At 40.8% G+C, this 57,671-nt stretch carries 42 protein-coding genes and 1 tRNA gene (1 of these 43 running past the window's edge); 24 read left to right on the plus strand and 19 right to left on the minus strand.

Going from position 1 to position 57,671, the window contains the following annotated elements; all coding sequences use genetic code 11:
- Positions 1–80: 80 nt before the first annotated feature.
- The 3 genes from ACTCNA_RS02790 to ACTCNA_RS02800 all read right to left on the minus strand — a co-directional run bounded on the left by ACTCNA_RS02790 (position 81) and on the right by ACTCNA_RS02800 (position 3,812).
- Positions 81–2,969 carry a sugar-binding domain-containing protein gene (locus ACTCNA_RS02790; protein ID WP_462946376.1) on the minus strand — a complete coding sequence of 963 codons (2,889 nt, stop codon included), beginning with the start codon at positions 2,967–2,969 and terminating at the stop codon, positions 81–83.
- 100 nt (positions 2,970–3,069) lie between these two features.
- Positions 3,070–3,477 carry a hypothetical protein gene (locus tag ACTCNA_RS02795; protein WP_462946377.1) on the minus strand — a complete coding sequence of 136 codons (408 nt, stop codon included), beginning with the start codon at positions 3,475–3,477 and terminating at the stop codon, positions 3,070–3,072.
- Between the two features lie 74 nt (positions 3,478–3,551).
- On the minus strand, positions 3,552–3,812 hold the full coding sequence (locus ACTCNA_RS02800) for a UPF0175 family protein (RefSeq protein WP_462946378.1): 261 nt from the start codon (positions 3,810–3,812) through the stop codon (positions 3,552–3,554).
- A gap of 127 nt (positions 3,813–3,939) precedes the next feature.
- Between ACTCNA_RS02800 and glyA the strand changes: the two genes are divergently transcribed.
- From glyA to ACTCNA_RS02815, 3 genes are read left to right on the plus strand one after another with little or no spacing between them, the layout of a single operon-like run.
- Positions 3,940–5,220 (plus strand): serine hydroxymethyltransferase, encoded by a 1,281-nt coding sequence (glyA, locus tag ACTCNA_RS02805; RefSeq protein ID WP_462946379.1) that lies wholly within the window; start codon positions 3,940–3,942, stop codon positions 5,218–5,220.
- Between the two features lie 9 nt (positions 5,221–5,229).
- Entirely contained in the window at positions 5,230–5,985 is a 756-nt protein-coding gene (locus ACTCNA_RS02810) for a sulfite exporter TauE/SafE family protein (protein WP_462946380.1), read from the plus strand.
- Positions 5,986–6,021: 36 nt separating this feature from the next.
- A complete protein-coding gene (locus ACTCNA_RS02815; RefSeq protein WP_462946381.1) occupies positions 6,022–6,468 on the plus strand; it encodes a GTP-binding protein in 447 nt (148 codons plus the stop codon).
- Here ACTCNA_RS02815 and ACTCNA_RS02820 read toward each other — a convergent pair.
- The 5 genes from ACTCNA_RS02820 to ACTCNA_RS02840 form a co-directional block, all read right to left on the minus strand.
- Positions 6,465–7,394 carry an AEC family transporter gene (locus tag ACTCNA_RS02820; protein WP_462946382.1) on the minus strand — a complete coding sequence of 310 codons (930 nt, stop codon included), beginning with the start codon at positions 7,392–7,394 and terminating at the stop codon, positions 6,465–6,467. The two genes, ACTCNA_RS02815 and ACTCNA_RS02820, sit on opposite strands and share 4 nt — an antisense overlap.
- Complete coding sequence (locus ACTCNA_RS02825; protein WP_462946383.1) at positions 7,379–7,984, minus strand: beta-phosphoglucomutase family hydrolase; 606 nt, start codon at positions 7,982–7,984, stop codon at positions 7,379–7,381. The genes ACTCNA_RS02820 and ACTCNA_RS02825 overlap by 16 nt, the downstream gene beginning before the upstream one ends.
- Positions 7,985–8,151: 167 nt before the next feature.
- A complete protein-coding gene (locus ACTCNA_RS02830; protein ID WP_462946384.1) occupies positions 8,152–9,444 on the minus strand; it encodes an ATP-grasp domain-containing protein in 1,293 nt (430 codons plus the stop codon).
- Between the two features lie 18 nt (positions 9,445–9,462).
- Positions 9,463–11,454: a CocE/NonD family hydrolase gene (locus ACTCNA_RS02835; protein ID WP_462946385.1), complete on the minus strand. Its 1,992-nt coding sequence runs from the start codon at positions 11,452–11,454 to the stop codon at positions 9,463–9,465.
- 175 nt (positions 11,455–11,629) lie between these two features.
- The gene (locus ACTCNA_RS02840; RefSeq protein WP_462946386.1) at positions 11,630–12,436 is read right to left on the minus strand and encodes a 3-keto-disaccharide hydrolase; all 807 of its coding nucleotides are present in this window, start codon (positions 12,434–12,436) and stop codon (positions 11,630–11,632) included.
- A gap of 194 nt (positions 12,437–12,630) precedes the next feature.
- Between ACTCNA_RS02840 and rhaB the strand changes: the two genes are divergently transcribed.
- Together rhaB and ACTCNA_RS02850 are read left to right on the plus strand one after the other, a co-directional pair.
- Positions 12,631–14,106 (plus strand): rhamnulokinase, encoded by a 1,476-nt coding sequence (gene rhaB, locus ACTCNA_RS02845; RefSeq protein WP_462946387.1) that lies wholly within the window; start codon positions 12,631–12,633, stop codon positions 14,104–14,106.
- Between the two features lie 147 nt (positions 14,107–14,253).
- Positions 14,254–15,132 (plus strand): MerR family transcriptional regulator, encoded by an 879-nt coding sequence (locus tag ACTCNA_RS02850; protein WP_462946388.1) that lies wholly within the window; start codon positions 14,254–14,256, stop codon positions 15,130–15,132.
- A gap of 442 nt (positions 15,133–15,574) precedes the next feature.
- Here the strand turns inward: ACTCNA_RS02850 and ggt are convergent, their stop codons facing one another.
- On the minus strand, positions 15,575–17,263 hold the full coding sequence (gene ggt / locus ACTCNA_RS02855) for a gamma-glutamyltransferase (RefSeq protein ID WP_462946389.1): 1,689 nt from the start codon (positions 17,261–17,263) through the stop codon (positions 15,575–15,577).
- Positions 17,264–17,407: 144 nt separating this feature from the next.
- On the opposite strand from ggt, the gene ACTCNA_RS02860 reads away from it, so the two are divergent.
- From ACTCNA_RS02860 to ACTCNA_RS02880, 5 genes are all read left to right on the plus strand, one after another.
- Positions 17,408–22,135 carry a protein NO VEIN domain-containing protein gene (locus ACTCNA_RS02860; protein WP_462946390.1) on the plus strand — a complete coding sequence of 1,576 codons (4,728 nt, stop codon included), beginning with the start codon at positions 17,408–17,410 and terminating at the stop codon, positions 22,133–22,135.
- Positions 22,136–22,238: 103 nt separating this feature from the next.
- A complete protein-coding gene (locus ACTCNA_RS02865; protein ID WP_462946391.1) occupies positions 22,239–25,106 on the plus strand; it encodes a PD-(D/E)XK nuclease family protein in 2,868 nt (955 codons plus the stop codon).
- Between the two features lie 219 nt (positions 25,107–25,325).
- A complete protein-coding gene (locus tag ACTCNA_RS02870; RefSeq protein WP_462946392.1) occupies positions 25,326–25,826 on the plus strand; it encodes an RNA polymerase sigma factor in 501 nt (166 codons plus the stop codon).
- 10 nt (positions 25,827–25,836) lie between these two features.
- A complete protein-coding gene (locus tag ACTCNA_RS02875; protein WP_462946393.1) occupies positions 25,837–26,712 on the plus strand; it encodes a FecR family protein in 876 nt (291 codons plus the stop codon).
- Between the two features lie 64 nt (positions 26,713–26,776).
- The gene (locus ACTCNA_RS02880) at positions 26,777–29,326 is read left to right on the plus strand and encodes a TonB-dependent receptor (RefSeq protein WP_462946394.1); all 2,550 of its coding nucleotides are present in this window, start codon (positions 26,777–26,779) and stop codon (positions 29,324–29,326) included.
- A 58-nt stretch (positions 29,327–29,384) separates the two neighbouring features.
- On the opposite strand, the gene ACTCNA_RS02885 is transcribed toward ACTCNA_RS02880, so the two are convergent.
- The 3 genes from ACTCNA_RS02885 to ACTCNA_RS02895 are packed head-to-tail and all read right to left on the minus strand — an operon-like array spanning position 29,385 to position 31,468.
- Complete coding sequence (locus tag ACTCNA_RS02885) at positions 29,385–30,083, minus strand: hypothetical protein (RefSeq protein WP_462946395.1); 699 nt, start codon at positions 30,081–30,083, stop codon at positions 29,385–29,387.
- 19 nt (positions 30,084–30,102) lie between these two features.
- On the minus strand, positions 30,103–30,474 hold the full coding sequence (locus ACTCNA_RS02890) for a DUF4907 domain-containing protein (RefSeq protein WP_462946396.1): 372 nt from the start codon (positions 30,472–30,474) through the stop codon (positions 30,103–30,105).
- Complete coding sequence (locus ACTCNA_RS02895; RefSeq protein ID WP_462946397.1) at positions 30,461–31,468, minus strand: Kelch repeat-containing protein; 1,008 nt, start codon at positions 31,466–31,468, stop codon at positions 30,461–30,463. The genes ACTCNA_RS02890 and ACTCNA_RS02895 overlap by 14 nt, the downstream gene beginning before the upstream one ends.
- 312 nt (positions 31,469–31,780) lie before the next feature.
- Here ACTCNA_RS02895 and ACTCNA_RS02900 point away from each other — a divergent pair, with 312 nt between their 5' ends.
- From ACTCNA_RS02900 to ACTCNA_RS02935, 8 genes are all read left to right on the plus strand, one after another.
- A complete protein-coding gene (locus tag ACTCNA_RS02900) occupies positions 31,781–33,112 on the plus strand; it encodes a DUF4270 family protein (protein ID WP_462946398.1) in 1,332 nt (443 codons plus the stop codon).
- A 121-nt stretch (positions 33,113–33,233) separates the two neighbouring features.
- On the plus strand, positions 33,234–34,487 hold the full coding sequence (locus ACTCNA_RS02905) for a hypothetical protein (RefSeq protein WP_462946399.1): 1,254 nt from the start codon (positions 33,234–33,236) through the stop codon (positions 34,485–34,487).
- Positions 34,488–34,823: 336 nt separating this feature from the next.
- A complete protein-coding gene (locus ACTCNA_RS02910) occupies positions 34,824–36,155 on the plus strand; it encodes a TolC family protein (RefSeq protein ID WP_462946400.1) in 1,332 nt (443 codons plus the stop codon).
- A gap of 24 nt (positions 36,156–36,179) precedes the next feature.
- Positions 36,180–37,400 (plus strand): efflux RND transporter periplasmic adaptor subunit, encoded by a 1,221-nt coding sequence (locus ACTCNA_RS02915; RefSeq protein ID WP_462946401.1) that lies wholly within the window; start codon positions 36,180–36,182, stop codon positions 37,398–37,400.
- A 56-nt stretch (positions 37,401–37,456) separates the two neighbouring features.
- Positions 37,457–38,209, plus strand: coding sequence for an ABC transporter ATP-binding protein (locus ACTCNA_RS02920; protein ID WP_462946402.1), 753 nt, complete (start codon positions 37,457–37,459; stop codon positions 38,207–38,209).
- A gap of 79 nt (positions 38,210–38,288) precedes the next feature.
- Positions 38,289–39,509, plus strand: coding sequence for an ABC transporter permease (locus ACTCNA_RS02925; RefSeq protein ID WP_462946403.1), 1,221 nt, complete (start codon positions 38,289–38,291; stop codon positions 39,507–39,509).
- 58 nt (positions 39,510–39,567) lie between these two features.
- Entirely contained in the window at positions 39,568–40,692 is a 1,125-nt protein-coding gene (locus ACTCNA_RS02930) for a sensor histidine kinase (protein WP_462946404.1), read from the plus strand.
- On the plus strand, positions 40,658–41,377 hold the full coding sequence (locus tag ACTCNA_RS02935) for a LytR/AlgR family response regulator transcription factor (protein WP_462946405.1): 720 nt from the start codon (positions 40,658–40,660) through the stop codon (positions 41,375–41,377). Before ACTCNA_RS02930 ends, ACTCNA_RS02935 begins: the two co-directional genes overlap by 35 nt.
- Before the next feature lie 165 nt (positions 41,378–41,542).
- On the opposite strand, the gene ACTCNA_RS02940 is transcribed toward ACTCNA_RS02935, so the two are convergent.
- The gene (locus ACTCNA_RS02940; RefSeq protein WP_462946406.1) at positions 41,543–42,280 is read right to left on the minus strand and encodes a LytR/AlgR family response regulator transcription factor; all 738 of its coding nucleotides are present in this window, start codon (positions 42,278–42,280) and stop codon (positions 41,543–41,545) included.
- A 1,129-nt stretch (positions 42,281–43,409) separates the two neighbouring features.
- Here ACTCNA_RS02940 and ACTCNA_RS02945 point away from each other — a divergent pair.
- Complete coding sequence (locus ACTCNA_RS02945; RefSeq protein WP_462946407.1) at positions 43,410–43,619, plus strand: hypothetical protein; 210 nt, start codon at positions 43,410–43,412, stop codon at positions 43,617–43,619.
- Positions 43,612–43,974: a PIN domain-containing protein gene (locus tag ACTCNA_RS02950; RefSeq protein WP_462946408.1), complete on the plus strand. Its 363-nt coding sequence runs from the start codon at positions 43,612–43,614 to the stop codon at positions 43,972–43,974. Before ACTCNA_RS02945 ends, ACTCNA_RS02950 begins: the two co-directional genes overlap by 8 nt.
- A gap of 327 nt (positions 43,975–44,301) precedes the next feature.
- Here ACTCNA_RS02950 and ACTCNA_RS02955 read toward each other — a convergent pair.
- A tRNA-Leu gene (locus tag ACTCNA_RS02955) sits at positions 44,302–44,387 on the minus strand.
- Positions 44,388–44,469: 82 nt separating this feature from the next.
- Positions 44,470–44,796 carry a hypothetical protein gene (locus ACTCNA_RS02960; protein ID WP_462946409.1) on the minus strand — a complete coding sequence of 109 codons (327 nt, stop codon included), beginning with the start codon at positions 44,794–44,796 and terminating at the stop codon, positions 44,470–44,472.
- Between the two features lie 183 nt (positions 44,797–44,979).
- Here ACTCNA_RS02960 and purL point away from each other — a divergent pair, with 183 nt between their 5' ends.
- Positions 44,980–48,666: a phosphoribosylformylglycinamidine synthase gene (gene purL / locus ACTCNA_RS02965; protein WP_462946410.1), complete on the plus strand. Its 3,687-nt coding sequence runs from the start codon at positions 44,980–44,982 to the stop codon at positions 48,664–48,666.
- A gap of 51 nt (positions 48,667–48,717) precedes the next feature.
- Here purL and ACTCNA_RS02970 read toward each other — a convergent pair whose 3' ends face one another.
- Together ACTCNA_RS02970 and ACTCNA_RS02975 are read right to left on the minus strand one after the other, a co-directional pair.
- Positions 48,718–49,194 carry a c-type cytochrome gene (locus ACTCNA_RS02970; protein ID WP_462946411.1) on the minus strand — a complete coding sequence of 159 codons (477 nt, stop codon included), beginning with the start codon at positions 49,192–49,194 and terminating at the stop codon, positions 48,718–48,720.
- 12 nt (positions 49,195–49,206) lie between these two features.
- Positions 49,207–50,481, minus strand: a complete 1,275-nt coding sequence (locus ACTCNA_RS02975; protein ID WP_462946412.1) for a PQQ-dependent sugar dehydrogenase — start codon at positions 50,479–50,481, stop codon at positions 49,207–49,209.
- Positions 50,482–50,621: 140 nt separating this feature from the next.
- Here ACTCNA_RS02975 and ACTCNA_RS02980 point away from each other — a divergent pair, with 140 nt between their 5' ends.
- A complete protein-coding gene (locus ACTCNA_RS02980; RefSeq protein WP_462946413.1) occupies positions 50,622–51,635 on the plus strand; it encodes a GntR family transcriptional regulator in 1,014 nt (337 codons plus the stop codon).
- A gap of 71 nt (positions 51,636–51,706) precedes the next feature.
- Here the strand turns inward: ACTCNA_RS02980 and ACTCNA_RS02985 are convergent, their stop codons facing one another.
- Both ACTCNA_RS02985 and ACTCNA_RS02990 read right to left on the minus strand, forming a co-directional pair.
- Complete coding sequence (locus tag ACTCNA_RS02985; protein ID WP_462946414.1) at positions 51,707–53,002, minus strand: Gfo/Idh/MocA family protein; 1,296 nt, start codon at positions 53,000–53,002, stop codon at positions 51,707–51,709.
- A 48-nt stretch (positions 53,003–53,050) separates the two neighbouring features.
- A complete protein-coding gene (locus tag ACTCNA_RS02990; RefSeq protein WP_462946415.1) occupies positions 53,051–54,028 on the minus strand; it encodes a formylglycine-generating enzyme family protein in 978 nt (325 codons plus the stop codon).
- A 168-nt stretch (positions 54,029–54,196) separates the two neighbouring features.
- Between ACTCNA_RS02990 and ACTCNA_RS02995 the strand changes: the two genes are divergently transcribed.
- Both ACTCNA_RS02995 and ACTCNA_RS03000 read left to right on the plus strand, forming a co-directional pair.
- Positions 54,197–55,213: a right-handed parallel beta-helix repeat-containing protein gene (locus tag ACTCNA_RS02995; protein WP_462946416.1), complete on the plus strand. Its 1,017-nt coding sequence runs from the start codon at positions 54,197–54,199 to the stop codon at positions 55,211–55,213.
- Positions 55,214–55,215: 2 nt separating this feature from the next.
- A protein-coding gene (locus tag ACTCNA_RS03000; protein WP_462946417.1) for a T9SS type A sorting domain-containing protein crosses the window boundary here: on the plus strand, positions 55,216–57,671 show its 5' portion. It continues 1,936 nt past the right edge of the window; 2,456 of the gene's 4,392 nt are visible here — the first part of the coding sequence; it begins with the start codon at positions 55,216–55,218; its stop codon lies beyond the right edge, outside the window.

The following is a 57,671-nucleotide window of genomic DNA, read 5'->3' on the forward strand; positions in this document are numbered from 1 at the left end:
GAGAACCGTTCTCTTCAAAAAGAACGGTTCTATCCCGAACTAATACATTTCCTGCTAAACCCGTACATCATCCACTTCTATTAGTACGAAATATTTCCAATGGTTTGAATATTTTTTTCGGTAGGTTTTGTTGAAAACAGCGTATTCAATCCTTCGGGAGAAATTGTTGTTGATGGTTGAAAAGCATCGGAATTCATGTAATCCAGAATGCTTTTGTACAGTTGCCGTGCTTCCGGTTTTTCCTGAACAGCTTTCAAGTCCGACATGCAAACCAGCAGTTTCCCATCGCCCACGTTAAATTCGAAAATCAATCCCAGTTTGTGGTTCCGCTCAATGTTGTCGATTACCTGAACGAGTGTCTGGTAACCTTCGGGTGCCAAATCGAGGATAAACGGACGGCTCTTTTTTACAATGGGCCACCATTGCCAATTGCTGTGAAATTCAGTTGGAAATGAGTTGAAAAGCGGATGATCGGGGTTGGTAAGAATTCCCATTGTTCCCGGCGAAACCGGTTTATTCATGCTTTCCGAAATGCCTTTAAACATTTTGTAGTTCCAGAAATCAGTAGTGAAAAGTCCGCCAACCGAATAGGCCTCAAATTTTTTATGGTCGGGGAAAAGCAGCACTTTACCGCCTTCTTTCAGGGTGTTTGTGACTTCGAAATCCGTCTCATCAGCAATCAAAATATCTGTGGGGACGGTGATGTTATCATTTTCAGGATAAACCCAAACCGGATAACTGTTTTTATACGCTGTTCCCGGAAGAGTGATTTCAAGCGTAAGTTTTTGCGGACTTTCAATTTCAGAAAGCGAAAGTTGAATGGTATTTGTTTCTGATAAAATTCCTTGCGGAATTGTACTATTTTCTGAACCATTTGTAATAATTTCTCCATTGGCATTTTTCAGCTGCCAACTTACTTCCTGGTTCTGCATATCACCGGAGGAGTAGTTGGCCACCTGAATTTTTGCAGTAAACGTTTCAGCAGTTGTCCAGCAATATTTTTCCATAATCAGCAGCGGGACCACGCGATTATTGAATTCCGAAAATTTTTCCGGAGAAATCAGTCCTTTGCTTTCCATAAATGCATCGAGCATTCCCACCAGTGCAGTTCCCTGACCGGGAAAATCCTGCAGGTCGAGCAACTGAAAACCGCCAAAACCGGGTGTGCGCAGCGCCATTTCAATGTCGGCGCGGTAACAGAGTGCACTCAGTTTTCCGGAAGCTTTGAAAAAATCATCGGCCTGGTCGGCCATGCCGGCGGCTTCCAAACGACGCTGAAAAACTTCAAGGTTCCAGGGTTTCAACACACCGGTGTATTTTTCAATTTCATCAAAATTGGGATACACCTGAAACTGCGCTATTTCGTGGCCAACAACCGGAACCGAACATTTGCTGATGGCTTCAGCATAATTTCTGTCGGTTGAAGGATAGACCCCGTTCAGGTAGCCGCCTTCCCAGGCATCGGCAAACGAAAAGGAAGCCCGCACGTGAGTACTGTATGAGTTATCGGTGTCGGCACCTACGCGGCAGGTGACAAAAAAATCTTCGCCTTCTGCCTGGCCGCGTGTTCCGAGGTAATTATTCGAACCATATGCAAACAGCTTTTCAGGTGCCAGCGCCCTGAGGTACTCCACCATTTTTTGCATTTGGTCGAAACTGCCACTAAGCTCATTTCCCAGTGCAAACATGACAAATGAAGCGTGGGTGCCATATTCTTTCAGAATGTTTTCGCCTTCGTTTATCAGGAATTCATTTAACCCGGAAGGATCGTTATCTTTCAAATTTCCCCAGAAAGGCAACTCGGGCTGCATGTAAATTCCTTCGATGTCGGCAGCGATGAAAGCAGCTTTTGGCGGAGTCCACGAATGGTATCGGTAGTGGTTGATGCCATACGATTTGGCAGTTTGAAAAAGTTCTTGCCAGTGCACCACATTCATTGGTGGATAGGCGGTTAGGGGGAATACACAGGCGTTGTTTTCGCCGCGTAAAAAGGTGGTTGTTCCGTTAATGGTAAACTGGGTGCCGGATGTTGAAAACTCACGAAACCCAAAATCGGTTTGCAGGTTGTCGGTACTTTCGCCGGCTTTTAATTCTGCGGTTAATTTGTAAAGTGCCGGATTGAATTCACTCCACAATTGCACTTTTTCTCCCATCGGGTATTTCAGTATTATCCGGTTTTGGCCCGGATTTAAAGTAACCTCGTAGGTTTTGCTTTTCGGGTTGTGTTTTTCGGAAGTGTTCCACGCCGAAGCCGAAAGTTCAACCTTGGCCTGCTTTTCTGTTTCACCACTGTAAAAAATGCTCAAAGTTGTAACCGCTTCTTTTTGTTCAATATCCGGAACCACCTTCACCGATTCGATGTAATTTTTTGCCCTGGCTTCCAGTTCAATATTGCCGATAATTCCATTCCAGTTGGTTTGGGTGTGCTCCGTCCAGGCGTGCGAACCTTTAATTCCATCCGGAACCGAATTTTCACCGTTGTCCACTAAAATGGTAAGCCGGTGTTTGCCGGGTGTTAAAGCATCTGTCAGGGTATATTTTTGTGGCGAAAGAATAGTTGAGTTCTCACTGATAAAATGTTCGTCAACCCAAACTTTTGTGGGTTTTGTCCGCTCGAGTGTCAGAAAAATTTCTTTCCCGCTCCAGCTTTCATCAATCTCGATTTCTTTTTGATACCACGCCCGGCCTTCGTAAGTTCGTTCGCGCGACAAACGCATGGTTTCTTCTTGGTTGGTATTCGGTATTCCTTTGTTGTTTTCATCCAGTGTGCCGGGCAACTCAACCGTTTCAGTCAGCGAATTTTCAAACCATTTTTGCTGAATGCCTGTTTGCGAAGAATCGAGTGCAAACTGCCATGTGCCGCTCAAATCCATAGTTTCACGTGCAGATTGAAATTCGGTGTTTGTGCACGAGAGAAAGGTTAATAATCCGAGAATTGATAGGAAAAAAAAGTTCGTTTTGGTTTTCATTTTTGTTAAAATTGATTGTCAGAAAAATTGCTTTTTAATTATGACTCCGGAATTTCTGAAATTGCCTAACCGGATAGCGGAAATATAAGAATACATTCAGTCATTTTAAAAATTTTAGATTGATGCTGTAACCCACAATAAAAATGGTTGTAAAAATGGCATTGGTTTCTGAAAAAGCCTGTGGGTTTATCCACAAAACCGGTAGAAACAATAGTATAAGTTGGGCAAAAACATAAAGAAAAAATCCGTCGCGGTGGAGTTTCCACATGCGAATGGCCCCTGTAAGCGAAAGGGCAAACAATGCCATTAGTAAAGTAAAATAAACCGGCGAAATTGCTTCCACCGAATGCCATGAGGAATATTCAATTATGAGTTCCGAAACCTGTTCGAAAAAAAGTGAAGCCAGAAAGTAGCCGATAAAAGCGATTCCACTCCCGATGAAGGTTAAAATGCACAAAACATTTAATAACGCAGGGCGGGAAACATCTTTTTCATCATTTCGCTGCATTTATATTTTTTTTTCGTTATTATCTTCGAGGATTTGATTAAGTAATTCCTTCCCGTAATATCGTTTGTGTTGTATTAGCTGAGTTTTTCAACATCATTCCTAATATCGTAAATTGTTAGATTGGAAATCGGGATATTGTTTTCAGCAAGAAGTGTTTCAAATTTCAACTTTGTAAGCCCGGAAATTTGAGCGGCTTTTCCGATTGTTATTTTTTGCTGATTATAAAGCTTGACAGCAAGAATTATTCTTAGCTGTTGTTCCAGCTCTTTTTCAGTTTCGTTTAATGTTAAAAGAATATCAGCAGGGAATTTCACAGAAATTGTTTGCGTATCCATTTTTAGTTATTTATAATACACCAAAGTTTAACAGTTCAAAAATAGTGATTTTTTCAGGAGTTTAACACCCTCCGGCTTTTTTAAAATGTATTACCTTTGAGTTTTAAAATTTAAAAGATTACACAGAATGAAACGAGATACGCAGGTTTTTGATATCATCCGGAAAGAAAAAGAACGCCAGTTGGGCGGGATTGAATTGATTGCATCCGAAAATTTTGTGAGCGACCAGGTGCTGGAAGCTATGGGATCGGTAATGACCAACAAATATGCCGAAGGTTACCCGGGAAAGCGTTATTACGGGGGCTGCCAGTTTGTTGACCAGACTGAACAACTGGCCATCGACCGGATAAAAGAATTGTACGGTGCCGAATGGGCCAACGTGCAGCCACACTCGGGAGCGCAGGCCAACCAGGCGGTTTTGAGTGTGATACTGAAACCGGGAGATACTTTTCTGGGGTTGGATTTATCGCACGGAGGCCACCTTTCTCACGGTTCACCGGTGAATTCATCTGGAATTCTGTACAACCCGGTTGCCTATAAAGTAAAAGAAGACAGCGGTTTGGTCGATTACGACGAGATGGAAGCGCTGGCAAAAGAACACAAGCCCAAACTTATAATCGGTGGTGCCTCAGCCTACAGCCGCGAGTGGGACTACAAACGCATGCGCGAAATTGCCGACAGTGTGGGAGCACTGTTCATGGTGGATATGGCCCACCCGGCCGGATTGATTGCTGCCGAACTGCTTGACAATCCTGTGAAGTATGCGCACGTTGTTACTTCAACCACGCATAAAACATTGCGCGGCCCGCGTGGCGGAATTATTCTGATGGGAGAAGATTTCGAAAATCCGTGGGGTGTTACAACCCGCAAAGGCACGGTGCGTAAAATGTCGTCGCTGTTCGATTCTGCAGTTTTTCCCGGTCAGCAGGGCGGGCCGCTCGAGCATGTAATTGCATCAAAAGCAGTAGCCTTTGGCGAAGCGCTCGATCCTTCATTTAAAGAATACCAGGCGCAGGTGAAAAAGAATGCACAGGTGATGGCACAGGCTTTTATTGATATGGGTTACAAAGTGATTTCCGGTGGAACCGACAATCACTCGATGTTAATTGATTTGCGTACAAAATATCCCGGAATTACCGGGAAGCAGGTGGAAAATACCTTGGTTCAGGCTGAAATAACTGTCAATAAAAACATGGTTCCGTTCGACAGCCGTTCTCCGTTCCAGACATCAGGACTGCGCGTTGGAACTCCCGCCATTACTACCCGCGGGGTGAAAGAAGATTTAATGCCGGTAATCGTTCAGCTAATCGATGATGTTATTGGAAACATTGAAGATGAAAAAATGCTGAAAGCAGTGGGCAAAAAAGTAAAACAGATAACAAAAGATTATCCGCTATTTGCATATTAATTTCGGGGCATGGAATGGTACATGATTCTTGCACTTATTGGAACGGGGCTGGTGGCCGGGTTTATTAATGCCAATGCCGGAGGTGGTTCCATGCTCACCATGCCACTCCTGATGTTTCTCGGTTTGCCTGCCAATGTGGCCAACGGAACCAACCGTGTGGCCATTTTGCTGCAAAATGTGATTGGAGTTCGCACGTTTCACCAGAAAAAAGTACTGGATTATTCTACCGACTACCGCCTGGCAATTCCTGCAATTGTTGGTTCGGTTATAGGCGCTTTGTTTGCGGTGGAAATCAATGAGGAACTGCTGGAAAAAATTATTGCCGGATTAATGGTGCTGATGTTGTTTGTTGTGGTGCTGAAACCTGATGTGTGGGTAAAAGAAAGGGCTGGCGCTGTCAACCCCAAACCAACTTTTTGGCAATACATTATTTTCTTTTTTATCGGTCTTTACGGCGGTTTTATTCAAATGGGTGTTGGTTTTTTTCTGCTGGCCGGATTGGTGCTCGGATGCGGGCATAACCTGGTAAAAGCAAATGCCGTGAAAGTTTTTATCGTTTTGATATATACCGTTTTTGCACTGGGGATTTTCATGTTTCACGACCAGGTGGACTGGAAAGCCGGACTTATTCTCGCTGCAGGAAACATGATTGGTGCCTGGGGCGGGGCACATTTTGCGGTAAAAGGCGGGGCAAAATATGTGCGTTATGTGTTGATCCTTTCCCTGATTATTGTTATTTTGAATTTGTTTGGTGTGTTTGGGTGACGCGAATTCCAATTCGCGTATTTTTAAATCAGCGGAATGGAATCCGCTGTACCCGGAAACAACGTAAAAATGAGTCAGCAAAGCAAAATATTGGTTACCGTCATCACCGGTTTTCTCGGGGCCGGGGAAACCACATTCATTAACCGCATTTTAAAAATAAATCCTGAAACACAGTTTGCGCTGGTGGAGAATGAATTTGGCGACGTGTCAATTGATACGCAACTGATTAAAGGTGTGGATGCCACCCGGCTTTTTGAATTGAAGGACAGTTGCATTTGCTGCACCATAACCAATGAATACGAAGGAATTTTAAAGGAGCTGGCCGAACGCTTCCCGCATGTGGAGCACCTGCTGATTGAAACTACGGGAATTGCCGATCCGGTTTCGGTAATCCGCCTTTTTTTAAGGGATGATGAGTTAAACGCATTATACAACTGGAACGGTTGCGTTTGCATGGTTGATGCCCTTCATTTCGATAATTAGCCCACAACCACCATCCAAAGCGGAATAATAATCATCGACAATAGAGTACTCAATACCACAATTCGCGCCATAAGTGTTGTTTTAAGCTTGTACTGAATCGACAGGGCGTAAGGAGTTAAACCCAGTGGCATGGCAGCATCGACGATAGTAGCTTTGACCTGATCTCCCGGCAGGGGTGAATACTGAATGACGAAATAAAAAGCAGCCGGTAAAATTATCATAGCCACTACCGACCAAACCAAAACCTGTTTCCATTCCCCGATTTTCCCCAGTTGATGCATTCCCAGAAATATTCCCAGGGAAAATAGAACAACTGCCGTTACCGAGTCGGAAAATAAACCAATGGTTTTTTCTAAAAAGCCGGGTAAACTGATATTGAACAAAACAATGGCCAGTCCGGCAAAAACAGAGAGGAGTAAAGGATTTTTGAGCAGGCTAAGCAGTAATTTCTTCGCATTAATTTTCTGATGACCGTAAACTTCAATTAAAATCAGGGCAAGCGTTAACATCCAGAAAACATAAACAGCTGAAATTATGGCTGCTACCGGAAGGATTTCATCGCCCCATGCATTCCGCAAAACCGGAATTCCGAGGTAAGCTACATTTCCGAATGGGAGAATCAGAAAAAGTGACCTTTTCATATTGGCAGACAGTTTGAAAATCCAGGCAATTGGAAAAGCCAGCAGAATGGAGATGATAACATACACCGAGTTGGTAATAATTAAAGGTGTGTAGTTGTTTTCACCGATTTCGAGGTGCATCAGCGAAGTAATTACAAGCGCCGGAAAACCAATCCACAGCGCGTATTTGTTCAGGATGTCAATCCAGTGTTCCGATGAGGCTTTGGTGCGTGAAAACAGCACTCCTGCAAAAATTACCAGGAAAAGGGGCAGGACTGTTTCAAATGCAACTACGAGTGGTCCCATTCTCCGTAATTAATATGAGGCCGCACATCGGTAACCATCATGCCGGCTTTTTTGGCGGCTTCAATTCCCAAATCACCGTCTTCAAACACCTGGCAAGCTGTTGGTTCAACTCCCATCAATTGTGCGCATTTCAAAAAAGTTTCGGGTTCGGGCTTGTGGCTGGTCACATCATCGGCCGAAACTATAGCATCAAAATAGTCGGCAATTTTAAGTGCGCCCAGTTGCACTTCTGTACTTTTGCGGCTTGCTCCCGTACCAACCGACATGGGCAGTTTACCGTGAAATTCTTTTACAATGGCAATTATTTCCTGCACGGGTTCCAGCAGTTCTGCCGAATTCCAGAATGTTTCCTGTTTCAGTTTTACAATGTCTTCCGGATTGGCCGTGAGGTTATATTTTTCAACAATGTGGCGCGCAAACTCTATGGTTGGGCGGCCTGTCATTTCGTGTACAATCTGTGTGTCGAATTTGAACCCGTACGTTTCGCCCACTTTGTTCCATGTGGCAACATGCACAGGCAACGAGTTGGATAATGTGCCGTCGAGGTCGAATATCAGCGCTTTGGCTTCAGGATGAACTTGTAATGTCATATTTTTTTCTTTGCGGTCAAAAGTAATACAACTTACCGGAACAATCCGCTGCAACCTATGTTTTCAATAAGATTTGTCATTTTGGTTTTTGTTGATTGGTGCTTGTTTCTTATTTCTCTTGTTTTGTTATTTACTGTTTCCGGTGTGGTTATTTTTGCCCCTGTTTGTCAATGCAATTGCGTTTGTTCATCGTATTCAATATCGAAAGTTAAGCCTTCGAGGCACTGGTTGTATTTTTTTACCAGTTCGCGCTGGTCGCGGCCCCCGATAAAAATGTTGGCCAACTCGTAGCTGTAGCTGTCCTGCCCCTGTAATTCGTTAAGGTGCATTCCGTTTTTTACATGCAATTTTATTTCCAGCCCGGGAATAAACTTTTTAAGGATTCTTATTTCATCATCGCCGGGGGCCTTTTTAACCTTGCCGCTTTTGAAGGTTCGCAGCATAAAATTGGCAGCCTTGTTAAATTCACCATTCATTTCCATAGTTTTGGGTTTTTGACCCAAAGCCAGCGATAACATAACGTAGTGGTGCGAAATTCCATGCACTTTTTCAAAAATATCGGTGTGGGCCTGCGAAATCCGGGGATTGATTTCCAGGAAGTAAACCTCGTCGGCCGTCTGGTTGTAGAAATATTCAATATTGAATGGCGAATTGTTCAGCCCCAGTTGGGTTACCACTCGCCGGGTAATATCGGCCATCCTGAACTGGATTTCCTGCGGGAGCGATGACGGGTATTCGTATCTCCCAAACGATGAGCGGTCCTCGTCCCTGATGGAATCCACAATGCCGTAAACCACCACATTGCCGTTATAAACATATCCTTCAACGGTGCACTGGTGGCCGGTAATGGGGCTTTCGGCAATGCAGGTTTCTTCCATTTCAGCAAACTCCTGGGGCATGTTGAAGCGTTTCATCAGGTAGTTGAAAGGCTCGGAAATAAAGTTGATGTGCTTTTTAATTTCCTCCATGTACTCGTAAAACTGAGCTTCGCCGTTAATGCGATAGGCAAGGAACGACCGGAATGATTTTATGGGTTTGACCCAGTAAGGTGCAACCATGCCCAGTTCTTTGTAAACATCTTTTTTAAAGGGGTCGAATGCTTTAAAAACCGGGATGTGTTCATCGATAACCTTGCTTTGTTCCAGACGGCTCCAGTATTTATTCTCGCATTTCATGATGCTTTCGAGCGACGGCCCCGGAAGTCCGTATTTTTCAGCTATTATAGGCAGCAGGGTTGTTCCCGGGAAATCGTAATAGCTCACAATGGCATCAATTTTCCCGTGTTTGTCAATGCGGTCGAAACAGGTTTGAATTAACTTCTCCATATCGTATTTTTCTACCTGCCGCATTTCTGAAATTTCGAGCGCCGGTAAAAAGTCACATTTATCGGCACCGGGTATCCGTTGTAGTTTTTTTAAGTTGAAAGGATCGAGTCCTATTACAAATACTTGTTTTTTCATTGTCGTTTTTTTTAAGTTTTACAAATAATCTCTTTTAATCCGCTCGTCCCACGATTTGCTGAAAACTCTCACATCACCCTCGTAGGCATCCAAAGTAGCCCTGATTATGAAGTGGGTTTTTGTTGATGTGAGAACGGTGCGGGTTTTGGTGTAAACTGCCCAGTCGTTGCGTTTAAAACTGCGTTCGCTAATCACTTCTCCCCTCAGCGTATCGTAGTTGTAACTCTGGTACGAATATTTTTCTGTTACATCTTTCTGAACAGCCCAGTTTATGTCGTTAATTTTGTACTGCGCATCGTTGTTGATAACTTGCAGGGTTACTTCGTTCGTAGCCAGGTTGTGAATTACCTGCCATTCTCTTTTAGGCGGCACCAGGAGGGTTGTTTTCATTATATCTTCCAAATCGGGTTTGCCCAAATCAGTTAACTGGTCATCTTCTTTCCCGTCGCTTCTGATTGGCAGCGTAAGATAACAATTATCGGGTTGAATAGTGAGTGTAACCGGCTCAGGCGACGGCCACACCAGCGGCCAGTATGAGGTTGACAGCGACAAACGTATTTTATGTCCTGCCCTGAAATGCTGGGCAATGTGGTTTAGTTTTAGTTTGATGGTATATTGTTGGCCCGGATTCAAAAACTCCGGATTTTCATCGCTGTCGCGGTGGGTGAGGTTCAATACGCCGTAAGTTATCCGTGTTGCCCGTCCGTTTGGAGCCACATCCGAAATTCGTGCTGCAATCATGGCAATTGGTTTATCGCTTTTCAGTGAGAGCGTGAGTTCCGTGGTGCCAAAAATTTCAATTTCTTCTTTTAACGGAAGAGTTTCAAAAACCAGGGCACCGCCATCCTCTTCCCGCTGATCGCTGGGCAGATCGGTTGAAGCTGCATACGAACACCACTTTCCGGCAAACAATCCTACACTTAGCGGACTTTGAATTTTCAACGGATGGTCATAATCAGGCAGGTCTCCGTAAAAATCAATCTCGCCGTTTTTCAGTTTCATTTTTTTCATCGATACATTTTCCGATGGGTACTGTTTTTCGGCCACCCATTTACCCGGTCTTTTTACTGATACCGGCGAATCAAAATCCTGCATCCAGGCACGTAACATCGGTTCTTCGTCAATCCCGTTTTCAATGCCTTTCAGCCAGCGGTCCCACCAACGGAGTGCTTCGTTTAAAAAATCAATTGTCGGGCCCGGCCCTCCGAGGTGCGGGTATTTATGTCCCCACGGACCAATCAACCCCTTGCGTGGTACTTTCAGGTTTTCCATCAACCTGAAAACAGCATTGGAATACCCGTCGGCCCAACCGCCAATGGCATAAACCGGGCATTCAATTTTGTCGTAATTGAGAAAAACCGAGGCATGTTTCCAGTAATCATCAAACCGCTGGTGCTCCAGCCATTTTTTTAACCACAGGCCGCTGCCTTCGAGCCGTTCAAGCCACATATCTTTCCATCGAGTGCCCACAATTTCGGGGTCGGGAGGGCAGGAGTTGTAAGCAAACATGGTGGATGCCCACGAAAGATTATCGGTGAGCAGGTTGCCGCCCATGTAATGCACATCGTCAGAATAGCGGTTGTCAGTTGAAGCCACTGTGATTACAGCTTTCAGCTCAGGCGGGGTAAGTGCGGCTATTTGCAATCCGTTGAACCCTCCCCACGAAATTCCAATTATCCCGATATTTCCGTCACACCAGGGCTGTGCGGCAATCCAACGGAGGATTTCCAGTCCGTCATCGAGCTCCTGCTGCAGGTATTCGTCGCGTAAAATTCCTTCCGAATCACCGCTTCCGCGTATGTCAACCCGCACCCCGGCGTAGCCGTTCCGGGCAAAGAAATCATACGTCTGCGCATCGCGCACTGCTTTAAAATCCCTTTTCCGGTAAGGGATATATTCCAAAATGGCCGGTACCGGATTTTCTTCAGCCGTTTCGGGTATCCATACCTTGGCAGCCAGCTTGTTCCCGTCAGAAACAGGTATCCAGGTGTTTTCAATAATTTTATACATATTGTATAGCTTTTAACTGAATGATTGAAAATGCAATTGATTTTTTTCCCTAAAATAATAACTTTCTTTTCAAGGAGGGAGATAAAACAGGGCACAGAGTCATTTTTTTGTTTTTATGAATTTTTTTGATAAAAATGGCGAAGCTGGCGTTTGATGTGGAAAAGAATCTGATTTGTTAGTCAAGCGGTATCAAGTCAACGCGGCGAATAAATATTTCAGCGCTTTCCGATTGAATCTGGATTTGGCCTTTTGACGGACGCACCTTTGTGGCTTTATTGACCAACTGGTTGTTGAGAAGAATGGTGAGTGTTTCTCCATCGGCAATGCACTCCAGCGTGTTCCACTCGCCAACAGGTTTTTCAACGTCGTTTTTCCCTCTGAATCCAAGTTCGTCTTTCCAGTCAGGATCGCGTTTTAGCCAGTTAATACGACCGGAGTTAATGGTTACTTCTTCACCATTGGGTTGAAAAACGTAAGAGTTGCCCTGTTTTTCGGGGGCAACGGTGGCGGTAATGCTGAAGCGGTCGCTGCCATCGCCCACAACAATTATGTCGCCTGTACCGCCTTCTATTATTTGTGCCTCAATGGAGTGCATCCAAATGCCTGCCGAGCCGCCGTCTTCTCCCTGCGAATGAAGTAGCAGGCCACAGTCGCGCGCATTTTCGAGGCGCGGGTAAAATACTTCGTCGCCCCATTTGTATTCCACAACTATGCGATAATTTTCAAATGTTCCGTTGGTGGTTATGCAGCCCCATTCTTCGCCCGAAATCCGGATCATCCCGTCTTGAACAGTGAATACATTTTTTGGATCGTTGTTTTTTCCACTGTGTTGCAAATAGGTGTACCAGCCGTCCAGGTTTTGGCCGTTAAAAAGATGAATGGTGTTCCCGGATTTAAGTTCACTTGTTTGTGCGGAGCTGCTTGAAACTGAAGAAATCAGAAATAAGATGCCTAAAAAATTAATAAATATTTTTGTTGCCATAGTTTAAGTTTTACATTTAACAAAATTCGTTTAAAAAAACCAGAAAGTCAATACTGTTTGTAAAGTTATTTAGTTAAAAAGAGAAACAGGTATAGAAATCGCTTTGTTTTTTCAGATATTTCATTTTTCATGAAGGAGCAGGATAGGATTTCCGGGCGTAAAATGTTATTTTGTGAACAATAAAAAACGCAAAAATGGATAAAAACTACTTTTTAGCATTCGATTTGGGAGCTTCGAGCGGCCGGGCAATTTTAGGTGTACTGAAAGACAATAGATTAGAGCTGACCGAAATCCACCGGTTCAAAAACCAGATGACACGGATTCACGACCATTATTACTGGAATATTTTCAATTTGTTTGAAGCGCTGAAAACAGGATTGAAAAAATGTGTTAATGAACATGGCATTCAGCCGCTTTCGTTTGGTATCGATACCTGGGGAGTGGATTATTCGCTGGTGACCCGAAACGGCCAGCTGAGTGGTTTGCCCTATGCTTACCGCGATCATCGAACCGATAATATGATGGATGAATTTTTCAGGATTCTGCCCGAAAATGAAACTTACAAACTGTCCGGAATTCAGTTTTTGCAGTTCAATACATTGTTTCAGCTGTTTTCATCGGTTCTGAAAAATGATCCTGCGTTAAAAATAGCCGAAGGAATGCTCTTCACGCCCGACACGTTGAACTACTTGTTTACAGGTGTTCAAAAAAATGAATACACAATTGCCAGTACATCGCAGTTGCTTAAACCGGGAAAAGCAGAATGGGAAACTCGCCTGTTCAAAGCTGCCGGAATTCCTGAGAAACTGACCCGCGGTATTGTTGAGCCGGGAACTGTTTTAGGGCTGGCTTTGCCGGAAATTGACGAACAAACCGGTTGCGGCGAACTGGCCTGTGTTGCCGTTGCTTCGCACGATACCGCTTCTGCGGTGGTGTCGGTTCCTGCCGAAGGTGAAAACTGGGCTTACCTGAGTTCGGGCACCTGGTCGTTGCTCGGTATTGAAAGCCCGGAGCCGCTGGTGTCGGAGAAAACGCTGGAAATGAATTTCACAAATGAAGGCGGTGCGGAAGGCACTACCCGTTTCCTGAAAAATATTATGGGCATGTGGCTCATTCAGGAATGCAAACGGGTGTGGGATGAAGAGAAAGAAATAAACTGGCAGGAGATTGTGGAGCTGAGCCAGTTGGCTGAGCCGTTTAAATGCTTCATAAATCCTGATGATGCAGGATTTCTTAATCCGGGAAATATGCCACGCGCCATTCAGGAATATTGCAGAAAAACCAACCAGCCGGTCCCCGAATCGAAAGGTGAAATTGCACGCTGCATTTACGACAGCCTGGTGCTGAAATACAGATATACCATCCGGCAAATTGAATCGGTTACAGGAAACAGAATTGAAAAACTGCACATTATTGGTGGCGGGGCAAATAACGAAATGTTAAACCAGCTAACGGCCAATGCACTTGGCATTCCGGTAGTTGCCGGTCCTGCTGAAGCTACGGCTGTTGGTAATATTATGATGCAGGCCAGGGCGATGGGATTTGTTGGTTCGCTGAAAGAAATCAGGGAAGTGGTGAGAACTTCATTCGATGTAAAAACGTATTCACCCTCGCCAAAGCTCGACTGGGAAAAAGCTTTCGCAACTTTTGAGAGTTTAGACATTATTTAACCGACCTTTACAGAAGAATTTTTTTAAATTTTAATTCAGGCTTTTTTCGGAAAAAACAATATTTGTTTAGAATTTGTGTTTTTAACTTTAAACAAAATTGTGGTGGTGCTGTTTTATTGATTAAGCTAATTGACAAAACAATGAAAAATGAAGGAATCCGGATATTCGATTAAAGACCTGGAAGTATTGTCGGGCATAAAAGCCCACACCATACGGATATGGGAAAAACGTTACAATCTTTTAATTCCGAAACGAACTGATACCAACATTCGATATTACAGCGACGCAGATTTGAGGAAAATGCTGAACGTTTCGATGCTGGTCCGAAACGGCTATAAAATTTCAAAAGTGGCCCGCATGGGCGAAAGTCAACTTTCAAAAAAAATATTAAGCCTTACTGCGCAAAAAGCAACGGAATCGGATTACATCGACCGGCTGATTTTGCACATGGTTAATTTTGATAACAAAGGGTTTTACAACCTTGCCAGCGAAATTATCGATGATAAAGGATTGGAAGATGCCGTATCGAAAATTTTTTTCGATTTTTTTGTGCGGGTGGGCACTTTCTGGCAGGTAGGTTCCATTTTTCCGGCACAGGAGCATTATGTGTCAGGAATTTTCCGGCAAAAACTAATTGCCGAAATTGATAAACTGGGCATTGAAAGCACCCGCGACAGCACCATCCTGTTTTTCCTTCCTGATGGAGAATTGCATGAAATGAGCCTGCTTTTTTATTCTTACCTGGCCCGTAAAATGGGGTACAATGTTATTTACCTGGGGCAGTTTGTGCCCTTCCAGGATTTAAGCAAAATTCAGGAACATGTGAAAATTGATTTTGTGTTTACAGCCTTTATCAATTCTGTTTTGAAAGAAGATTTGGAAAATTACCTTAAACAACTTAAAGGATTATTTACTGGCCAGAAAATATTTATTACCGGCTGGCAGCTTCAGCTGCACCAACCCAGTTTGCCCCGCAATGTAAAAATTGTAAAAGATTACCACGAGTTTAAAAAGTTTTTCCGTTAAACCGGGACACGGACTTTCCTAAGTCCGTGAAAAAAGCAATATCGATTGTGTTTCAGAAATACTTTGGGATAGGAAGTTCAAAGCTCAAACTGTTTATTTATTTTTACCCGTTTCGGTTAGTGTCAGTCAACTTTGAAATGTCATTTCGAGTGTTCACCTAATCTTATTAGGCAAACTGAAACAATGACAGATTCCGGCAACTGTCATTTCGATACCGAGGACTCGGGAAGGAGAAATCTGTTTCAAATTCAGAGATTTCTCACCCGGAATACCGGGATTCGAGATGACACGAGGATGTGATTTTATAATTATTCTCATTATGAGTTCTTTATAAAATCTGTTATTCGTACCTCAGGAAGAAATCTGTTAAAATATTGAGATTTTTCATCTTTGTACTTCATATTCGAAATGAGAGTACTGGGCAATTTATTTTGATATGAAACTAATACCCCGCAGCCTGTCCGTCTTTTCGCGATTCAGATGCACCAAAATAGACTTTATTTTCATTGTCCCGCATTATGGCCTGATAGCCGCCATAAGCACCGTGCGAAAACTGAATGGTGTGCCCTTTGGAAATCAGTTCGCGAATGGTTTCATAATCGAATCCGCTTTCGAGGAAAACAGTTCCACCGTCGGTCATTTTTTCGCCGGTGGGCTGGCTTGAGCCTTCGTGACGAATACGTGGCGCATCACCGGCTTCCTGGAGGTTCATGCCAAAATCAACAATGTTGCAAACAATCTGGGTATGTCCCTGTGGCTGCATCCCGCCCCCCATCAGTCCAAAGCTGATGAACGGTTCGCCGTCTTTGGTGATAAAAGCCGGAATAATGGTGTGGAATGGCCGTTTGTGCGGTTCGTACACATTCATGTGGCCTTCATCGAGCGAAAACAGTTCGCCGCGGTCCTGCAAAATAAAGCCGAGCTTACCGGGAGTCATTCCCGAACCCATTCCGCGGTAGTTGCTTTGGATGAGCGAGACCATATTTCCGTCTTTGTCAGCAGTGGTCAGGTAGATTGTGTTTCCCTGTTCAAGCTCGCCCGCAGGGTAGCTTCGTGCCGCGCGTTCGGGGTTGATTAGTTCAGCACGCTCTTTCCCGTATTGTTTTGAGATGAGTTCATCGATGGGGAGATCATTAAAATCAGGATCGGAATAAAACTTGGCGCGATCTTCAAATGCCAGTTTTTTGGCCTCAATGAACAGGTGCATGTACTCAGGACTACCAAATCCCATTTCGGCGATATCGTAATTCTCCAGAATATTCAACATTTGCAGTACGGCAGTTCCCTGTCCGTTGGGGGGCAGTTCCCACACATCGTAACCACGGTAATTGGTGGAAATCGGTTCCACCCATTCGGAGGTGTGATCTTCAAAATCCTTCATGCTTAAAAAACCACCCTGCCTGCGAACGTAGTCAACAATTTTTTCAGCGATTTCACCTTTGTAAAAAACATCGCGGCCTTCCGTTGCAATCAGTTCCAGCGTGTTGGCAAGGTACGGATTTTTAAAAACATCGCCTTTTTGGGGGGCTTTTTCGCCCGGCATAAATATTTCCTGAAAACCCGGGAAATCTTTCAGGATTTCGGCATTGCGTTGCCAGTAGTAGGCAATTACTTCGGTGAGTGGGAAACCTCCGCGGGCATAATTAATGGCGGGCGAAAGGATAGTTTCCATGGGAAGTTTACCGAATTTATTGTGCAGCTCAAACCAGCCGTCAACAGCGCCGGGCACAGAAACCGGCAAAGGACCGAGCGCCGGGATACTTTCATAATCGTTTTCTTTGAAATAATCGAGGGTGAGTTCATAGGGGGAACGTCCGCTGGCATTCAGCCCGTACAATTGTTCCGTTTCGGCATCCCATACAATGGCAAACAAATCTCCGCCAATACCATTGCCCGTGGGCTCCACAAGTCCGAGAACCGCATTGGCTGCAATGGCCGCATCGATAGCATTTCCACCCGATTTTAAAATATCGAGCGCTGCCTGCGTGGCCAGTGGCTGACTGGTACAGGCCATGCCGTTTTGCGCGATTACTTCACTGCGTGTGGCAAAGTTCAATCCGTTTATTCTGTCTTGTGCCAGTAACTGCAAGGTGAGCAGGGTGATGAAAATGGTGAAGATTGTTTTTTTCATTGCTGAATGATTTTATTAAAGTATTGTTGAATTGTCAGTTTTGTAAAATTAGTAAAATTTATTGCCGTAGAAAGATTTTGTTCTGCCGGTGAATTTTTATCTTCGTTATCTATAACTCTATATTTTGCAAGATAAACTAAACCTATGATAGATTTCATAAAATCAAAATTAGAAATAAGAAAAAAAGATTATTTAAATGATTCTTTAAGAATTCTCGAAGATTACCGAAAAGAAAAAGAGAAAATTGAAGAATACAATGGAAGACAACTTCTTGAAATGCTTCAAAATGCTGATGATGAAGCAATAACTGACAAAGAAAAAACTTGCTTTATTAAACTTACAGAAAACCAACTTACAATTGCTAACAATGGTCGGAAATTTTCAGAAGGTGGCATAGAATCATTGATGTATAGCAATATTAGCCCAAAGGTAAAAGAACAAAATAAGGTTGGACAAAAAGGATTAGGCTTCCGTTCTATTTTAAGTTGGGCAAATAAGATTTCTATTAAAAGTTACGATTTTGCTGTTGAATTCTCTGAAGCTAATGCAAAAGAATTTCTTAAAAATCTTATAAAAGAAAAGCCAGAAATAAAATCTCAACTTAATGAGAAAGAAAAAAACGAAGAGTTTCCTATTGCAATATTGAGATGTCCAAAAATAATAGAAAGCATCCCTCAAAATTCAAATTTATATGACACCTACGTTGTTATTGACCTTAAAGAACAGCAAACAAAAGAAGTTCAAGAGCAAATAAATAATGAAATCAATAAAGAAGTTTTACTCTTTCTTAATAATCTTGAAAAGATAATTGTTGAAAGCCCTGAAAGAAATTTTGAGATAGAAAAAGAAATTATTGAAAGCCAAGCTATAATTAGAGAATTTGATTATGATAATAATGAAACGGTTGAAAAAATATGGAATTTAAAGTCAAAGAGAGGTCAACACAAAAACAAGAATTATGAACTCAAAATTGTTTGGAACGATAAACTTGATGATAAAATTGGTAGATTATATTCTTATTTTAAAACAAATGTAAAATTCCCCTTCCCTGCTTTAATTCACGGAACATTTGAATTAACCTCAGACCGTAATCATTTTACACCCAAAAGTGAGCATAATACTTTTTTGATTGATGAATTAATCCAGTTGCTCATTGACACAGCATTAGAAATTTCAAATAGCGAAATTTCATATAAGCCATTGAATTTGTTAAGTATTCAGGGTAAAGAAAATTTTGATACATTCTTTGATGACAATGGTTTTTCAGAAAAACTTAAAAATAAAATTAGAGAAAACAAAGTCTATCCAACAATATCGAATGAGTATTTTTCTTATGATTCAAAACCTGTTTATTATAAACACAATTACGCAGAGATTTTACCTGCAAGCAAGTTCCCAAATCTTCTTTTATTTACTGACGATGAGAATGTCAAGGAAACAATTAACTGGGTTGGATATTATACTTATAAAATTGATTCCTTCTTCAACACCATTTCATTAATATCAAAAAGTTTAGGTATTGACAAACGAGCAAAATTGATTTCATATTTAACATCTGATTTTAGCCACTCTGAAATTTCTAGAAAAGAACTGCCAAATATTTTCATTGACCAGGACAATCAAATTATTGAATCCGATTCAGAGATTTTTCTTCCCCCAAGTGGTGTAAGGATAGAAATTCCTATTAAACTGAATTTAAAGATTATAAACTCTGAACTTTTTGCACAACTGAAAAAAATATATGGTTCTGAAAATGCAGAAGTGATTGAAGACAAATTGAAATTATTCGGAATAAAAGTTTATCGTTTTGGTGAAATCTTTAGAAGAATTGTATCAGACTTTAACAATAATACAGACAAAACGAAAAGCAAAAGAGAATCAATCAAATATTTATTATCCAACCTTTATGATTTATACAAACTGAATAAGGATAAGGAAAGTATTGACATTAACATTCCTTCAAATATTTCAATTCCAATTTTGAATAAAAACAACGGAGAAACAAAGGTTAGTAATGTTTACTTGGGGAAAGACTATGAGAACAAGCTTTGTGAAATTCTTTATGAATATGATAAAAGTAAATTAGTCGGAAGCCCCAAAACTTTAGGACTTGACGGAAAAGAAAATACTAATGAATTCCTAAAATGGCTGGGAGTTGCAAAATACCCTAGAAAAAGAATAATTACAGCCGAAAATGAATATGGTCAATATGCTATCAAGCAATTTCCTTATAAAGAGAAAAATATTTATGGATACGATGCAACACTAACCTCTTATAGAAAATTAGAGCAAAAAGGGTATTGGATAAATGAAATTAAAGTCGAAACAATTGAAGATTTAGTAAGCATTTTAAACAATAATTCAAATGAAAATATTTTATATTGGTTCAATATTGACAATAGAATAACAGAAGTAACAGAAACTAATCCAAATTGTCAAATTAAATTTTCAATTACAAGTAAGCAATACTATGCTTACGTTAAAAGTGGAGATTTACAGTCATATTTATTGTGGAAAATCAAAAACACAAATTGGATTGAAACTGAAACTGAGAAAAAATCCAAACCAACAGATTGTTGTATTTCAAAGACAATTACAAAAGATTTTACCCCTTTTATAGAAATTCCCAAAGTCAAGTATGATAGCCAATTATTCAAAGACACAAAATTATCAAAAGATGACATTGATTATTTTCTTTTAAAAGTTGGGGTAAATAAGGAAATCAGTGATTTTTCTACCGATACAATTTATTCAATGTTATCAAATTTACACAACATTGATAAGGTCGGTAAAAAGGCGAAAATAATTTATCGTGAATTAGCAGAAAATCTTGATGACAGAAAAATTGACAAAAACGCTAATGAGTATCAATCATTTATTGAGAATGGTTTGGTGTATTGTGAAAAAAATGGCATATTTTCTTATGAAGCTACAAAAAATGTTTATTATGTTGAAGATAAAACATTTGGGGAAGATATAATAAACCAGTTTTACACTATTGAGATTGACAGAAGAAAAGGAGATAGAAAAGTAAAGGCACTTTTCGGGGTTACACCTTTAGAAAATTTGGAATTCATCTTATACACTAACCCAGTGTTGCACAAATTAAACGACCTTTTTCAAAAGGAGATAGATGTATTAAAACCATATTTCTATGCATTTAGATTATTAAAAGACACTGATGGAAAAGAACTTAACTGGATTAAAAACAGTAAAATAACCTTATGCACAAAAATAGAACCAACATATAGTCATAATGGCGATGAGAAGGAATTTAAGTTAAAACCTTATGAATTTATATACATTGAAAAAAAGAATGAAGTCTATTTATTGATTGAAGATGAAAGAAAATATAATACATTAGCTGATTTTCAGTCTGATTATAAATTTGCAGATTCAATCGCCGAGATTTTTAGTAGCGTAGTCAAGGTTGATACACACCGAAGTAGTTTTAGGGAATTATTTAAAGAATCAAGGATTAATAGAAGTTATATTATAGAAACAGAATTAGACGATAAAAATCTTGAAAAATTAAAGACCGCCAAGAAAAAACTTAACGTAGTTGATGACCCAAAAATCCAATTTTGGTTTTCAATTCTATCAACTCTAAAAAAAGACTACGATTATCGCAAATACAAAGATGATGATTTTGCTTATTTAGTCCGTTCAAAAATTAATATCAACATAAATGACATAAAACTTAATTATGAAGACATAAATGACATTTCGAATTTTTCCGCAATTATCATCTTGTTTTCAGAGTTAAAAATCGACATTTCTGACTTTAATAAAAATTCAACCGTTGCATTAAATATTATTCCATATTATAAAGATGTTATTCTTCAACTAAAGAATGACTATCAAAATCGTTTCGATGTATTGTTATATCAGGATTTGGAAAAAAAATCTATTGAAGAAAAAGAAAAGTTCCTTGACCTGCAGTCACAATTTGAAACGTTTAATCAATTAAACCTTGAAAACAGTGTTAAAATTGACATTGAATTGATTTTTATTGAAACAATAAAACAGGAATTTCAAGTTGATTTATCCAATGAACATGAATATATTAATCTCACTGAGATTTACCAAGAAAATAAGAATGAATTAATTAGTCAGATAAAACCATTAAATAGAACCATCCTAAATGAAATTATTGATAAAGAGAATTTTAATAGTCTGATATACTTTGGTGAGTATAACAATATCATTAATGGATACAATGTCTTACTTGAAAAGAAAGAAGATAAAAAGGAGATACACTTTAATAACAGAACATTAAAAATACAGAAAGATGATTTTGAAGAATTATATCAACAAATTACAAATCAAGTCCCAATCACAAAAATTGAAAAAATAAAAACAACAAAACCGGAGCTTTCGATTGATAAAGAATCTAATGGCAAATCAAAAGGATCTTTTAAAAGCAGGCATACTTCATCTGACAAAGAAACATTAGGCTATATTGGTGAGATTATAGTTTTTGAATCATTAAAAAAGAAGTTCGGGCCAGATAATGTTATTTGGGATTCTGGATTTGCAAAAAAAGCAAACATTAATCCTAAAGGTGATGATAATAAACATTACGATATAAAATATAAAAACAGAAATGGTAAATGGAATTTCATTGAAATAAAAACAACAACCTCTGATAAGCTGGAATTTAAAATTTCCAATTTAGAAGTAAATTTTGGCATTGAAAACAAATCCAATTATGAAATAATGATTGTTATAAATGCCTTGGCTGAAAAGAAAAATAGAAGAATTAAAAGACTAACAAATCCATTCAAATTTAGCAAAGATGAAACCTTTACTAACAACTCAAAATTCCTTGTTAAAAATGACAATTTCACGATAAGATTAAATGAAGAATAAAAGAAATTCATATAAAGGTTTGAATTTATTATCAAATTAAACTTCAATAGTTTTAAAACTAAATGACTATTTAAATAATGTTTGTATAAACTACAAAAATGATATGGAACGATTTCTCTCCCGTTGTGCCGGCTATATTCATGAAAAACACGGTGACGAACTGAAAGATATTTGCCTGGTTTTTCCGAACCGGCGTTCGGGTGTATTTTTTAAATCCTATCTGGGCAGGCAGCTGTCCCGTCCTGTTATTGGCCCCAAAGTAACCACGGTTAACGAGCTGATTGGAAGTTATTCTGATTGGCAGCAGGGAGAAAAACTGCAGCTGATTTCCATTTTGTACGATGTATTCAAAAAGCACACGCAAACGACCGAAACATTTGACGATTTTTATTTTTGGGGAGAAGTGCTGCTGTCCGATTTCAACGACATTGACCGTTACCTCGCCAATGCAAAAGACTTGTTTACCAATATTGCCGATTTGAAAGAGATTGAGGCGCATTTCGATTACCTTACCGATGAGCAAAAAGAGGCTTTGGCAAGGTTTTGGGGCAGCATGGCCGTTGCGCACCATAAGGCCAATCACGAAAAATTCCTTTTCATTTGGAAGAAATTGTACCCGGTGTACCGCGATTTTAAAGCCGAATTGCAAAAGCGGGGAACTGCCTTTGGGGGAATGATTGACCGGCAGGTTGTGGAAAACCTGGAAGCAGCCGGTTTCCGGTTTCCTTATTCAAAATATTACATTGTTGGGTTGAATGCTTTGAACAGTTGTGAGAAGTTGTTTTTTAAACATTTAAGGCAGTTAGGGAAGGTTGATTTTTTGTGGGATTACGACCGTTTTTACCTCGATGACCCAAATAACGAAGCCGGCTGGTTCATGCGCGAAAACCTGAAACGCTTTCCTCCACCTGAAGACTTTTTGCCTGATGCAAACGGATTTGAAAAGAAGAAAGACATTCGCCTCACAGCGGTTTCGTCCAATTACGGGCAGGCGCAGGAAATCCCGCGTTTCATGCAACAAATCAAGCCGGAATTTAAGCACGAGTTCGACAATACCGCGGTGGTGCTGGCCGATGAATCATTGCTTTTCCCGGCGCTGGGGGCTATTCCCGAAGATTTTGGCAAAGTGAATGTGACGATGGGCTACCCGGTAAAAAATTCGGTGGTTTACGGTTTCCTGCTTTTGCTTATCAATCTTTTAAAAAACAGGAAATTAAACGGTGAACAAAAAACGGTTGTCTATCACCGGTTTGTTACCGATGTGCTGAACCACCAGTTGCTGAGTAACACCGAGCCTGAAAAAACAAAAGCATTTCTTTCGAAAATCAGAGAGGAAAACCGCATTGTAATTCCGCTCGAAATCATTGATTTTTCGGAATTGCACAAGCTGATTTTCACCCTTCCCGAAAAAGTGGAGGATTACAGCTCCTGGTTCCTTGAAATTCTCGGGCGTTTTTACGGAATGATTAAAGAGGCTGAGCCTGAAAATCAGTTGCTTCCTGAATTAATTTATTCCATTTACCTGGCTTTGGAAAAACTGAAAACGGTGATCCTGAATGTTCAGGATGAACAGGAGCGCGAAATCAGCGAGGCTGTTTTTTTTCGGTTGTTCCACCAGTACCTGGGGCAGGTTTCTGTTTCTTTTGAAGGCGAGCCGCTGAGCGGAATGCAGGTGATGGGAATTCTCGAAACCCGCTGCCTCGATTTTGAAAACCTGATAATTTTGGGATTAAACGAAAACAAATGGCCGCGTAAATTCACGGCACCGTCGTTTATTCCTTTTAATATCCGCAAAGGTTTCGGGCTTCCCGGAATAGATGAGCAGGATGCCATGTACGCCTACTATTTTTACCGGTTGATTCAGCGGGCCAAAACAGTTTCGGCAACTTACAGTACGCTGAAGGAGGGGATTGGAACTGGTGAGTTGAGCCGTTACGGCTACCAGTTGCGTTACGATTCCAATCAAAAACCGCAGATGGTGAATCTCGATTTTCAGTTTTCCAACGACCCTGCCGCGCCAATCGTTGTTGAAGGATCACCGGAAAAATTATCTGTTTTACTTGATCGAAATTCAGCAGAAAGACCTTTGTCGCCAACTGCAATTAACACCTGGTTGCAGTGCAGTTTGCGGTTTTATTTTCGCTACATTTTACAGCTGCCCGAGCCCGATGAAATGAAAGATGAAATCGACAGCCCCGTGTTTGGAAATATTTTTCACGAAACCGTTGAAAACCTGTACAAACCATTTGTGGGCAAAGTGGTGACTAAATTGGATTTGGAGAAAATTCAGAAAGATAAAATCCGGGTTGAAAATGAAATCCGAAAAGCGATTGGAAGGAACTATTTTAAGCAGCGCGACCCGGATGCCAAAACAGTGAAGCTGGAAGGAAAAACAATTCTCATTTTTGAGAATACCAAAACCTTTGTAAAACGTTTGCTGGATATCGACATGCAGCAGGCACCATTCGAACTGGTAGCGCTGGAAGGTAATTATAAAACCAGATTTAACATAAATTTGAAAAATGAGGTCACACCCGTTTCAGTGGGAGGTAAAATCGACCGCATCGATATAGTAAACGGTAAAGTTCGTGTTATCGATTACAAAACCGGAAATGTAACCAGTTTTACATTTAAGGCGCTGGATGAACTTTTTGAACATGACCTTGAAAAGCCCAAAAAAGAAATCTTGCAGGCACTGATTTACAGTCTGGTTTATAAAGATGAGAAAGATATTGAAGATGAAATTCAGCCGGCCATTTACAGCCTTCGAAAGTTGTTCGGCGAAAAGTTCGCACCCGAAATAAAATACAACTCAAAACCTTTTGTTTTTCAGGAACTGGAACAAGAATTCAGGGACAAAATGCACGACCTGGTGGCTGAAATTTATTCACCCACAACCACTTATTCTCAAACGCCTCACGAAAAAGTGTGTCAGAATTGCCCGTATAATAGAATTTGCCAGAGGTATTGATTTGGATTTCCCATGAAATCCTCGAGACCATTTTGAAAATAAGGATAATGATAAGGTTCGCTTATCATTGAGCATTAGGGATAATTTTTGTTTTGGTATTTTATTGGATGCATGAACCAGAATGTAATTTATTAAAATGATTTTTAGGGTATTTTGCTGTTCAGTTGTAATATATTTAGAAACGATTAAATAATTTGCAGATTATTTGAAACTTAAAAAATGGCCGGAATTGAGAGGTGTGAATTTATAGCTTTATTCAATGAAATGTATCGCCCGGTGAGAAATTTTGTGTACTACAAAACAGCTGATATGGAAACGGCTGATGATATTGCACAGGATACATTTGCAAAAATTTGGGAGATGAGAGACGAAGTAAAACCGAAAACAGTGAAATCTTTGCTTTATTCAATTGCATCGAATTTATATAAAAATCAGTTTGATAAAAAACGTGTCAGGTACAATTTTGCAAATAATTACCAAAACGATGCTGTTGCTGTATCGCCCGAATTTGAGCTCGAATTTAAAGAATTTAATGAAAGGTTACAGAAAGCAGTTGAGGGTCTGAAAGAGAAAAACAGAACCGTGTTTTTAATGAACCGGATTGATAAAATGACTTACAGTCAGATTGCTGAAAACCTTGGGCTAAGTGTAAAAGCAGTCGAGAAGAGAATGAAAAATGCACTCGACGATTTAAAAACCAGTATTGAATACTCAATTTAAAGCAAACACCATGGCAGAAAAATCAAAAAATAACAGCAAACGAATCAGTAATTTCAAGAATATGAAAACTGAAGAAAGGATTATGTTTGTGGCTGGTGGCATGCAGCTTCCGGAAGGAAAACCGGGAAATGAGGTTTTAAATTCAATTTTTGAAAATGACAAAACAAAAGAAAAAAGGCGATTTTTGTTTTCGCCTGCCATACGGGCTGCGGCAGCTGTTTTTATTGTACTTGTTCTGGCATTCACCGTTTATTACACAATTTCAAGAGAAAAAACAATAACTGCATACGGAGAACAGGCTGAAGTAGTGCTTCCGGATGGAACAAATGTGGTGCTCAATGCAGGTTCTGAGGTTGTGTGGATCAATCAACCTTTCTCATCAAACCGGAAAATTAAATTACATGGAGAAGCTTTTTTGGATGTTAAAAAAGGTGAGAATTTCTTAATAAAAACGAATAACGGGAGTGTAAGAATTCTGGGCACTCAATTGAATGTATTATCCCGTGAGAATCGATTCAAAGTTAGCTGTATCGAGGGAAAGGTAAGCGTTACAGTAAATACCCGGGAGCAAATTTTAACTCCGGGCGAGCAGGCCGAATTAACCAAAAACGGTTTAATAAAACAGCAAATAAACAACATTCAATCTGTTATTTTATGGAAAGCGGGAATATCACATTTTGAGAATGCAACGCTTGTTTCTATTTTTGCGGAACTTGAAAGACAATATGATATTTCAGTTGAATTCAACGGAAATGGCAAAAGGCTTGCTACTGTTGACTTCTCAAATGAAAATCTGAAAGAAGCACTGGAGGTAATTTGCATCCCAATGGGATTAGAATATGAAATTAGAAACAACAGAAAAGTTATTATCTCAGAAATCGAATAAAATTTTTTTTTCGTTGTTGTTTGTATTGATTTTTGTTTCTCCCATATTTTCACAACCATCCCCAATGACTTTTAAAAATACTCCGCTTTCGGAAGCGTTAAATGAAATTGCGCATTCATTTGACGTGCGTATCTCTTTTGATTCAGGCGAATTACAGGAGCATGCCGTATCGAAAACAGTTTCAGGAAACAAACCACTCGATTTATTTAAAACTGTGCTCGAAAATTTCCCATATCATGTTGAATATAAATACAATACCTACCTGATTTTGAAAAATCCCCGTTCCGGTGAGCAAGAAAACACAGACGAAATTCTGGTTTCAGGCTTGGTTTACGATAAACATACAGGTGAACGGTTGCCTTATGCCACTATTCGCAGCCTTACAACTGACCGGACATTTTTTTCAAATTTGAATGGCTCCTTTACAACACCTGCCAACAAACAGGAGAAAGTTTATCTGCAAGTTAGTTACCTTGGTTATTTTTCACTCGATACCGTAGTAGGCATAAGTTCAGATAACAAAATCCTCGAATTGGGATTGGTTCAAAAATCACAAACAATTCAAACAATAGAAGTCAAGGCTGATAAATTCAGAATGGTGGATTTGTCGAAACAAGCAGGGCATTTTTCATTTAATCCTTCCCGGTTTTCCGATTTACCCAATTATGGCGAGGTTGATATTTTTAAAGCACTCCAGCTACTGCCTGGAATCAGTATGCAGGAAAATTCATCGCAACTAAACATCAGGGGAAGTTCGGCCGATCAGACCCTTGTCCTTTTTGACGGATTCACACTATATAATCTTGATCATTTTTTTGGAGTTTTTTCTGCGCTCAATCCAAACATTGTGAAGAATATCCAGGTGTACCGCGGCGGTTTTGATTCGCGTTATGGCGAGAGGATTTCAGGAATAGTTGATATTACCGCAAAGGCGGGGAACAAACAAAAAACACAACTTTACGGCGGTATAAATTTAATTAGTGGCAATCTGACTGCAGAAATTCCTGTTACTGAAAAAATTACTTTTGTTGGCGCAGCCAGGCGGGCCTATTCCGATATTTACTCGTCGTGGTTAACAGATGAAATATTAAATCGACAGGTGAATAACTTTACACGGTTACCCGCCGATGCACCCGATGTTGTTGAACCGGAGTTCTATTTTAACGATTACAACCTGAAACTGACTTTTCAGCCCGATAACAATGAAAATTTATCGGTGAGTTTTTATGGTGCCAACGATTACCTGAACAGTTCCAACATATCAGAAGATACACGAGTGAAAATAGAAACCGAGGATCTGAATGAATGGGGAAATTACGGAATGGGGGCCGACTGGGAAAAACAATGGAACAAGCGCTATTTTACGCGGCTTCAGCTCGGGCACTCGGGGTATTTAAACAATTACTTTAATGAATCGGTAATCGCTGAAATTACTTCCGACGGACAAACTATCCCCGACACCCGGCGAACTATGATAACCAACGAAAACAATAAACTTTCGGACTATTTTGTATCGCTGCAAAACGAATATTTTTTGAATGAGAATAACCAGTTGGAATTTGGTGGCTCAGTTAAATACAATCGTTTGGAGTTTTACAAAGATGCTTCAAGGGAAATTGTTTATACAGCGTTGGAAAATTCATCGAGGCTGCTAACAGGTTTTATCCAGGATAAAATTTCATTGAAAAACAGATGGTTTGTTAAGCCCGGTATCAGAGTCAGTTTTTACGAAAAAACCGGAAATTTTTACGCTGAACCACGGTTGGCTGTAAACTATAAATCAGATGCAGGTATTTCATATAAATTTGCTACCGGCAGGTATTATCAGTTTATCAATAAATCGGCCACAGAACAAACCTACGGATATAACCGGGAATTCTGGATTTTGTCTGACGGAAAAAATCACCCGGTAGTATCGTCCAATCATTTTATTGTTGGTGCCAATTATGATACAAAAAACTTTTTTTTCGATGTTGAAGCATATTATAAATCAATTGATGGTATTCAAAGTTATCTCTTTTTCAGGGATCCCGAGAGCAGGAACAATTTTGGAGCGCCACCACCCGAAGGCAACGGAGGAGCCGGTTTAAGCAAATTTATTTCAGGGAAAGGCGAGGCGTACGGAATTGATTTTTTGGCAAAATATGAAAAAAGTTACTTTACATCATGGCTGGCCTATTCGCTGAGTAAGTCGGTGCAGGTTTTTGATGAAATTAATGATGGTTCCCAAATTCCGGCGAATTTCGACCGCCCGCACGAATTGAAATGGACAAATATTTTTTCGAAAAAGAGGTGGACATTTTCTTCATTGGTTGTTTATACATCTGGCACACCTTATATTAAAACCGGAAATAAAAATGATAATTTTGAAGTTACCCGAACTTACAACCGTTTGCCCGAATATTTCAGAACTGATTTTTCTTTAAACTACCAATTCAATTTTAAAGGCTGGAATATAAAGCCCGGTGTTTCCGTTTTAAATGCAATGAATACTGCCAATTACCTGGATATTTACACCCGTGAGTTTGATTTTCAAAATCAGGAGTTGCAGCGTTCAACCCTCATAAAAGCACAGGATTTAACGTTCAACTTTTTTGTGAATTTCAGATTCTGAATATCTTCAACACAATTGATAGTTTTCATTGCATTTATGGTTTTGTTCTAATAACCTGTTAGAAGGGAAGACTGTATTCAAAGCCTACATTGAAAAGCAGTCTGGAATAATTTAAATCGTTGCTGGGCAAATAATTTTTGAAATAAAAGTTGTAGCCCGGAGTAACTGTCAACCCAAGGTCTTCAGTGATTTTGTATTTTGCAATTAACGATAAATTTGCTCCGGCTGTTTCTTCCGAATATTGCTGGGTAACTACATAATAGTTGTTTACATTGTTTGTTCCATCAGCTAAATAAGTTCGACTTAGTTCATCAACAATGAATTCGCTAACTAATCCCGGCGAAACAAAAAATTGAAAATAAGGCCTGTCGATCAATAAAATATCGAAATTCAAATTGTAATTCAGGTGGTAAAGCTTTGTAATGGTTTTGTCAAAATCAGCAAATTCTTTACTCCAGTTTAATCCATATTTAATTTCGGAATAGCGGAATTCAAACCTTGGCCTGAGCCAGTCAGTAACAAAATATGAAACATTAATACCACCGGTAAAATGCATATCGCCTTCAAAATAATTAAATCCATAATCATCGGGATTTAATCGGTATCCATTGTAATTCTGGCCCACTCCGGCATTAATTCCAAACGAAAGTCTGTTTGTCACTCCTGTATGCTCTCTGCTGATTTCATACTCCTGTGCTTCGGATACAAATGGAACGATCAATGATAATATTGCAATTGCGAGAATTATTCTTTTCATGGTATTTTTATTTTTATTTCTAATCTTTTATTTCATCTCGGAATAATCGTTTAATTTCATCTTTGCTTAGGTTGGGTAACCGGTTGAGTTCTATCTTCTTTTTTACTATCTCAGCGGCTTTTGTAGCCGTTTTTTGGGATTTAAAGTAGTGCTTGCCTTCAATGGCCGGAATATATTCCTGGTGAATATAAATCTCCTCATCAATCAAAATTTCATAACCAAAGTTTTCGCTATCGGCAATCTGAAAAGTGCGTATCTGAATAACCGATGCATCATTTGTTTCCGCCCTTTTAGTTGAGTTGCTGTTTTGGTTGCAGGAAAACAAAATCAGAGTCAGAATCCCTGCAAACGCAATTCGGGCAGCGACAAAAAAGGAACTAATATTCATCATCGTAATTCGCAAAAGGTTCAAATCTCCAGATGTCATCCAGGTAATAACTTCCGCTGCGCCCGGTAGCAATATATCCATAATCTCCAATCCCGAAAGCCACTGCTTCGGTTCGGCCCGCTCCCTCAAAATTGGTTTTTGGCTCCCACAAATCAGTTACCGGGTCATATTCCCAGGTACTGGAAGTAACCGATGAAGTGCTCCCCAATGTTAAGTAACCTTTTCCGTTAATTGAAAATGCCACCCCGTTTATACGCGCAATATCGATGTATTCATCGTCATAGCTGTTATCGTCATCCGAATTAGTAATTTCTCTCTTTTCCTCCCAGGTACCAGAGGCTGCATCAAAAGCCCAAAAGTCACTCAGGTAATTTGCGTTATCCAATCCTGATACTACATAAGCTTTATCGTAAATAACAAATGCTGTGGCATCTCTTCGTTTTGAGCCTCCAATACTGATAATTTGTTTCCATTCATTTGTTTCCGGGCTGAACTCGTAAAAGTCTTTCAGGTAATTATCATCGTACCCGGTTCCGATATATCCTTTGCCTTCAAGACCAAAACCAACTGCACCGTAACGACCACTTCCCGGGAAATCAGCTCTCTTACGCCACGAATTTGAGTCCGGATCGTATTCATAGAAATCATTTAACTTGTAATCACCATCATAGCCGGTGCCTATGTACCCTTTGCCATCGAGAGAAAAACCAACAGCACCGTTTCGGGCAGGTCCCGGCAAATCAGCTTTTTGTACCCACCAATCATTTTCCGAATCGTATTCCCAAAAATCATTCAGCCTGTCTTCGCCATCATAACCAGTGCCAATAAATCCTGATTTTCCGATACTAAATCCGACACCATCGCTGCGGGGGATACCGTCGAAATCTGACCTTTCAGTCCAGTCGCCGGTGTAAATTTCTTCATCATCTTCAATGCATGAGTTTATTGTAAGAAGCATGGTTCCCAATAAAAGTGCAAGCAGGTAATTTTTCATCATTTTTTCCATATAATAACTTTCGTTAGAATTGAATTTTTAATATCCAAATGTTATAGGCTGCAAACATAAATGTGATTCTTCTGTCAAAAAAAGATTATATACTAACCCGCTGTATTATGCGACAAAGAGGCTACCATTTGAGATATTTACTGTCAATCTGCACTTTTCTTCAGGTTTTTCTGTTAAACAAACTTAATACCCCGTATAAACAGCTGATGGTAGCAGGATTGGGGGTGATTGTATATAATTTTTTTTTGCCGCCGGAAGATTTGTTTGCTTTGAACCGATAAGTAAACAGACAAAATATTTTATATGACGAGGATACATGTGATGATTGGGTTTGTGGCGATAACCTTACTTTCTGCCTGTGGTTTTGATACAGAGTTGGAAGAAATATCGATGGGGGAAAATTTCGTTTCATCCCAGGCGGGACTTGTAATTGCCGATACTTTTTCCATTAATTTGTCAACTGTCATTTTAGATTCGGTAGTTACTTCAGGTTCTGGGATTTTATGGACCGGAGCCTACCAGGACGAAGAATTTGGAGAAATTTCTGCCTCAAGCTATTTCGAACTTGAAATTCCAACTTCGGTAGATGTAACAGGGGATGACCGTTACGATTCACTAAGTTTGGTGCTGTATTACACTTCAAAATACAGGGGTGATACTTTGTCGCCGCAAACAATTCAGGTTTATCCCCTGACTAAGGATCTCGATCTGGACGCAAACGACAGAAATAATTATTATAATGCTTCTACTGTGCCGATTGGCAGCAATTTGCTTGGAGAATATACTTTTAAGCCCTACCCCGGGAGAAAAGATTCCATCATGATTCGGTTATCCGATGAACTTGGAGCAGATTTACTGCAGCGACTAAAAGACAACGAAGACACACTTACTAACCAGGAGGTATTTAAAAAGTATTTGCCGGGGCTTGCAATTTTACCCGGACAATGGAACACGGCGCTATTGGAATTTCATGCTGACTCGACCCTTAAAATGAAACTGCATACGACCCGGCCAGGGATTGAAAATTCCGAAATAGAAAATAATTTTCTGTTTACAAACGAAGAATCGCAATTTAACCATGTTCATTTTAACCGGTTCTCCACTTCACCCGACGATTCTGACAATAATAGCCGAATTCCGGCTTCTGAAATTCAAAATAAAACGTTTGTCCATTCGGGGTTAGGAGTATTAACAAGAATTGATTTTCCATCATTACAACTGCTGCTGGAAATGGAACAAGAGTATGATTTAAATAGGGCCGAACTGATTTTATATCCGGTACCCGGCACATACATGGATATAGCACCACCATCTGAACTGGTCCTGTATCACACTGATAAATACAATAATCTGCTGGATGAAATTGTAGATGAGAGCTATGGCACTGTATTGCCGGCTGAATTTAATTTGGATTCGGTTTACCACGAAAATACATTTTACCGATTTGATGTTACCAGTTACATATCCGATGAAATTTCTGACGGATATTTTGATACCAACCACGGATTGTTAATTGGCGAAACAACAAGTGAGCAGGGGCAATCGCTTGATCGGGTTGTTTTTTCCGCCAGTCCTGGTTCCGGATTCAAGCCACGGTTTCAACTCTATTTTCTTTTTTACAACTCCGGATTATGAGATATTTTTTTAAGCAACAATTAAGAATTAATATTTCTGTTGATTCAAAAAAAATAAGGATAAAAAAAGATGATTCAATTTAAAACTTAAATGTTGAATTCCTTTAATTGAAATTTAAAACATGACAAAATCCAAAATAGTAACCATTCTACTCCTGGTTTTCTTTTCTTTGCTGATATATTCAAATATTCAGGCTCAAAACACCATGTCACCCTATTCGATTTTTGGATCTGGCGAAATTATTTCGAAAGGTTTTGGACGAAATATTGGAATGGGGGGTGCAGGAATTGCAATCCCCAGCAATAATCACTTAAATAACCTAAATCCTGCATCTTATGCTGGTATAGAAAAACAGCATTTTATATATGAAATTGGTGCCGATGTTAAATATTCTGACTTTAAAACATACGACGAAAGCCTGAGCGGGTTAAACGGAAGTTTGAAATACCTGGCATTGGGGTTTCGTTACACCGATTGGTTATCCACCTCACTGGGATTATCGCCTTACAGCAGTGTTGGCTACAAAATTAGAACTGAAAGCAGCATGGATGGTGCCCTCCTTAACTACCAGTCAGATTTTGAAGGTTCAGGGGGAATTACACTCGCTTACTGGACCAATACCTTAAAAATATCCAGGAACCTGTCTGTGGGGGTAAACACTTCTTTTTTGTTCGGGTCATTAACCCAACAGGAAACCATTACCCAAAGCGATTTTGGAATCGGTTATACTTTGGTGCAAAACGATTATGTTAGTTCAGCATATTTTGATTTTGGATTACAATATTCCTTCAATATCAATAAAATGGATTTTGGAATCGGATTGATATACGCACCTGAGCAATCCATTAAATCGGAACATAGTTTTACATTAACGGATGCCAGCTTAAATACCCTCGATGAAGAGGAAGGGGGCACCGGAAACCTTACCATTCCTGAAAATACAGGTGTTGGTATTTCCATTCAAAATCCTGATAAATATTTAATAGCAATTGACTATCGAACTGAAAAGTGGCAGGATTTGAGATATCCCAACATGTCGGGCAATTTTGTCAATTCGCACAATTTTTTGGCAGGGATAGAATTTGAACCATGGAAAGAAAGCTTTACAAATAATTTTTACCAAAACTGGACTTACAGGGCCGGTTTTAACTACAACACTTCCTATTTGAAAATAAAGAATAATACCATCAGCGGCTATGCATTTGATTTGGGTATTGGCATTCCCTTAAAAAACAGGCAATCGACTATGAATGTTGCTTTTGAAATTGGCTCAAATGGAACCACCTCTGATAACCTTATTAAAGAGCGTTACTATTTGATGCACCTCAATTTCAGCATAAACGAATTATGGTTTTTCAAGAAGAAAATATACTGATGACAACCAGTTTTTACAACCATTTTTAAAGCAAACAGTCTATATTTGGAAGAAGTTCTTGCATTCTTCATTGGAATCAATTCTCATATCCCATCATATTTCCATAAATTTCAGATAATCTTTTTATTTGCCGGACAATAGTGATTCTTAACGTTTGTCACATAAATTAAAATCGTTTTTAGCATTCTGCTAACCTAAAAGTTGGCTACATTATTTATACAGCTGCCTTGGTTTGGTATAAATATCTTCATTCCGTCGATAAAAAAAGCCGGTTCTTCTATTTCATTTCATAAAATACCAGCTTGTAAATAGCTTTGATGATAAAATAAGATAGTCATGAAACGAAAAACAATTATTCTTATCATCACAATTATTTCACCGTTTGTTTTAAGGGCACAACAAAATGATGCGACAGAGTTATGGAATTTAACCGAATGTATCGATTACGCCCTTGAACAAAACATACAGGTTCGGCAAAGTATTTTAGCCAATTTGTCGGACCAGGTAAACAAGGAACAGGCAGAAGCAAACAAATTCCCCTCGGTGAGTGCTTCCGTCCGGCAGAATTTCAGTTGGTCGAACAGAGAAGATGCCGTTGCCGGAAATTCAGAATTTACGGGGACCAATAGTACCAGCTATTCGGTCAGCTCTAGCCTGACGTTGTATAACGGATTACGATTGAACAACCTTATCAAACAGGCGGAGCTGGATATGCAAGCCGGCATTTACGATTCGGAAACCATAAAAGAATCAGTTACAATCAGTATTTTAAATGCTTATTTGCAGGTATTGTTTACGGACGAACAGGTAAAGAACGCTGATAGCCAGATAGAATCGACGATCGGGCAGTTAAATCTCGCGCAGGAGCGCCTGAATCTCGGAATTATTTCGCAGTCAGACTATTTACAGGTAAAATCGCAGTTGGCTTCGGAGAAATTGAGTTTGGCCAACGCCAAAAGTCAGTTTACCATTGCGCGTGTTAACCTCATGCAACTCATGGATCTACCTGTAAACAACAATTTCACCGTGGTAAATCCTGATATGGGAGACTCCATAAATCAGCATATTTTACCGTTAGCAGCCGATGTGTATGCTGTTGCACTGGAAATTAAGCCGGAAGTTAAAAGCGCCGAATACAATAAGAAAAGTGCCGCTTTAGACAAAAAGATTGCAGAAGCGGGATACTATCCAACGGTTTCGGCAGAGGCCGGACTGGGAACGGGTTATTCAAACCTCTCGGAAGCCGGTTATTTTTCGCAACTGAATGATCAAATTTCGCCGTCGGTAGGGCTTTCACTATCGATACCCATCTTCCAAAAGAAGCAGGTAAAGACCAATGTATCGCTGGCAGAAATTAGTTATAAAAGTGCAGAACTGCAGGAAATAGATACAAAAAACCAGTTACGTAAAGAAATTGAGCAGGTTTGCGTGGACGTGATTTCAGCTCAAATCGAATACGAAGCCAGCATTGAGCAATATAATTCAACACTGGAATCGTATAATTTGGCAGAAGAAAAATTTAACAACGGATTGATAAATTCTGTTGATTTTCTGTATGAAAGAACAAATTATATCATAGCTGAAAGTGAGTTACTTCAGGCAAAATACAACCTTATTTTCAACTATAAAATACTCGACTTCTATTTAGGTAATCCAATCACATTATAAGTAAAGAAAATTAAAATTAATACCATGAAAAAGAAAACACTTATCATCATCGTTTCAATTGCTGTTGTCCTGGTTGCAGCATTCCTGATCCTCCGCCCGAAAAAATTGAGCTCAGACAAAATTAATGTTGAAACAGCAAAAGCTGAAAAAGGGTCAGTTAGCAAAACCGTAACAGCAACCGGAACACTTGAAGCAATTACAACAGTTGAGGTTGGTACTCAGGTGTCTGGGATTATTGAAAATATTTATGTCGATTTTAATTCCTATGTTAAAAAAGGACAATTGCTGGCCAGAATAGACACAACAAATTTAGCCGCAGCCATGGAACAAAGCCAGGCAACGCTTGACAATGCAAATGCCGAACTGGAATATCAGCAGGCTAATTACGACCGTTTGGCACCTCTGAACAAGAAAAAACTGATTTCCCAGAATGATTACGATCAGGCTGTTTATAACCTGAACAAAGCAAGGGCCAACTACAACAGCGCTCTTGCACAACACAAAAAAAACAAAATAAACCTTGATTATGCGTTTATTTACTCTCCCATCGATGGGATTGTTTTGAACCGTGCAGTAGAAGAAGGACAAACCGTAGCTGCAAGTTTTAACACTCCGACCCTTTTTACCATTGCCAACGACCTGACACGAATGAAAGTTGAGGCTGATGTGGATGAGGCCGATATCGGGCAGGTAAAAGAGGGCCAACGCGTAGAATTCACGGTTGATGCCTATCCTGACATTTTTTTCGACGGAGAAGTAACCGAAGTAAGGATCGAACCGACAGAAACCAATAATGTAATCACTTACACCATTATTATTGCAGCGCCTAATCCTGATTATAAATTAATGCCTGGCATGACTGCAGAAACCGAGATATTTGTCGTTGAGAAAAATGATGTTCTGGTAGTGCCCAGCAAAGCCCTCCGCTTTTCGCCCGATATGAACCTGATTGCAAGTTATATGGGAGGAAAAAACGGATCATCACAAAATAAAGAATTGAAGAATATGACTGCAATGGGGGCTGGAAATGAAAACGGGGGAAATGTCATCTGGGTTAAAAAAGATTCTGTCATTCGGCCTGTGCAGGTAGAAGTTGGCATGAACAATGACATTAATGTTGAAATTATTAACGGACTGAATCAGGGTGATGAGGTCATCCTGGCAATGGAAGAAATATCGGACAAACCCGTACAAGGGCAGACAAGAAATCCACTTATGCCTGGACCACCGGGAGATAGAGATTAATGTTGAATGAAACGGAAACAGAAAGTAATGATTGGAAACATTCAAATTCAGAAAAGATGAACAAAGCAATTATAGAAGTAAAAGGGTTAAAAAAAGATTATCACGTTGGGGAGATGACCGTTCATGCCTTGCGGAAAGTTGATATGAGCATTTCATCAGGAGATTTTGTGGCCATCATGGGAGCAAGCGGCTCCGGCAAATCAACCATGTTAAATATTCTTGGCTGCCTAGATAAACCAACTGAAGGCGAATACCTTCTCGACGATGTAAACATGCGGGACCTGAATAAAAATCAGTTGGCTGGATTACGAAATACAAAACTGGGATTTATTTTTCAGTCGTACAACCTGCTGCCACGAACCACCGCACTTGAAAACGTTGAACTCCCTTTGTTCTATAATCCAAAAGTTGGCTCCAAAGAAAGAAAGGAGCGGGCAATGGAAGCACTCAATCAGGTAGGGCTTGCCGACAGGTTTTATCACATGCCCAATCAGCTTTCCGGCGGACAGCAACAGCGGGTGGCCATTGCACGTTCGCTGGTCAATGATCCGGTGGTCATTCTGTCCGATGAAGCCACTGGAAACCTGGATACACGTACTTCTTATGAAATAATGGAACTGTTTCAGAAACTGAATGACAATGGTAAAACAATCGTTTTTGTAACACATGAACCTGATATTGCAAAGTTTACGAAACGAAACATCGTTTTTCGTGATGGCCGCATTCAAAAAGTAACAGAAGTCTTGAAACGAAACCATGCCACAGAAATGATTAAAGCATTGCCGGCAGAAGAAGAATCAGAGTCATAAAAATTACCTTTAATGAAACAACTGGTGATTCTGGATGATTTCCGTCTTAAGTAATAGAATAACGAACAATTTTAATAAAATGAATTTCACAAATCTGACAAAAATAGCGGCAAATGCACTGAAAAGAAATAAATTCAGGGCATTCCTTACCATGCTTGGAATAATTATCGGTGTAGGTTCGGTCATTGGAATGCTTTCCATTGGGGAGAGTTCAAAACAGAGCATCCAGGAAGAGATGTCGAGCATGGGAACCAACATGATTTTTATTACTCCTGGAGACCAGGAGCGTGGAGGGATTGTAATGGGAAATACCAACGCGAATACATTGAAACTTGACGATGTTGAGAAGATAAAAAAAGAGGCTCTTTACATTTCTGCCATTTCGCCTGTAGTCAGTTCAAGCGGACAAGCTATTAATGGAAATAAAAACTGGCCAACAACCATTTATGGCACCAACTCCGATTATCTGGGCATACGAAAATTTGAACTTAAAGACGGCCGGCTATTTAAAGACAGGGAGATTAAAACCCTTGCAAAAGTCTGTTTAATCGGGCAGACAGTAGTTGAAAACCTGTTTGAAGAAGGCGTGGATCCTATCGGGCAAACCATTCGTTTCGGAGATATCCCACTAAAGGTAATTGGTGTATTGGAAGAAAAAGGAGAAAATGCCATGGGAATGGATCAGGACGATATGCTGATTGCCCCGTATTCATCTGTACAACGGAGAATTCTGGCTATTAATTACATTCAGTCAATTTATATGTCGGCTGAAAGTGAAGAATTGTCAGATGAAGCTATGGATGAAGTTGAGAACATTTTACGCCGGTCACATGATATCAGGGAGGGCGATGAAAACGATTTTGAAGTACGATCGCAGTCAGAGATGATTAACATGTTCTCGAACGTAACCAGCATATTAACCATGCTCCTGGGGGCAGTGGCAGGTATATCTCTATTGGTAGGCGGCATCGGGATTATGAATATCATGTTTGTATCTGTCACCGAACGTACCCGCGAAATTGGGCTGAGAATGTCGGTTGGTGGCCGGGGAATGGATATCCTCACACAGTTTCTCATTGAAGCCATTTTGCTGAGTGTGTTTGGCGGTTTAATCGGAATTTTATTCGGAATTCTTATTTCTTATGTGGCTACTTCGTTGCTTGGTTATTCTATGGTAATAATGGGTAAGGCAATTTTTATCGCTTTCCTGGTTTGTACGGTCATTGGTGTTTTCTTTGGATGGTATCCTGCACGAAAAGCAGCCAGACTGAATCCAATCGATGCTTTGCGTCATGAGTAATAAACAACATTTTGAAAGTGAGAGTTTTTATTACCTTTGAATGAATACTTACTTACAAATGGAAAAATCAGATCTGAAAAATAAATCCCTGCCGGTTATCCTTCACGTTTTGGCATGGCTGGTACTCATTATCTTACCTCAGTTAATCATTAACCGGTACTGGGGTAATAACAATTTCATTGCCTGGGGTTTTTACATCAATGCTGCCATCTACGGTATCATATTTTATGTTAATTATTTATGGTTGGTGCCGCGGTTTTATTTCAAAGAAAAAAATGCAGCCTATTTTTTTTATGCGTTGGTTACCATCGTCATATTTTACCTGGTACTAATTTTTTTAAACCGACTCACACATGACCCGGAGAGAGAAAAACAGATGGCCGAAGTTTTTGAGAAGCTGGCTGAAAATGAGGTGATTCCGCGTCCTCCATTTCGACAGTTGCAAACCTATTATTTTGCACTAATCTCTGTTATAATTACAGGGTTTTCAGTTGGTCTGCGGGTGATTGAAAAACACTCGGCCAGCGAAAAGAGGCAAAAAGAACTGGAAAAGGAAAAGTTGAATTCAGAACTGGCATTTTTGAAAAACCAGGTAAGTCCGCATTTCTTTTTTAACACGCTAAATAACATTTATTCACTCATAGCCGTCGATATAGAAAGTGCACAACAAGCAGTTTTGAAGTTGTCGAAACTCATGCGATACCTTTTGTATGAGTCGGAAAACAATCAAACGCGGTTAGCTGATGAAATTATTTTCATGAAACACTATATTGACCTGATGAAACTAAGGCTCTCTTCCAAAGTCAGTCTCCTGATAAATTTACCTGAAAATAACACTGATATCACCATTCCGCCACTGTTGTTTATACCTTTTATTGAAAACGCCTTTAAACACGGTATCAGTTATCGCGATAAATCGTTCATCCATATTTCCCTGACGCATGAGGATGAAAAGCTTTATTTCTCTTGTGTCAACAGTATCGGGAAAAAACACGAGGAAACTATACATCAGGCACACTCAGGAATCGGGATCGAAAATGTAAAAAAACGGCTGAACCTTCTGTTTCCTGACAATCATAAACTGGAAATAGATAAAACGGATAATGAGTTTAAAACGTCACTTGAAATCGATTTAAAGAATCAGTACAATGGACAAGCTGCGAACAATAGTTATCGACGATGAACCGCTCGCCCAACAACTGGTTGAGGGCTACATTTCAAAAACACCTTTCCTGAGCCGGGTAGTTTCATTTGACAATCCGCTGGATGCCATCGAATTTCTTGAAGATGAGCAGGTTGACCTGATTTTTCTCGACATTCACATGCCCGACCTTTCGGGAATTGAATTCACACGTGTGCTGGATAACCGGCCCAAAATAATATTCACCACTGCTTATGAGAAATATGCACTCGAGGGATTTAAACTGGAGGCAGTCGATTATTTGCTTAAACCCTTTAATTACGAAGAGTTTTTGGCGGCCGCAAAAAAAGCTGAAAAAATTATCCATCTTGAAAAATCAGCAAGTCATCAGATTGAAGCCAACAATGATTTCTTGTTTTTAAAGTCGGAGTACAAAATCAGGCGAATCAACTTTAACGAGATAAAATACATTGAAGGACTGAAAGATTATGTAAAAGTTTATTCTCAAAATGAACCCAAGCCCATACTTTCTCTAAACTCTTTAAAATCGCTGGAGGCCAAACTGCCTGCCAAAAGATTTATGCGTGTGCACCGCTCTTATATTGTCAACCTCGAAAAAATAGATACTATTGAGCGCAGCCGGATTGTATTCGGAAAAACGTACATCCCGGTGAGTGACCAATACAAAGAAAAGTTCCAGGAATTTCTGAACAAAAATTTCCTGTAAGCAAAAATTGTAAAAAACTTCCTATTTAGTGTCAGTGCGTATGTTACAAAAATTTGGGCGAAGTATTAATGGTTTTTCGCCGGAATCAGTTTATGTTATTTGTGAACAGGCATTTTTTTAAAAGACAGAAAATCGATTTTGATATTGCCTTAACTGACACCAAAATCAAACAACCATATTCTCCTGTAATCGGGTAAGAAAGAAATTTTTATAACTTTCACCGAGAGGAATTCTGGTGTTCGCGATAAATACTTGAGTTTTACTGATTGAGGAAATGTGCTCTATTGAAATAATAAACGACTTATGCACTCTCGAAAATCGTGAGCTGGGAAGGACATTGGCAAACTTTTTCAATGAATTTCTGACTATATAAGGTTTAATATTTTTAGTTGTAAAAATTTTAATATAATCCTTGAGGCCTTCTATATACAGAATTTCATCCACATTAATTTTTGTAATCCCATTGTCGGTTTTTGTTAATATGAAATTGTCGTATGAGTTAATTACAGGCTGGTCAATAATTTTGAAATTATCAGATCTGATTTTTCGCAATTCAAAAATTTCATTCGCCTTCTGAACTGCTTGCATAAATCGCTCCAGTTTAAGGGGTTTAACCAGGTAATCAACTGCATCGATGTTAAAAGCATCGGCTGCGCTGCTTACATCAGAAGAAGTAAAAATTAGCATCGGCCTGTTAATCAAACTTTTTGCGAATTCAATACCTGGGATCGATGCCAGTTTGGTATCAATAAAAATCAGGTCAATGTTCTCTGCCTGGATCTTATTTATCGCATCACCCGGAGTTAAACATGACGAACGTAGCCGCAACTGGGGCATTTGTTTAATAAGTTCAATAAGCTGACTCTGATCTGAGATACTGCCGTTTAATATGATACAATCCATAATTTCTCTCTTCTTGTTTTCCGAAGCCGATTTAATAATGAATACAGGTGAAACAAGATTTACCCTACTTTTTTATCCATTTTTTAAAACAGATTTTACTGACATCTTTTTGTATGTAACAGGTTCAGATACCTCATATTCAGCATTGAGGTTATACCGGGCATAATCATCCTGCATAACAATATGAACATCACCCGGTTCCTTTCGTGTAGATAGTGTTACCAGGCAAATTGCCATCCAGATATTTCCTTCATCGGTTAAAACCAGTGGTGTAAGTTTATGGTTTGGTAATGAACCACAAACCTGTTAACGGTAGCAAAAAAGGTAACCCCTTTAACCTTGTGTTTTATAACATGTTTAATAAATGTTGACATGAAGTATCGGGTATTGTTGAGGATTCGTGATATATGATTTTTGTCATGTTTTTTTTGTGAATATTTTGCTTTAAATTTATTGCAGGTTAATCAAAACATTACCAGCACTAAATCAGGATTTAAAAATGCGTAGTTTATTTTTACCCGACATAGCACCCACCGGAACCAAACCCCTTAAAATTTTAACTGCTTCAAAGAATAATAACTCCACGCCAGATTATTGGTTGGTTGGCCGACAATTATTTATGCCTTTTTTTGTACCCTTATGGTACATGTTTGTAAAATTGATTTGAATAATGAACTGAAGAATAAACAATCTTAACAGTATGGAAATTATTAAAACCCAAAGCCTGCTGGTAGTAGATGATATGGAAAAATACAGGAATCTTAATAAAAGAAGAATTGAAAATAGCCGGTAACTGCCGGCCCAACAAAAAAACCTGCAGGCCGGAACCGGGGGCCGGCAGCAAGAAAAATAGCACCCGGAGAAACAGGGAACTCAATCAATACTGAGGGGGCGGAGCTGTGAAAAGACGGAACTATGCTGAAATAATGGAACGCACCCACCGGGAAGATAACGGGATTTTAAAAAAATGGTTTTCTTCCATGTTTTACCGCATCATTAATAAACTTTCAACGGTAAAATTCCGGCACAGCGCCTCCGATTTTTTTCTTGTATCGAGGCAGGTGGCCGATAATTTAAGGACAAATAAAATAATTAGGGAATGTTGTAATTTAAACTGAAAAAAGAGATAATGATAGTAGAAAGACAAAATAACGAAATAATTGTCCGGTTCAAAGCCGGAATAAAAGCATCGAAAATACAACCTATCCTCGATTATTTGAAATATGAAGAACTGACCCTAAATTCTGACGCTGACAATAACGATGTTGACAGACTGTTAAAAAAGATCAAAAAGGGAAGGTGGGAGAGAATCCAAAAAGAGATTGGTTGGGATGACTAAGATTGTTGTCGACTCATATATAATTTTCAGTGCTATTTTAAACACAAACAGCCGGGTTGCACAAATTATTATCAATGGAACCAGATATTATAAATTCTTTGCCCCGCAGTACGTCAGGCACGAAATTTTCGAACATAAGGATAAACTAAAGAAAACAGCAAAGCTCTCAAATGATGAATTTGTCAATATCTACGAACTTATTATCAGGAATATTACCATCTTAAATCATACACTTGTGCCAAAAAGAAATTATCAACAAGCGATGGAAATTTGTGAATCCATTGATATTGATGATACTGCATTTGTTGCTGTTGCCAGTTATGTTGGTGGAAATCTTTGGACAGGCGATAAGTAATTAATAAAAGGGTTGATTGATAAAAATTTTAAACGTTTGGTAACGACTGATGAATTATATCTTGATTTTATTCAGAAAACAGGTACTAAATAAAATAGTTGTTTTGTATTAGCATAAAAAACCTTTTCTGGAGAAAGAAAGATAATTTATATTATTAACGATTTCAACAACCTCGTTTCGCGCAAAAACAAACCGCTAACGGTTCGTACCTACCTGAAGGCGTTCAACCCAAAAATTATTCCGATAACTTTAAACAATACCCTCGTTAAAATAACGCCTGATTAAAACAAAAGCCGCTAATTAACAGGAAATTAGCGGCTTTTGGTGTGCCCAGGACAAGAATCGAACTTGCACGGCCTAAAACGGCCACAAGGCCCTCAACCTTGCGTGTCTACCAATTCCACCACCTGGGCAAATAATTTTTTCAAAAAACGCGACTGCAAAACTATAAAATTTCTTTTAATCAAAACCGTTTTCTTGAAAAATGTTACTGCCTTACCGCTCATATTCTTCTTCGAAACGGGTTTTTACGATGGTGCCGTTTTTTATCGTAAAATAATAGCGCTCGGTTTTGGTCACTTTTGGAGTGATAATCGGGTCGAGTGTTAATTGTCCCTGGCCTATTTCCGTACTTTCCAGTTCTTCGGTTTTTTCAAAAATATAAATTTTTTCACCTTCCGTTTCAATTATTGTGGTTGGTTCTCCAAATGTTTGTTCTGCTGCCGAAATGGGCTTGTCAACAAACGCTTTGCGGAGTTGCCGCTGCGTACCGCACGAAACTGAAACAATGAATATCAGGATGATAAAAACTATCTTCTTCATGAATAATTTTTTTCCAAAGTAACCAGAAATTTTTTACCTGAAGAGCTGATTTAAATAATTTTAACTATTTGGGTGTTGAAAACAAATGATTTCTTGACATTCAGGCAGGCCTGCTGCTTTTGAATATTTTTTATCTTTGTCGCGTGTTATGCAACATGTTCATTATCAAAAATTAGCCGCAACATGATTCAATTTTTTAAAACTTCAGGCGAAAGTATAATCGCTGTCGATGTCATTCTTCCATTAAGTCAGAACGACATTGAGAAATTAACCTGGCTGTTTTCGGAAGCCAAATACATCAGGGAGGAAAAACTGGAGGGCTGGTTTGCAGGCCCCCGGAAAGAGATGCTCACCCCATGGAGCACCAATGCCGTGGAAATTACCCAAAACATGGGAATTAAGGGGATTGTGCGCATCGAGGAATTTTTCGCTGTTGAAGATGAAAATGCTGAATTCGACCCGATGTTGCAGGCCATCTATAACAACCTGGATCAACACATTTTTATTATCGATAAGCAACCCGATCCTATTTTGGAAATTGATGATATTGCAGCCTATAATGAACAGGAAGGACTTGCACTGAGCGCCGAAGAAGTTGATTACCTCAATTCTGTGTCGAAAGCAATGGGGCGCCCACTGACCGACAGCGAAGTTTACGGATTTGCACAAGTAAATTCGGAGCACTGCCGCCACAAAATATTTAACGGCACGTTTATCATCGACGGGAAAGAGATGAAATCTTCACTTTTTCAGATGATTAAAAAGACATCGAAAGAAAACCCCAATAAAATTGTTTCGGCTTACAAAGACAACTGTTCGTTTGTGCAGGGGCCGGTGGCACAGCAGTTCGCGCCCAAAACGCAGGATAACTCAGATTATTTTGAAGTAAAAGATGTTGAAACCGTGCTTTCACTGAAAGCCGAAACACATAATTTTCCTACCACGGTAGAACCTTTTAATGGTGCATCGACCGGAACCGGAGGTGAAATTCGCGACCGGATGGGCGGGGGAAAAGGTAGTTTCCCGGTGGCCGGAACTGCAGTTTACATGACTTCCTATCCACGCACCGAAGCCGAACGTCCGTGGGAGCAGGCAACCGAAGAGCGCGACTGGTTGTACCAGACTCCTGAAGAAATATTAATCAAGGCTTCAAATGGTGCCAGCGATTTTGGAAACAAATTCGGGCAGCCGCTCATCGCCGGTTCGGTGTTGACTTTCGAACATTTTGAAGCATTCAAAAAATACGGCTACGATAAAGTAATTATGCTGGCCGGTGGCATCGGTCACGGCAATAAAAAAGACAGCCTTAAAGACGATCCTGAAAAAGGAGATAAAGTGATTTTATTAGGCGGCGATAATTACCGCATCGGAATGGGCGGGGGCGCTGTTTCGTCGGTGGCAACCGGCGAATTTGAAAATGCCATTGAACTGAACGCCGTGCAACGCGCCAACCCGGAAATGCAAAAACGCGTTTACAATGCCATTCGCGCGCTGGGAGAATCGGATAACAATCCGATTATTTCGATTCACGACCACGGGGCTGGGGGACACCTGAACTGTCTTTCTGAATTGGTTGAAACAACCGGCGGTAAAATTGATACGGCAAAGTTACCAGTGGGCGATCCCACGCTTTCGCAAAAAGAAATAATCGGGAACGAATCGCAGGAGCGAATGGGGCTTGTAATGCAACCCGAAAATGTGAAATTGCTGAAACGCATTTCGGAACGTGAGCGGGCACCAATGTATGAAATAGGAGAGACCACCGGCGATATGCAGTTTACTTTTGAAAACTCGAAAACCGGCGAAAAACCCATCGACTGGCAACTGGGTTACATGTTTGGGAACCCTCCAAAAACAGTGTTGGAAGATACAAGCGAAAATCCTGATTTTGAGGATTTGCAATACAATCCGGATGAAATAAATTTGCTGGTTGAAAATGTGATTCAACTGGAATCGGTTGCTTGCAAAGATTGGCTTACCAACAAAGTCGATCGTTCGGTAACCGGCCGGATTGCCAAACAACAGGGAGCCGGGAAATTGCATTTACCGCTGAATAACGTGGGTGTCATCACGCTCGATTACCAGGGAAAGGCGGGGATTGCCACCTCAATCGGTCATGCACCGGTGGCGGGATTGGTGGATGCACCCGGCGGTTCAATTTTGTCGATTGCAGAAGCACTCACAAATATTATCTGGACACCAATGACCGATAAAATCCGCAGCGTTTCATTGAGTGCCAACTGGATGTGGCCGGCGAAAAATCCGGGAGAAAATGCACGGATTTACCACGCCGTGGAAGCTGCCAGTGATTTTGCCTGCGCGCTGGGTATCAATATTCCGACCGGAAAAGATTCCATGTCGATGACCCAGAAATACAAAGACGATGTGGTTTACGCTCCCGGAACAGTTATTATCTCTGCTTCGGGCGAAGTTTCGGATGTGCGGAAAACAGTGGAACCGGTGTTGGTAAACGACGAATCAAAGGAAATTCTTTTTATCGATTTTTCATTCACTGAACGCGCTTTGGGCGGAAGTGCTTTTGCGCAGTCAGTTAACAAAATAGGGAAGAAAGCCCCCAATGTAACCAATCCCGGAAAATTTGTTGCGGCTTTTAATACCGTTCAAAAATTAATCGAGGAGGAGCTGATTCTGGCCGGTCACGATATTGGTTCTGGCGGTTTGATTACCTCTTTGCTCGAACTTTGTTTCAGCGGTAACAAGGGAGGAATGAAAGTTAATCTTGATGGATTTGATGAACAGGATGCTGTAAAAATTCTATTTAGTGAAAATCCGGGAATCATCATTCAATGCGCTGATAATGAAAAAGTAAAAGAACAACTAATAGAAAATGAAGTGGGTTTTATTTTGCTTGGCAATTCGGTTCCTTACCGGAAAGTGAGAATATCACATTCAGGAAATGAAACCGATTGTGATATCGATTCGCTGCGTGATTTGTGGTTCAAAACTTCGTATCTGCTCGACCGGAAACAGAGTGGAAAAGACCTGGCGCTCGAACGTTTCAAAAATTACAAAAAGTTTGAACTGGATTACGATTTCCGCGGTTTTTCAGGCGTTGCAGCCGATTTTGGAATCAATATGGACCGTCGCGAAAAATCGGGAATTAAAGCCGCCATCATCCGCGAAAAAGGAGTGAACGGCGATCGCGAAATGGCTTACGCGATGTACCTTGCCGGAATGGATGTGAAAGACGTGCACATGACCGATTTAATTGCCGGGCGCGAAACGCTCGAAGACATTAATATGATTGTTTTCGTGGGTGGATTTTCCAACTCCGATGTACTCGGTTCGGCCAAAGGCTGGGCCGGCGCATTCAAATACAACGAGAAAGCGCGCATCGCACTCGAAAATTTTTACAAACGCGAAGATACGCTCAGCCTGGGCGTTTGCAACGGCTGCCAGCTTATGGTGGAACTCGATTTGGTTTACCCTGAGCACAGCATCAAACCGCGCATGGAACACAACGAGTCGCACAAATTTGAATCGGCATTTTTGAATGTAGATATTTTGGAGAACCAATCGGTGATGCTGGGCAACATGGAAGGCATGAAACTGGGAATTTGGGTGGCACACGGTGAGGGTAAATTTTACCTGCCTTTCAACGAAATGGAATACCACATCCCAATGAAATACAGCCACGATGAATACCCGGCAAATCCAAATGGTTCACATTTTTCAACCGCAGCAATTTGCTCAAAAGACGGCCGCCACCTGGCCATGATGCCCCACCTTGAAAGAGCGTTTGTTCCGTGGCAGTGGGCCAATTATCCCGCCGACCGGAAAAAAGATGAGATTGCCCCGTGGATTCAGGCTTTTGTGAATGCCAGGGATTGGATTTTTGAGAAATTATAATATCAATATTGCAGGCCGAAATGAAATGTTAACCGGCCTGCAATAAATTTTTCAAGAGTCATTCCGTACTTTTTGTACCTCTTCTTTGGTCACTCCTGAGGCGTTGTTGCTAAAACTTTTCCGTATGTAAGTCAGCACATCGGCAATTTGTTTGTCCGACAAATGGGAGTGCGGCGGCATGAGGCTGTTGTAAACTTCCCCCTTTACTTTAATTTTTCCCGACAATCCTTCCAACGTAATTTTTATCAGCCGTTCTTTGTCGCCTGTAACCCAATCGGTGTCAATTAACGGTGGGTGCATCCCCGGAACTCCTGAACCATCGGCCATGTGGCAGGCCAGACATACAGAGTTGTACACCTTTTTCCCGGGATGACCGGACATGTCATTCGAAGTTGATTTTTTTTCAACCGTTGCCTTCCGGGAGGTTGGTTCTGTCGGTTCTGATTGTTGCTGGCCTGAGTTGCCTTTAACGCCACAGGCACTTAAAGCAACAGCCAGTAGCAAAACTGCAATTTTGTTGATTTTCATTTTTTTCATTTTTTATGAATGGATAATTCTCCAGACTTTTCCTTTGTTACTGTCAACTACGTAAAGCGAACCATCGGGGCCTTGTGCCAGTCCGCAAGGCCTGTACTCCGCGTCGCTTGTGCTGTTAACTGGTTCTGTGCCTGCAAATCCGTCGGCAAAAATTTCCCAGTCGCCCGACGGATTTTCCCCATCAAATGGAACGGAAACGACAAAAAATCCTTTCTGTGGCTCCGGTGCCCGGTTCCACGACCCGTGAAAAGCGATGAATGCCCCGTTCTTATATTTTTCGGGAAACATATCTCCGGTATAGAAAAGCAAATCGTTGGGTGCCATGTGACCAGGAAAGGCCATGATGGGGTCCTTTTTGTTTTCGCAACGTTCACGGGCTGTTTTGTCTCCCCCGTATTCGGGAGCAAGAACTTTACTGTCCTGAAGCTGGTCATAGTAGCAATAGGGCCAGCCAAAATCGGATCCTTCGGTTACCAGGAAAAATTCCTCTGCCGGAAGTTCTGCACTTTCTTCGGTGGTGTACATTTCCGGAAAAAACTGGTGCAGTTGATCCCGGCCATGCTGAACGGCATACAATTCACCCACCTGCTTGTTCCACCGCGTGGCAACGGCATGCCTGATTCCTGTTGCGTAACGTTCGCCATCTTCCAAATAGTGCTGGTTTAACATGTTTTCATCTACCTTCCATATTCCTCCGGCATAATCAAGAATAGGACATGGATCCATTCCCGGTGAGCCTTTGGTACGCATTTGTTCCATGCAGGCGTTTGACGGGGCACCAACAGTTACATACATGTTTCCTTGTCCGTCAAACTCTATTGGTTTGGCTTCGTGCTGGCCTTCCTGTGGAAACCCGCGGGCAATAAGTTCCCACGAATTGCCGGGTTTCAGCTCGCCTTCCTGCATTGGGTAACGCACTACCGCACTGTCGGTGCCAAAATAGAGGTATCCGTTGTGGAGCTTGATACCGGTACCTGTATGTTCTCCGGCATATTCAATAATATCGGCTTTCCCGTTGCCCGAAGTATCGCGCAAACAGGCAATTCCCCTGTTGCCGTCGTTCTGGCGCAGCGAAACGTAAATGTCGCCGTTTTCGTTCACTTCAATATGCCGTCCCCGGCCTACGTTATCGGCCACTACCAGTGCCGAGAATCCTTCGGGTAAGGTCAGCCCGCCGTTGTCGCTGTCGGGAATGAGTGTGTGATTTTCTGTTGCATTTTCCTGCCCGCATGAAACAGCGAACAAGGTCAGTAAAACAAAGTATGCTAATTTTTTCATTGCACTAATGTTTAAGTTCAGTTAAATGAACGTTGTAACCCGGTAAAAAGTTCAGAAAAACCGGATTGTTTCTGTATCGGTTTTTTCCTGCTGGTTTAACTGAAAACTGTTTCTTATTTTTGCTGTCTATTGCAAAAATTATGAATGAATATTTGAAGATAAATCATGAGTCTGAGGTTCCGAAATACAAACAGGTCGTTGATCTGGTCATTTCTGATATTGAATCGGGCATTTTCAAACAGGGACAGCGCATTCCTTCGATAAATGAAACCAGCGAAGAGTTGTTGCTGTCGCGCGATACGGTTGAGAAAGCGTATGTTTTTTTGAAAAAGAAAGGCATTTTATCGTCGGTTCGCGGGAAAGGATATTATGTAAATCAAACCAACGTGAGCAGGCAGCTCAAAGTGGCATTGATTTTTAATAAACTCAGTAATTACAAGAGAAGTCTCTATTATTCTTTCATTGAAACCCTGGGGAGCAAAGCCAGCGTTGACGTTTTCATATACAATTACGATTTGGAACAGTTTGCCAAAATTATTGTCAACCATGTTTCCAATTATGATTATTACGTTATTCTGCCGCATTTTAAAGACGAAAATGCCGATGTTGCCGGTGTTATCAGAAAAATTCCGGGCGAAAAAGTATTACTGATAGACCGGAACCTCGATACCCTGAAAGATTATCCAATAGTTTACCAGGAATATGAAAAAGACATTGAAACAGCATTGGCTTGTGGAATTGAACTCATCCGGAAATATAAACAGCTGAACCTTGTTTTTCCGAAAAATCAGTATTATCCCAGGTACATAATGCGTGGGTTTCAGATTTTTTGCCAGGTTAATGAGCTGGAGTTTTCGATTATTGATGAGTTAAAAGAGATGGATTTAAGAAAAAATGAGGCGTATGTAATTGTTGCTGATGATGATTTATACCGTTTCATAAAAATTTTGCAAGCAAAAGGTTGGACCCCGGGCCACGATGTGGGGATAGTGGCCTATAACGACAATCCGGTGAAAGAAATTCTGGAGGGCGGAATAACCACCATTTCAACCAATCATGATGAAATTGGGAGAACAGCTGCCGAGATGATTCTCACGGGCAATTTCCGGCGGATTAAAAGTCCGTTTGAATTTATAAAAAGGAAATCATTATGATGTAAAGGTTTTTTGTTGGAATTAACCCTGAAAGTATATAAACCTTCAGGGTTAATATTTTCGATTTCATTTTAAAAATCAGTGTAATCCCATTTTCCGCGATATGGACGGCCCACCATAAGGTTAGCATAGTCGTCGCCAACAAACTTTTCTTTTTCAGGATTCCACAGGAGCGGACGCCCGAGTTCATAAGCAATGTTGGTAACGTTACAAACCGAAGCGGTGCGGTGACCGGTTTCAACATCCGAAATGGGTTTGGTGCGGTTTTTCATGGCATCCACCCAATCCTGGTAGTGATTATCGCTGAAATAAACCCGTTCATCGGTTTCTTTTAATTTCGCTTTTGCAAGATCCTTGTTGGGAAAAGTGCGCAAAAAGCTGCGGCTTACTTCAATCCGTCCTTCGGTTCCGATAAACTGTACGGCATTGAAATCGCCCTCGCCGCCCCACTGTTTGTGGTTCATTCTTACACCATTTTCATAAACCATTGTAAGTCCGCTGTCCTGTGTCGGGTCGGCAGGTGGTAAAAACTGCACGGGACCAGATTCGTCCATACCGAGTGCCCACTGGGCAATATCGAACATGTGGGCACCCCAGTCGGTTATCAGGCCGCCACCAAAGTTCCGGTAACCACGCCACCAGGCCCACGGGCCGTCGGTGCTGAGAGGTGCCAAATCTTCGTGGTAACCACGGTAAAGCGATGGGCCAACCCATTCGTTCCAGTCGAGCCCCTCGGGTACCGGTTGTGTGGGCAAATCGCACTGTTTTACAGGTTCTCCAACACTCACGTTAACTTCTTTTATTTCGCCAATATAACCGTTACGAACTAACTCGACGGCATGGCGGAAATCGCGCCACGAGCGTTGCATGTTGCCGGTTTGAAACACGCGGTCGTACTTGCGGGTAGCATTTACCATGGCACGGCCTTCGGCAACTGTAAGTGCCAGCGGTTTTTCGCAGTAGATATCTTTCCCGGCTTTGGCGGCATCAGCAGCTATTTGCGCGTGCCAGTGGTCGGGTGTAACAATTACCACGGCATCCACATCGCTGCGATCGAGTAATTCGCGGTAATAATGGTAGTTGTCCACTTTTACGTTCAGGCCTTTGTCCGTATTTTTTTTGTTGGCCGATTCGATGAATTTGTTCAGCTTGCTGTCAAAAACGTCGCAGGCAGCAACAACGGCTGTTTCTTTACAGCCGCCAATACCATTGAGCAGAGTGTAAACTTGTTTCCCGGTTCCAATGAATCCCAGGTTAATACGATCGTTGGCAGCAACAAATCCTTTTCCGCCCATTACATGGCGAGGAATAATGGTTACAGCTGCTGCGCCGGCAGCTGCTTTTCCAATAAAGTTTCTTCGGTTCATCTTTGTCATTTTTTAGATTTAAGTGATTTTATAATGATTTAAAAATTCTCAATTGTCTGCGCGATTGGCATTTTTGGCACACCGGAAACCGGTATTAAACAGCGATGTTTCGTGCGAGTTCATCGAGCGGCCACTCACAGAGAAACTGTCTTCGCCATTCTGGTCGAAGAAAAAGGAACCGCTCCGGATGACTTTAATATTTGAGTCTTCGCGGAATGGTTCATTGCTTCCGGGATAAGGTTTGTACGTGTCAGCGCACCATTGCCACACATTCCCCCCCATATCGGTTACTCCGGCTTCATTTTCGCCAAAAGCCCCCACGGGTGAAGTAAACAGGTAGCCGTCTTTGGCTTCGGGGGCATCCAGCGATCCCTGCCAGGTGTTGGCAAAATATTCCCCGTTTTCGGACACTTCATTACCCCAACTAAATTTTTCTCCTGAGTTTTCTCCGCTTCGTGCGGCATATTCCCATTCGGCTTCAGTGGGCAGTCGTTTGCCGGCCCATTTGGCATAAGCCACGGCATCGTTCCAGCTCACGTGGGTTACCGGGTGGTTGTCTTCAGCATCGGGGCCAGTTGGTCCGAAAGGTTTGTTCCATGTTGCACCGGGCAATAATTCCCAGTTTTGCTTTTCGAGGTTAAACACCCCGGAATCGCCGAATTTTTCAGCTTCGGTTTTATAGGCGGTAACCTCAATAAATTGCCTGAACTGTGCGACTGTAACGGGTGTTTTATCGATGTAAAATGGTTCAACCGTTACTTCATGGACCGGTGCTTCGTTTGGCAGTCCGTTTTCGGATCCCATCAAAAAGGAACCGCCTTCAAAATAGATCATTTCACTTTTGGGGGTGGTTACCTGCATTCCTGAACTGTTGCTGGTTTCCGTTGAATTTGGAGGTATTTCTGTTTCGCCATTTACCGGCTGCTGTTCCTGAATTTTTTCTTCAGTGTTTTTATCTTTTTCTGATTTTCCTCCCGAACAGGATAACAGAGTCAATACAATTGTGAATAAAAATAGTTGTTTCATTTTTTTAATGATTGCACCCGTAAAAATGGGAGTTTTTACGGATTCAGCAAAAAGAAATGCATTTTTTGATGAAAATTTACGATCTGAGCACTTTTTTTTACGTTTTGATAATTCTTATACTACCTGAAATTGTATTTTAGAACATTCTTTATAACAAAAAAAATAACCATGAAAAAATTTACTTTTATTCCTTTCTTAATTGCTTGCGCACTATTTGTAAATGCTCAAAAAGTGGCCTTGCACGGCTCATCAGGTGTACAACATTTTACAGGGACCAGTGCATTTGTTTCCGCCTACGATGAATCTGTTTCAGGAGATACCATTTATTTGCCCGGCGGCGGCTTTACTGCTCCGGCGAATATCGACAAAATGTTATTGGTTTTTGGGGCCGGACATTATCCCGACTCCACCCAGGCTACGGCCAAAACATTTATCATCGGGAATATTACACTTTCCGATAATGCTGACGGATTTCGCCTGGAAGGTGCAGATATTAACGGCAGTATTCTTTTCGACAACAATGAAGCCGTTGATAATGTAATTATTAAGTATTGCAAAATTCTGGGCGACTTGAAAGTTCAGGGGGACTTAACGAATCCCACACTCAACCTAACTATTATAAACTGTGTGTTCTCAGGCTCTTATTTTATTCTTTCAAATGCCCAAAATGCCGGGGTGTTCAATTCAGTGATTCAAGGAAGGATACAATACAGTTATGGCAATTTGTTTGAAAACAATATCCTGATGTATTCTTACGGTGGTTCTACAGGCTACTACACTTTTTCGGGCGACAACAATACATGTAATAACAATATTTTCTTAAACGCCAGTGGCAGGTACTTTTCAGGAGTTTCCAATCAAATTAAGAACAATATTTTTATTACTACGGCAAACTTAGGCACTACACCCATTGAATCCGGCAACTACTATTCTGTTGCCCAGAATACTATTTTTATCAACCAGACAGGAAACGCTTTTAGTTATGAACACAATTACCACCTGCAATCACGGGATACCTATTTAGGCATTGACAATACCGAAGTTGGCCTTTACGGAGGAACACATGGCTACAAAGAGGGTGCGGTGCCGTCCAACCCGCATATTCAGATACAAAACATTGCCACCACCACCGATGCCGATGGTATCTTAAACGTACAGATTAAAGCAGCCGCTCAAGACCAGTAGTTATGAAAAAGATAAAATTAATAATATCGATTTTCATCTTTTTATTTTTCCTGGGGGCAGAAGCACAAACCAACCTCGAAAGCTACGAATATTGGTTCAACGGTGATTACGGCAACAAACAGGTGGTTGCTACCACACCGGCAACACAGCATCAACTGGAGCTCGATATTGATGCTTCGTCTTTACCCGACGGCGTAAATGTCCTCAACATCCGGTATAAAGATGAAAACAGTTTATACAGCTCTACTTTAAGCAAAGTATTTTATAAAAATACAGAAACCTTGGTGCTGGACAAAAAACTGCAGGCATACGAGCTTTGGTTTAATTCTGATTTCGGGAACAAACAGGTGGTCGCTATCACGCCGGCAACAGAGCATCAATTGGTAACCAATATGGATGTTTCAGACTTGTCCGATGGAGTAAATATCCTCAATATCCGCTACAAAGATGAAAACGGGTTTTACAGCAGCACGCTAAGCAAAGTATTCTATAAAAATACGGAGACCTTAGTGCCTAACAAGAAACTGACAGAATATGAGCTATGGTTCAATTCTGACTATGAAAACAAACAGAAATTTGCCATAACGCCGGCAACGCAACATCAACTGGTAACCGATATCGATGCTTCTGCTTTGCCCGATGGTGTTAATGTGCTGAATATCCGCTACAAAGATGAAAACAACAGATACAGCAGCACACTAAGCAAGGTATTTTTTAAAAGCGGAAGCGTACTCACCAACAACAAGATTACAGCCTACCGGTATTGGTTCGACGATGATTTTGAAAATGCTGTTTATACCACGCTGGAAACGCCGGTGGAAGAATATAGCCTCACGGATGATTTGGATGCCTCCGGTCTACCTGTGGGAGAACATACCGTGCATTTTCAGTTCCTCGATTCATACGCGATGTGGAGCGTGGTTACAACCGATAGCATCTCCAAATCGGCAATTCCATTGGCCGCTTTCTCTGTTTCAGGTTCAAATTTATGCTCAGGCAGCGCCGTTCAGTTTGTAAACGAAAGTATCGATACCGATACCTGGCTTTGGGATTTCGGGGACGGAACCACTTCAACCGACTTTGAGCCGGAACATATTTTTACGGATGCAGGCGACTATGTTGTGAGCCTGACGGCAACCGATTCGAAAAGCGGAAGTGAGAACTCCGTCACACAAACGCTAACGATAAACCCTGCCTATGAAACGGAAGAATCGATTGAAATTTGCGAGGGAGAAAGCTATGACTTTGGCGAAACAGCTTACACTGAATCCGGAGAATACACGCATACTTTCAACTCCGTGAACGGCTGCGACAGCTTGGTAACGTTAAACCTGCAGGTAAATCCGGGTTACGATGTAATGTATTCAGGAGATGATGCCATTCCCGATTACCTTGTAAACGAAACTTTCGAAGAAGTACCGCTTAATACTTTCCCCGACGACTGGGACATCCGGTATGCTGGCACTGATTCTAGTGACCACTATGTAGTAGATGACCCGGTGAAAAACGGGGGTCATGCATTAAAAGTTTCCGGTTCGGGTTGGGCGGCTAACCTCAGCAAACCGGTTGAAAATATACCCGACAACGTTGTTCTCGAAGGCTGGATGCGTGCTGAAAATGTCGTATCAGGCGGAAGGTGCGGACTGGGTATCGGAAATCCGGATGTTGGAGATTGGGGCGCCTATTGGGGCCGGGTGGAGTTTTACAACGGCAACCTCATCACATTTAATTACACCGGAAATGCCGGCGGATACGGAACACAATATATTTTACAACCTGCCTCGCCGAATACTTGGTACCATGTAAAAATGGAAGCCGACGCTGCTGCGGGAACCTACAAAGTATATATCGACGGCCAACAGGCCAGCTCTACCACGGGCGGATCAACTACCACAGAATTTCCTCTTTTAACCAGTATTTCAGCAACTTCGGTAGAATTGTACGGGAATGGGATGGTATATTTTGACGATATTAGAATGTACGAGAGCGGAAACCCGCCGGTAACAATTTGTGCATCGGAAACACCTTACGTATTTGGAAGTCAGGAATTAACGGAAAGCGGAATATATACCGAAACATTTCAAACAATTCATGGCTGCGACTCAGTGGTAACGCTCAATCTGATTGTCAATCCGGTTTATAACAGTACTGAGACAGCAACCATTTGCGAAGGAGAAAACTATGATTTTGGCGGAACAACTTACACTGAATCCGGTGAGTACTCACACACTTTCAACACGATTGACGGTTGCGACTCTACAGTGGTTCTGACATTAACAGTGAATCCGGTTTACAATCACACGGATGCACAGACAATTTGTGAAGGAGATACTTACGTATTCGGAACCCAGAATCTGACAACTCCCGGCGAATACACCGAAGTATTTGAATCGGTTGACGGTTGCGACTCTACGGTGGTCTTGACTTTAACAGTGAATCCGGTTTACAATCACACGGA

The sequence above is a fragment of the Tangfeifania sp. genome (assembly GCF_055108615.1).

Excerpts from the sequence above, each read along its gene's own strand:
- ACTCNA_RS02875 (WP_462946393.1), top strand. The coding sequence starts at position 25,837 with ATGGCAGAAAAATCAAAAAATAACAGCAAACGAATCAGTAATTTCAAG.
- ACTCNA_RS02915 (WP_462946401.1), top strand. The coding sequence starts at position 36,180 with ATGAAAAAGAAAACACTTATCATCATCGTTTCAATTGCTGTTGTCCTG.
- ACTCNA_RS02960 (WP_462946409.1), bottom strand. The coding sequence starts at position 44,796 with ATGAAGAAGATAGTTTTTATCATCCTGATATTCATTGTTTCAGTTTCG.
- ACTCNA_RS02970 (WP_462946411.1), bottom strand. The coding sequence starts at position 49,194 with ATGAAAATCAACAAAATTGCAGTTTTGCTACTGGCTGTTGCTTTAAGT.
- ACTCNA_RS02975 (WP_462946412.1), bottom strand. The coding sequence starts at position 50,481 with ATGAAAAAATTAGCATACTTTGTTTTACTGACCTTGTTCGCTGTTTCA.
- ACTCNA_RS02980 (WP_462946413.1), top strand. The coding sequence starts at position 50,622 with ATGAATGAATATTTGAAGATAAATCATGAGTCTGAGGTTCCGAAATAC.
- ACTCNA_RS02890 (WP_462946396.1), bottom strand. The coding sequence starts at position 30,474 with ATGATGAATATTAGTTCCTTTTTTGTCGCTGCCCGAATTGCGTTTGCA.
- ACTCNA_RS02985 (WP_462946414.1), bottom strand. The coding sequence starts at position 53,002 with ATGAACCGAAGAAACTTTATTGGAAAAGCAGCTGCCGGCGCAGCAGCT.
- ACTCNA_RS02825 (WP_462946383.1), bottom strand. The coding sequence starts at position 7,984 with ATGACATTACAAGTTCATCCTGAAGCCAAAGCGCTGATATTCGACCTC.
- ACTCNA_RS02830 (WP_462946384.1), bottom strand. The coding sequence starts at position 9,444 with ATGAAAAAACAAGTATTTGTAATAGGACTCGATCCTTTCAACTTAAAA.
- ACTCNA_RS02835 (WP_462946385.1), bottom strand. The coding sequence starts at position 11,454 with ATGTATAAAATTATTGAAAACACCTGGATACCTGTTTCTGACGGGAAC.
- ACTCNA_RS02815 (WP_462946381.1), top strand. The coding sequence starts at position 6,022 with ATGGAATCCGCTGTACCCGGAAACAACGTAAAAATGAGTCAGCAAAGC.
- ACTCNA_RS02900 (WP_462946398.1), top strand. The coding sequence starts at position 31,781 with ATGACGAGGATACATGTGATGATTGGGTTTGTGGCGATAACCTTACTT.
- ggt (WP_462946389.1), bottom strand. The coding sequence starts at position 17,263 with ATGAAAAAAACAATCTTCACCATTTTCATCACCCTGCTCACCTTGCAG.
- ACTCNA_RS02795 (WP_462946377.1), bottom strand. The coding sequence starts at position 3,477 with ATGCAGCGAAATGATGAAAAAGATGTTTCCCGCCCTGCGTTATTAAAT.
- ACTCNA_RS02810 (WP_462946380.1), top strand. The coding sequence starts at position 5,230 with ATGGAATGGTACATGATTCTTGCACTTATTGGAACGGGGCTGGTGGCC.
- ACTCNA_RS02870 (WP_462946392.1), top strand. The coding sequence starts at position 25,326 with ATGGCCGGAATTGAGAGGTGTGAATTTATAGCTTTATTCAATGAAATG.
- ACTCNA_RS02905 (WP_462946399.1), top strand. The coding sequence starts at position 33,234 with ATGACAAAATCCAAAATAGTAACCATTCTACTCCTGGTTTTCTTTTCT.
- ACTCNA_RS02930 (WP_462946404.1), top strand. The coding sequence starts at position 39,568 with ATGGAAAAATCAGATCTGAAAAATAAATCCCTGCCGGTTATCCTTCAC.
- ACTCNA_RS02935 (WP_462946405.1), top strand. The coding sequence starts at position 40,658 with ATGGACAAGCTGCGAACAATAGTTATCGACGATGAACCGCTCGCCCAA.
- ACTCNA_RS02880 (WP_462946394.1), top strand. The coding sequence starts at position 26,777 with ATGACTTTTAAAAATACTCCGCTTTCGGAAGCGTTAAATGAAATTGCG.
- ACTCNA_RS02920 (WP_462946402.1), top strand. The coding sequence starts at position 37,457 with ATGAACAAAGCAATTATAGAAGTAAAAGGGTTAAAAAAAGATTATCAC.
- rhaB (WP_462946387.1), top strand. The coding sequence starts at position 12,631 with ATGGATAAAAACTACTTTTTAGCATTCGATTTGGGAGCTTCGAGCGGC.
- ACTCNA_RS02800 (WP_462946378.1), bottom strand. The coding sequence starts at position 3,812 with ATGGATACGCAAACAATTTCTGTGAAATTCCCTGCTGATATTCTTTTA.
- glyA (WP_462946379.1), top strand. The coding sequence starts at position 3,940 with ATGAAACGAGATACGCAGGTTTTTGATATCATCCGGAAAGAAAAAGAA.
- ACTCNA_RS02885 (WP_462946395.1), bottom strand. The coding sequence starts at position 30,083 with ATGAAAAGAATAATTCTCGCAATTGCAATATTATCATTGATCGTTCCA.
- purL (WP_462946410.1), top strand. The coding sequence starts at position 44,980 with ATGATTCAATTTTTTAAAACTTCAGGCGAAAGTATAATCGCTGTCGAT.
- ACTCNA_RS02850 (WP_462946388.1), top strand. The coding sequence starts at position 14,254 with ATGAAGGAATCCGGATATTCGATTAAAGACCTGGAAGTATTGTCGGGC.
- ACTCNA_RS02995 (WP_462946416.1), top strand. The coding sequence starts at position 54,197 with ATGAAAAAATTTACTTTTATTCCTTTCTTAATTGCTTGCGCACTATTT.
- ACTCNA_RS02840 (WP_462946386.1), bottom strand. The coding sequence starts at position 12,436 with ATGGCAACAAAAATATTTATTAATTTTTTAGGCATCTTATTTCTGATT.
- ACTCNA_RS02790 (WP_462946376.1), bottom strand. The coding sequence starts at position 2,969 with ATGAAAACCAAAACGAACTTTTTTTTCCTATCAATTCTCGGATTATTA.
- ACTCNA_RS02925 (WP_462946403.1), top strand. The coding sequence starts at position 38,289 with ATGAATTTCACAAATCTGACAAAAATAGCGGCAAATGCACTGAAAAGA.
- ACTCNA_RS02820 (WP_462946382.1), bottom strand. The coding sequence starts at position 7,394 with ATGGGACCACTCGTAGTTGCATTTGAAACAGTCCTGCCCCTTTTCCTG.
- ACTCNA_RS02940 (WP_462946406.1), bottom strand. The coding sequence starts at position 42,280 with ATGGATTGTATCATATTAAACGGCAGTATCTCAGATCAGAGTCAGCTT.
- ACTCNA_RS02945 (WP_462946407.1), top strand. The coding sequence starts at position 43,410 with ATGATAGTAGAAAGACAAAATAACGAAATAATTGTCCGGTTCAAAGCC.
- ACTCNA_RS02895 (WP_462946397.1), bottom strand. The coding sequence starts at position 31,468 with ATGATGAAAAATTACCTGCTTGCACTTTTATTGGGAACCATGCTTCTT.
- ACTCNA_RS02860 (WP_462946390.1), top strand. The coding sequence starts at position 17,408 with ATGATAGATTTCATAAAATCAAAATTAGAAATAAGAAAAAAAGATTAT.
- ACTCNA_RS02990 (WP_462946415.1), bottom strand. The coding sequence starts at position 54,028 with ATGAAACAACTATTTTTATTCACAATTGTATTGACTCTGTTATCCTGT.
- ACTCNA_RS02865 (WP_462946391.1), top strand. The coding sequence starts at position 22,239 with ATGGAACGATTTCTCTCCCGTTGTGCCGGCTATATTCATGAAAAACAC.
- ACTCNA_RS02910 (WP_462946400.1), top strand. The coding sequence starts at position 34,824 with ATGAAACGAAAAACAATTATTCTTATCATCACAATTATTTCACCGTTT.
- ACTCNA_RS02950 (WP_462946408.1), top strand. The coding sequence starts at position 43,612 with ATGACTAAGATTGTTGTCGACTCATATATAATTTTCAGTGCTATTTTA.